This is a genomic window from Kitasatospora sp. NPDC058162, from assembly GCF_042884005.1.
In the GTDB taxonomy this organism is placed as follows: Bacteria; Actinomycetota; Actinomycetes; order Streptomycetales; family Streptomycetaceae; genus Kitasatospora.
In genome coordinates this window covers 564,733-622,403 of record NZ_JBHVUS010000001.1, presented here as the reverse complement: position 1 = coordinate 622,403, position 57,671 = coordinate 564,733, and the positions used below count along the sequence as shown (strand labels likewise).

Here is a 57,671-nt window from a genome sequence, read left to right as displayed (position 1 = left end):
AGCAGGCGCACACAAAGTTCATGGGAACCACTACTGCAACTAAGTCGACTGTAGCAGGCCGCCGCCCGTTATGGAGGGTCCTTCCGCCCGCGGGTTCGCGCCGGGCGCCCGGGCGGGCGGCCCTCCCCGCCTGGGAGGGCCGTGAACGCGCTTGGCGCGCCGGGGACTTGGGCGCGGGAGCGGGCCGTGGCGGCGGCGGTGCGCCCGCCCGGGGCCGAGATTTTTCGGATCGGTGTCGAAATCGTTGCGTCGAAAAGTGCCGTACCCGTGCTGCCCGGCGCATACTGAATGAAATGACAAATTTTTCAGCAGGTCGCCGCCCCCTGCCCACCAGCCCTTTCAAGCCCCGGACGGAGTCGCCGCGCAAGCACTTCGCCGTCGGGGACCGGGTCACTCATGACGGGTTCGGCCTCGGCCGGGTCATCGGCGTCGAGGGTGACGGAGACATCGCGGTGCTCGTCGACTTCGGATCGCGGCAGGAGCGCATCCCCCAGCCGTACACGGCGATGTTCAGGCTCTGACCTCGGCGAGCCCCGCCCCCGACGACAGGCCCCAGGGTCAGTCAGACGTCGCGGGCGGTGCTGCCGGGCTTCTCCAGGTTCCAGGTGATGATCCGTCGCGGGTGGACGCGGACGATGTCCTTGCTGAACCGGTCGGGTGCCACCGGCGGCACGTCGACGGTCAGCACCTCGGCCCGGCCCCTGATCTCGATGCCGCGCCCCCAGCCGCCCGTGACCGGGTCGTCGGCCGGGGCCATGTCGTCCACCAGCACGGACACCTCGGGACGGGCTTTCGCGTTGCGGTACTTCCGGCTGCGCGCCATGGCGGGCCCGCCGATGTCGATGGTGCCGTCCTCGTTGAGCCGGAAGCCCACCGGGCGGACCTGCGGGCTGCCGTCGGGGCCGGTGGTGGCCAGGCGGGCCAGCAGTTGGCCGGAGAGGTACGCGCGCTCCGTCGTGGTGAAGATCATGCGCCGACCCTAGGAGCTCGAGTCGGCTTGAGGTCAAGGCCCGTTTCGGGCACTCCGCCGTCGGGGCCCCCGGTTCCGGGCCGGCCTCGGCCCGGTCGTAGCCTGGGCCCGCAAGCCGGAAACTCAACTTCCAGGGGGGAAGAATGCGTTGGCGTTCCCTGATGGCCGCGTCCCTGCTCGCCGCGGTCACCGCGACGGGCCTGGCCGGGCCCGCCGCGAGCGCGGCCGAACCGGGGGCGGCGGTCGCCGCGGCCGACCGTGAGATCAGCTTCACCGCGGACGGCACCACCGCCTACGGCACCCTGCACGTCCCCGCCCACCGGGCCGGGCAGCGACTGCCCGCCGCCCTGCTGCTGCCCGGCAGCGGCCCGACCGACCGCAACGGCGACGAGCCGCCCGCGCTCACCCCGGGCACCCTGGCGGCGGTCGCCGACACCCTGGGGTCGGACGGCGTGATGACGCTGCGCTTCGACAAGTACTTCACCGGTCGGACCGGGGCCGGCGCCTACCAGGGCGACCCGGGCCGGCTCGACCTGCCCGCCTTCACCCGCCAGGCGGCCGCGGCCTACGAAACGCTGCGGGAGCAGCCGGAGGCCGACCGGCACGCGCTGCTGGTGGTCGGCCACAGCGAGGGCGGGCTGCAGGCCCTGCTGGTCGCCCGTACCGTCCGGCCCGCGCCGGCCGGTCTGGCGCTGCTGGCCCCGCAGGACGAGCGGCTGCTGGACCTGCTGACCGCCCAGCTCGGCGACCAGCTCGACCAGGGGGTCGCGGCCGGGCAGTTCACCGAGGAGGTGGCGCGGGCCAACAAGGCGGGCGTGGCCGCGGCCGTCGCCGACTTCCGGGCGGGCCGGCCCGCCGACACCGGCGCCCTGCTGCCGCCGCTGGCCGGGCTGCTGAACGCGCTGTTCGGCCCGAACAACGCCCGCTTCGTCCGCAGCGACGACGCCGTCTACCCGCCGGACGCCGCCCGGGCGGTGCACCCCGGCACCCGGGTCACCGTCACCTGCGGCACCGCCGACGCCAACGTGCCCTGCGCGACCGTGCCGCCGCTGCTCGGCGCGCTCGCCCGGGCGCACACCACGGGCCCCGGCCTGCGCACCCTGGACGGGGTGGACCACTTCCTGCACCCGGCCGGCACGCCGGTGAACGACCACGCCCTCGCCCCGGCGGTGGAGACGGCGCTGCACGAGTTCGCCCGCCCCTGGAAGCGGTAGGGCGGTCGGTTCAGCGGGCTCAGTGCGGCCGGCTCGCCGCCAGCAGCTCGTGCAGCAGCGGCAGCAGCTCCTCGGGGTCGGCCGCCGCGAGTTCGCTGAACGCCCCGCTGGAGCGGGCCAGGATCACCCCGGCGAAGGCGGCCGCGGCCAGCTCGGCCCGCAGCTGCGGGCGGTCCACCCGCTCGGCGGTGAAGCGCTCGTGCAGCGGGTGGACCATCCGCTGGTAGAGGTAGCTGCGGGAGGCCTGCTGCACCTCGGTGTTGTCCCCGGGCATCACCGCGGCCTGGAAGGACGGCCCGGGGCCGCGCTGGGTGAGCCGGACCAGCAGGGTGCGCAGCCGCTCCTTCTCCAGGAGGTCGGCCGGGGCCTCGTCGCCGAGTTCGAGCCGGACGGTGGCCAGGTAGAGCTGGGTCTTGCCGCCGAAGTACCGGGCGATCAACGCCGGGTCCACCCCGGCCCGTTCGCCGATCTCCCGGGTGGTGGTGCGGTCGTAGCCGCGTTCGGCGAAGAGTTCCAGGGCCGCCCGCACCAGCAGTTCGCGGCTGCGGGCGGCGTCCCGGCGCCGGGGCGGTGCGGGCTCCGTACGGCCTTCGGTGCCTTCGGCCCGGTCGGACCCGCCGGACGGCGCGGTCACCGGTCGGCCCCCGCCCGCAGCACGGGTACCTCGCTCTCGCCGGCCACGGCGTCGGCGATGCTCTCTTCCACCATCAGCTCCTCGTCCACTCGCACGCCGTTCCGGGCGGCGGCCGCCGCACTGAGCCGCGGCAGGACGATCGTAGCCAGACCGATCACCACCCACACCGCGCAGCCGATCAGCGCGGCGTCCCGGTAGCCGCTGTCGGCGGGCAGCAGCTGCCCGGGTGCGGTGTGGGCCTGGAGCACGGCGCCGCACAGGGCGCTGCCGGTGGAGTAGCCGATGGTGCGCAGCAGCTGGTTGAAGCTGACCGCGCTGCCGACCTCGTCGGCGGGCACGGCGGCGACGATCAGCCCCGGCATCACGGCGAAGGTGCAGCCGACCCCGAGCCCGGCGATCCCCATCACCACCAGGAGCTCCCACAGCTGGTCGCGGGCGAACAGGAAGGCCAGCACCGAGACGAGCGAGACGGCGCAGCCGATCGGCAGGACGAGGGCGGAGGAGGTGCGCCGGGTGAGGACGGGCACCATCTTGCTGGACATCAGGCTGGTTGCGGAGAAGGGCAGCAGCACCAGCCCGGCGACCACGACGGAGGCGCCCAGGCCGTAGCCGGTGCTGGTGGGGGTCTGGACGAAGCGGATCACCAGCGAGGTCAGCAGGTACATCCCGACGCCGGCGACCAGGCCGGCCACGTCGGCGGTCAGCACCACGGGGTTGCGCAGGCTGCGCAGGTCGACCAGCGGGTGGGCGGTGCGCAGTTCGTGCCGGATCCAGGCGGCGAGCAGCAGCACCGACAGCGCGGCCACCGTCCACAGCCGGCCGGAGGCCCAGCCCCAGCTCTCGCCCTCGCTGAGCACCAGCAGCAGCCCGACCAGGGCGAGGCTGAGCAGCACGGTGCCGAGCACGTCGAGGGGCCGCCGTTCGCGGTGCTCCGCCTCGGGCAGCACCAGGACGGCGAGCAGCAGGGCGAGGGCGCTGATCACGGCGCCGAACCAGAAGGCCGCGTGGATGCCGAAGGACTGGGCGATCAGCCCGGTGACGGGGTAGCCCAGGCCGACACCGGCGACGGTGGTGACGGACAGCAGCGCGACCGCCGAGCGGGAGGCCGCGGCGGGCAGGGCGTCCCGGGCGGTGGCGATGGCCAGCGAGGTGAGGCCGACGCCGACGCCCTGGAGCGCCCGGCCGGCGATCAGCCACCAGAAGCCGAGCGGCAGCGCGGCCAGCACGCTGCCGAGCACGACCACGGCGGCGGCCGCCAGGGTGACCTTGCGGCGGTCCGGGCCGTCGCCGAGGCGGCCGAGCACCGGGGTGGCGATCGCGCCGACCAGCATGGTGATGGTCAGCGACCACTGGGCCTCGGCGAGCGAGACGTGGTCGACGGTGGCGATGGTCGGGATCATCGGGGCGCCGAGGCTGCTGATCACCGCCACCACGGCGCTGAGGAACACCAGGACGGGCACCAGGGCCCGCTCACGTCGCGTCGACAGGCCCGTCGGGGTCTCCATGGACGCGCCCTCCCTTGTCACAGATCGAGAGTCCGGACCGGGGAGCGGGATGCCGATCCCCGGCCATCCCGGGGCGCAGGTGGCCGAGGGATGTCATCAGTCGATGTCATCGCCTGATGTCTTCACATGATGACATGACCGGCGAGGGCGGCGGAAGCGGGGCGGTGCGATGCCGACCGGGTATATGCCCGCCTCGCCGGCGGGGCCGTCCGGGTGATAGCTCCGCCGGTTCCGGGCGGTTCCGGGCGGTTTCGCCGGGAGCACTTCCCTCGGATGGTTGGCTGTCCGGCGGACTTCGGAGGTGGTCGGTGGACACGGCGCGGAACGACGACGGCTCGCCGGGAAAACGGCCCCGGCGACCCCGACGGCTCACCGGCGCGCTGGGCGGCCTCGGTCAGGCCGTCGGACGGGGTCGCGCCGTGGTCACCGCCCGGCTGTCGGCACTCGCGGGTACGGCGGCGGCGCTCGCCGGGCGGCTCGGGCAACTGCCCGCGCCGCCCGGACCGTTCCGGCCCCGGTTCTGGCGCAGCCCGATCCGCGGGCCGTGGCTGACCTCGGTGTTCGGGCTGGTGCTGCTGGTCGGGATCCCGGTGCTCTTCGTGACCGGCGCCCTGTCGTACGCCGCCTACAACCCCGACCTCGGCCCGCTCAACGACCAGACGCCGGACAAGGGCGTGCTGGGCTTCTACCTCTTCGACTGGCCCACCAGCCCGTCCTGGCTGTACCGGCTCACCCAGGGCGTGCACGTGACCCTCGGCGTCGTCCTGGTGCCGGTCCTGCTGGCCAAGCTGTGGTCGGTGATCCCCAAGCTGTTCGAGTGGCCGCCGGTGCGCAGCGCCGCCCACGCGCTGGAGCGGCTGTCGCTGCTGATGCTGGTCGGCGGCGCCGTCTTCGAGTTCGCCACCGGCATCCTCAACATCCAGCTCCACTACGTCTTCCCGGGCTCCTTCTACACCCTGCACTTCTACGGCGCGTGGGTGTTCATCGCCGCGTTCACCGTCCACGTCGCCCTCCGGCTGCGCCGGATGGTCCGCGCCCTGCGGTCGCGCTCGCTGCTGGTGGAGCTGCGCACCGGCCCCACCGGCACCCGGCCCGAACCCCCGGACGCCGACGGCCTGGTGGCGCCCGAGCCCGCCCCGCCGACGATCGCCCGCCGCGGGGCGCTCGCCCTGGTCGGCGCGGGGTCCCTGGCCCTGCTGGTGGTCACCGCCGGGCAGAGCATCGGCGGCCGGCTGCGCGGCACCGCCCTGCTGGCACCCCACAACCGTGCCCCGGAGTCGGGGCCGAACGGCTTCCAGGTCAACAAGACCGCGGCCTCCGTCGGCGTCTCGGCCGCGATGGTCGGGCCGGACTGGCGGCTGGAACTGCACGGCGCCGGGCCCGTCCGGGTGTTCACCCGGGAGCAGCTGCTCGCCCTGCCGCAGCGCTCGGCCCGGCTGCCGATCGCCTGCGTGGAGGGCTGGTCCACCGCCGACCAGCACTGGAGCGGACTGCCGCTCGCCGACCTCGCCGCCCTGGCCGGGCTGCCGGACGCCGCGAACGTCCTGGTGGACTCGGTCCAACCGCCCGGCCCGTACACCTCCGTGGTGCTGCGCGGCAACCAGATCCGGGACCCCCGCTCGCTGCTCGCCCTGCGCGTCAACGGGGCCGACCTCTCGCTCGACCACGGCTACCCCGCGCGGATCATCGTCCCGGCCAACCCCGGTGTGAACAACACCAAATGGGTCGGCCGCCTCACCTTCAGGACCTCACCGACGTGACCGACACGATGCGACGACGCGGGGCCCTCGGCCGCTGGTACGGCTGGTACGGCACCGGACCGCTGCACCTGCTGGTGCTCCTCGCCTCCCTCGCCCTGACCGGCTACGCGGTCGAGCGCCTGGTGACGGAACGGCCGCTCGCGGTGGCGGTCTGGTTCGTCGGCGCGGCCGTCGCCCACGACCTGATCCTGCTCCCGCTGTACTCGCTGGCGGACCTCTCGGCCCGGTCCGTGCTGCGCCACCGCGCGGAGCGGACGCCGTCCGTGGGCTGGATCAACTACCTGCGGGTCCCGGTGTTCCTGTCCGGGCTGCTGCTGCTCGTCTGGTTCCCGCTGATCCTCGATCTGTCCGCGCCCTACCCGGGGGCCACCGGGCTGTCCGAGGGGGTCTACCTCGGCCGCTGGCTCGCGATCACCGCCGTGCTGTTCGGCGCCTCCGCCCTCGCCCTGGCGGTCAAGCTGCGCCGCGCCCGGCGGAGCGGTGGGCGTCGGAGCGGCTCCCGGGGTCGGGGTGCCCGCGGCGTTCGGGATTCGTAAGGAGGCGTTTCGCCCGGTCCGTCCCCGTCCGCTCCTACATTGGTCGGGACCGGACTCCCGAGGAGAGGTGCAACCGATGACGGTGCGTCAGGAACATACGGCCGAGTTGGGGGTGATCGGCGGTTCGGGGTTGTACGCGCTGCTGGACGAGGTGGTGGAGGTGCGGGTGGAGACCCCGTACGGGCCGCCGAGCGATGCGCTGTTCGTGGGGGAGGTGGCGGGGCGTCGGGTGGCGTTCCTGCCGCGGCACGGGCGGGGGCACGGGGTGCCGCCGCACGGGATCAACTACCGGGCGAACCTGTGGGCGCTGCGTTCGCTGGGGGTGCGGCAGGTGTTGGGGCCGTGTGCGGTGGGCGGGCTGCGGGCGGAGTTCGGGCCGGGCACGCTGCTGGTGCCGGACCAGTTCGTGGACCGGACCTCCGGGCGGGTGCAGACCTTCTACGACGGGCGGGCGCTGCCCGACGGCACGGTGCCCGGGGTGGTGCACGTGTCGATGGCGGACCCGTACTGCCCGGCCGGGCGCTCGGCGGTGCTGGCGGCGGCCCGCTCGGCGGCCTGGGAGCCGGTGGACGGCGGCACGCTGGTGGTGATCGAGGGCCCGCGCTTCTCCACCCGCGCCGAGTCCCGCTGGTTCGCCGCCAACGGCTGGTCCGCCGTCGGCATGACCGGCCACCCCGAAGCCGTCCTCGCCCGCGAACTCGGCCTCTGCTACGCCTCCTTGGCGCTGGTCACCGACCACGACGCCGGAGTCGAGCACGGCGACGGCGTCACCCACACCGAAGTCCTCCGGGCCTTCGCCGCCAACGTCGACCGGCTGCGCACCGTCCTGTTCAAGGCCCTGGAGGCCCTGCCCGTCGACCGGCAGTGCCCCTGCCCGCACGCCCTGGACGGCCTGACCACCGGGCTGCCCGGTGTCCCTGATGTCCCCGGTGTCCCCGGTGACTGACCGGCCGGTGCTCACCCGGACCCTGCCCTGCGCCGCCGCCCTCGCCGCCCTGGTCACGGCCCTCGCGCTGACCGTGACCGGCGGCGGCACGCTCGCCGACCGGGCGCCGCTGCACGACTGGTACGCCCTGGACGCCGCCCTGTTCGCCCTCGCCCTGCTCCTGCTGCGGCGGGTGGAGGAGCGCCGGGTGGTGCCGGTCGTGCTGGCCGGGAGCGTCCTGGTCGCCGCGGTCGGACTGCTCGCACCGCCGCGCACCAGCGACGACGCCTACCGCTACGTGTGGGACGGGCGGGTCCAGGCGGCCGGGATCTCCCCGTACGCCCACACCCCGGACGACCCGGCCCTGCGCCGGCTGCGCGACCCCGGCCTGTTCCCCGCCGGGGACGGCTGCACGGCCTGGGACGAACACCGGACGACGGCCGGGGACTGCACCCGGATCAACCGGCCCGCCGTGCACACCATCTACCCGCCGGTCGCCGAGGCCTGGTTCCTCGCCGAGCACCCCTTCGGCGGCGGGGTGCGCGGCGTGCAGGTCGGCGGCGCCCTGCTGGCGGTCGCCACCACCGCCCTGCTGGTGCGGCGCGGCCGGCGGGCCGCGCTGTGGGGCTGGTGCCCGGGCGTGACGGTGTGGGCCGTCAACGACGCCCACGTCGACACCCTCGGCGCGCTGCTCATGGTGGCCGGGCTCGGCTGCGCGGCCCGCCACCGGGCCGGGGCCGGCGGCGCCCTGCTCGGGGCGGCGGTCGCGACCAAGCTGCTGCCCGCCCTCGCCCTGCCCGGGGCGTTCTCGGGCCTGCTGGCCCGGCGGCCCGCCAAGCGCGACCTGGTGCTGCTCGCCTCGGCCCTCGGCACCTTCGCGGCGGTCTACCTCCCGTACGTCGCGGCCTCCGGCCCCGGCGTCCTCGGATACCTGCCCGGGTACCTGCGGGAGGAGGGCTACGAGCAGGGCCACCTGGAGCGCTTCGGCCTGGTGCGGGCGGTGCTGCCGGACCGGTGGGCGCCGTGGGCGGCCGCGCTGGTGCTGGCGGGCGTGGTCCTGTGGGTGCTGCGCCGCGGCGACCCCGCCCGTCCCTGGCAGGGCGCGCTGCTGGTGACCGGGACGGCCCTGCTGCTGGTCGCGCCCAGCTACCCCTGGTACGGGCTGCTGGTGGTGGCCCTGGTGGGGCTGGACGGGCGGTGGGAGTGGCTGGCCGTCCCGGCGGCCGGGCAGGTGCTCTACCTGGTGGGCGGCGAGGACGCCCAACGCACCGCGTACGGCGCCGCGTTGGCCTGCGTGCTGGTGGTACCGGCGCTGCGCGCCCTGGCCGGGGCCCTGGTGCCGCGCCCGGTGCACGGTGCCGGGCCGGAGATGACGAAAGTCTGACGGGACGCCCCCGCCACTGGCCCCGGACCGGTCCGACCTGGTCGAATCCTCCCGTGGACAGTCGCGTGGACAGTACAGACGAAGAGGACCGGGGCACCCCGGTCGGGCGCCGGGTGGTGCTCGGCCTGCTCGGCCTCGGCGCGCTCGGCGTGGCCGCCGGGCCGTTCCTCCAGCGGGTGGAATCCGGGCTGGCGGAGCGCGACCCGAGCGGCCTGTCCGGGCTGCTGCCCGGCAACACCGGGTTTCGCTACTACTCGGTGGTGACCTCCGTCCCCGAGCGGACCGCGGCCGACTACACCCTCACGGTCGGCGGACTGGTGGAGCGCCCCGCCAGCCACCGGCTCGCCGACCTCCAGGCCATGCCGCAGCGCCGGCTGGTCAAGGACGTCCAGTGCGTCACCGGCTGGCGGGTGCCGGACACCCCGTTCGAGGGGGTGCCGCTGGCCCACCTGCTGGACGCCGCCGGAGTGCGGCCGGGCGCCAAGGCCGTGCGCTTCGACTGCTTCGACGGCGCGTACAGCGAGAGCCTCACCCTCGAACAGGCCCGGCGCGACGACGTGCTGGTCGCGCTGCGCCTCCAGGACAAGCCGATCAGCCACGACCACGGCGGGCCGGTGCGGCTGTACGTCGCGCCGATGTACTTCTACAAGTCCGCGAAATGGCTCTCCGGGATCACCGTCACGGACTCCGTCCAGCCGGGGTACTGGGAGGGCAACGGATACGACGTCGACGCCTGGGTCGGCCGGTCGAACGGGCGGGACGATGCACCGACGAGCTGAACTGGTCCTGCGCTTCACCCGGGCCGAGCGCTGGGTGCACCGCACCACCGCCGCGCTGATGGGCGTCTGCCTGGCCACGGCCGCCTGCCTCTACCTCGGGCCGCTGGCCGTCCTGGTCGGCAACCGGCCGCTGGTGGTCACCGTGCACGTCTGGTGCGGCCTGGCGCTGCCGGTCCCGCTGCTGCTCGGGCTCGCCTCCCGGGCGCTGCGCGCCGACTTCTCCCGGCTCAGCCGCTTCACCCCGGCCGACCGGCAGTGGCTGCGGGCCCTCCGCGCCCGGGCCGGGCACCGCCCGGCCGGCAAGTTCAACGCCGGGCAGAAGCTGTACGCCCAGTGGACGCTCGGCTCGATGCTGGTGATCATCGGCACCGGCCTGCTGATGTGGCTCACCCACCTCGCCCCGCCGACCTGGCGCACCGGCGCGACCTTCGTCCACGACTGGCTGGCCGCCGCCATCGCCGTGGTGATCGCCGGCCACGTCCGGATGGCCCTGCGGGACCGCGAGTCACGCCTCGGGATGCGCACCGGCCTGGTCGACCGCACCTGGGCCGAGCGCGAGCACCCGCACTGGCGCACTGGGCGGCGGGAACCGGTGCGGACCGGCGCCGACGACGCGGTGGAGTAGCCGCCCTCAGTGCCCGCCCGGGCGCTGCCCCCGTCGTGGCAGGGGTAGCAGCAGGCACCACACGTCGCGCTCGGCCGTGGCCGACCAGACGACGTCGCCGTGGCCGTAGTCCGGGATCACCAGGTAGTCGACCTTGGCGCCGCCCCGGTCGATCAGGCTGGCGCCGAGGTGGTGGTCGCCGCGGCCGAACTCGGCGTTCAGCCAGACCACTTCGGCCCGGATCGCCGCCCAGTCGAGCAGGTCGGGGTCGGCCCGGCCGGCCCAGACCGACGCCAGGTCGCGCAGCAGCGCGGTGGGCTGGAGTCCGCTGCCGAGCCTGGCGACCGCCTGCTGCCAGACCGGGAGCGGGGAGTGGGCCAGGGTGAAGCGGTCGTCGGCAGGGGTCGCGCCGAAGGTGTAGCTGCCGGTGCTGTGGCCGCGGTGGTGGATCCAGTTGGTCGGGCCGGGCAGGTCCCGGGTGCGGGTCAGGGCGTAGTGCAGCAGCCCGAGGTTGCTGAACGGTGCCGAGCCGTCCACCGGCCGGGGCAGCCCGCTCGGCCCGTCGGGGTCGGTGGCCGCGCGGGCGAACAGGCCCTTGAGTCCGGGGTCGACGGTCCAGTCGCCCGCTGCCAGCCGCGCTTCGAGCAGGTCGTGCAACTCCTCGGCGCGGGCCAGCAGTTCAGGATCCCGCTGCGGGTCGTAGGGGCCGGTGGTGTCGAGCACCAGGACCCGCTGCGGTCCCTCGCCGCCGAGCCGGGCGGCGGTGGCCAGGGCGAGCGCGGCCCCGGCCGAGTGGCCGAGCAGCTCGTACGGCAGGCCGGTGACGGAGCCGGCGGCGGCGATGACCCGTTCGAGGTCCGTCCGCTGCCCGTCCAGGCCCCAGTCGGCGCACCGGGGGCCGATCCGGTCGGGGGTGAGCGCGTCCTCGCGCGGGGTGGTGCCGAGCACCAGGCAGCCGTGGTCGGCGAGGAAGCGGGCCAGGCTGCGGCCCTGCGCGGTGCAGTAGTTGGCGGCGACGTTGAGCCCGCCGCCGGGCAGCAGGTGGACCACCCGGTCCGCGGTGCGCGGGTCGCCGAGGACGTCGACGGTGAACCGGTCCCCGTGTTCGACCGGGACGGTGAGCTGGTGGTGGTCGCGGTCGACCCGCGCCGCCGCCGTTCCATCGCACCCGAGTGCCGCCGCCAACTCCCCGACGATGTCCCTGCCCACCGCTGCCCCCTCCTGTACCCGGCCGCCCGGTACGCCGAACGGTGCGCACCAGTGTGACGCATGGGCAGGGCGGGCCAGTGGGCTGGGCCGGGCGGCTCAGTCCTTGCGCAGGGCGAGGAAGCGGCGGCCGTGCGAGGTCCAGCGCTCCGCCTCCACCAGGCCCACGGCGCGGGAGCGCCGCAGGGTGGCGGCCGTGCCGAGGCGGGCCCAGGGGAAGGCCGGGCCGAGCCGGCCGTCCGGCCCCTCCACCCGGACGACGGCCCGCTCGTCCACCTCCTCGGGCTCCACCTCCACCAGCAACAGCCCGTCCGGGGCGAGGAGTTCGGTGCTCCGGCGGAGCAGGGCGTCGGGATCGCCGCCGATGCCCAGGTTGCCGTCCGCGAGCAGTGCGGTGCCCCAGCGGCCCTCGGCCGGCAGCCGGTCGAACACCGAGCGGCAGAGCGCCGCGCCGCCGAGGCCGACCGTGCGGGCGACCGCTGCCCTGGTCACGTCCACGCCGAGCGCGGGCACCCCGAGGGCGAGCAGCTCGGCGACCAGGCGGCCGGGGCCGCAGCCGAGGTCCAGGACGGGCGCGGCCGTCCGGGCGCAGCGCCGCAGCAGGCTGTGGTCGGCCCCGGCCGCCGGGGCGCACCAGCGCTCGATGTCCAGGTGCAGCCGCCGGCCGTCCTCGCGGCGCAGCCAGAGCGGGCCGTAGCCGGTGCGGACGGCCTCCGCGAAGGGGTCGTCCACCCAGGGTGCGGCGACCGTCAACTCGCCACCTCCGGAACGGAGTCGAGGGCGTCGAGGGCGCGCAGCCGGGCGGCGAAGCGGCTGCCCGGGGCCTGCTCGGCGACCAGCCGGGCGTCCTCGACGGTGTCCACGTCGGTCAGCCGGGGCAGCCGGTGGACGGTCAGGCCGGCCTCCGCCAGCCGGCGCAGCAGGGCCGCGCCGGTGTCGGGGGTGGACATCGGCACCCCGTGCAGCAGCCGCTCCGCCAGCGGCCCGCTCGGCCGGGCCAGGCCGAGCGCCCAGAACCCGCCGTCGGCCGCCGGGCCGTACCAGGCGTCCAGGCCCGGCCGCCGGGCCGCGGACAGCGGCTCAGCCAGCGCGGCCGGGGCCAGCTGCGGGGTGTCCATGCCGACCAGCAGCGCCGGGGCGTCCGGGGCGAGCCGGGCGGCGTGCGCGAAGGCGGCGGCCAGTCGACGGTCCAGGCCGCCGGCGCACTGCGGGACGACCTCCCAGCCCGGCGGCAGCCAGTTGCCCGGCTCGCCGTCCAGGACCAGCAGCCGCCGCCCGGCGGGAATCGCGGCCAGGGCGTGCAGGGTGTCGGTCAGCGCCGCCTCGGCCAGGGCCGCCGCCTGCGCGGGGGTGCACGGCGGGGTGAGCCGGGTCTTCACCCGGCCGGGCACGGGCGCCTTGGCGATCACCAGCAGGGTCGGCGGCGGAGCGGCCAGCACCGCCCGCATGTCGCGGACGGCCTGCCGGGTGCCGCGCAGGGTGCCGGTCACCTTGGACCGGCCCGCGCGCGGCAGGTAGTCGACGGAGGTCTCGGCGATCCGCAGCCCGGCGGCCGAGGCCGCGAGCACCATCTCCAGCGGGTAGCCCGAGCGCCGGTCGCCGAGCCCCAGGGCCAGCAGCCGCTCGCGGCGGGCGGCCCGCATCGGACCGAGGTCGTGCAGCGGGGCGCCGGTGCGGGCCCGCAGCCGGCGGGCCAGGACGGCGTTGGCGAGCCGGGCGTGCACCGGCCAGGCGCCGGCGGTGGCCGGCCGGCGGCGGCCGAGCACCAGGTCGGCGGCGCCGGCCAGCACCGGGCCGGTGACCCGGGGGAGTTGGGCGGGGTCGAGCGAGCCGTCGCAGTCCATGAAGCAGACCAGCTCGGCGGTGGCGGCGCGCAGCCCGGCGTGGCAGGCGGCGCCGAAGCCGCGCCGGGGTTCCTCGACCACGGTCGCGCCGAGCGAGCGGGCCAGCTCGGCGGAGCCGTCGCGCGAACCGTTGTCCACCACGACGGCCCGCCAGCCGGCCGGGATGCGGGCGAGCACCCACGGCAGGGCGGCGGCCTCGTCCAGACAGGGCAGGACGACGTCGACGGCCGGGGAAAGGGGGAGGGGAGGAGTCACGCCGGTCACGCTAACCGCGGCCGGCGCCGCCGGAGCCGAGCCGCGCCCTTACGGAAGTACGACGTCCGGGCGGCGGGCCCCGTTCGGGGGATGCCGGGTCCGGGGCGGCGCCGGGGGAGCCGCCGCGCGCCCGGGCGCGGGATCTCGGCGCGGGGTTTTGGCGCGGGATCTTACGGAACTCGGACGGGGCACCCGGGTGGCCGTCGGTGGCCGCCGCCGGCTCGTATCCTCGGCGGGGTGAACGAGAGCCCCACCACCGCCGGACCGGCACAGCCCGGCCGGATCCTGGTGGTCGACGACGACCCGACCGTGGCCGAGGTCGTGGCCGGCTACCTCACCCGTGCCGGTCACCACGTCGACCGCGCCGCCGACGGCCCGCAGGGGCTCGCCCTGGCCCGCAGCGCCCGACCGGACCTGCTGGTCCTGGACCTCATGCTCCCGGGCATGGACGGCCTGGAGATCCTCCGCCGGCTGCGCGCCGACGCGGACGGCGCCGAGCTGCCGGTCGTGCTGCTCACCGCCAAGGGCGACGAGACCGACCGGATCCTCGGGCTCGAACTGGGCGCGGACGACTACGTCACCAAGCCGTTCAGCCCGCGCGAGCTCGTCCTGCGGGTCCAGTCGGTGCTGCGCCGCTCCCGCGCGGGCGCGGCGGCCGGCCCGGCCGGCGGGCGGCTCGTCTCGGGGGACATCGCGCTCGACCCGCAGGCCCGTCGGGCCCACCGCGACGGGCGCGAACTGGCCCTGACGCTGCGGGAGTTCGACCTGCTGGCGTTCCTGCTCCGGCATCCGCACACGGTGTTCCCCCGGCAGGAGCTGATGGAGCGGGTGTGGGGCTGGGACTTCGGCGACCTCTCCACGGTCACCGTCCACGTGCGCCGGCTGCGCGAGAAGATCGAGGACGATCCGGCGGCGCCGAGGCTGATCTCCACGGTCTGGGGCGTCGGCTACCGCTACGACCCGGCTGCGGGCTCGACGGCCGCGGGCAGTGGGCAGGCCGCGGGCGGGAAGGGCGGTCCGGAGTGAAGGACCTGCTGCTGATCGCCCTGTTCGCCGCGCTCGGCGCGGGCGGGGCGGGCCTGCTCGGCTGGGCGGCCGTCCGGCTGCTGCGCCGCCGCTCGCTCGCGCTGTCGCTGTTCTGCGTCGCCGCCGTCACCGTGCTGGCGGTCACCTCCGGGACCTTCGCGGTGGCCCAGGCGATGTTCCTGTCCCGGCACGACCTCGGCGTGGTGATCACCGTGCTGGCGATGGCCGCCGTGGTCTCGCTGGCCACCGCCGCGCTGCTCGGCCGCCAGGTGGTGGCCGGGAGCAGGGCGCTGACCGAGGCCGCCCGGACCGTCGGTAGCGACGCCGGGTTCGCCGCGCCCGAGCGCCCGCTCGGCCTGGAACTGGCCCAGCTCGGCGCTGAGTTGGCCGCCACCAGCGCCCGGCTCGCCGAGGCCCGGGCCCGCTCGCAGGCCCTGGACACCTCCCGCCGGGAGCTGATCGCCTGGATCTCGCACGACCTGCGCACCCCGCTCGCGGGCCTGCGCGCCATGGCGGAGGCCCTGGAGGACGGCGTCGCCGAGCACCCCCAGGACTACCTGCGGCGGATGCGCACCGAGGTCGAACGGCTCACCGGGATGGTCGACGACCTCTTCGAGCTCTCCCGGATCCAGGCGGGCGCGCTCGCCCTGTCGGTGTCCCGGGTGTCGGTGTACGACCTGGTCGACGAGGCGCTCGCCGGGGCCCACCCGCTGGCCCGTCAGCGCGGGGTCCGGCTGGAGGGCGGGCCGGTGGCCGCCGAGCCGGTCGAGGTGGACTCCGGGGAGATCACCCGGGTCCTCGGCAACCTGCTGGTCAACGCGATCCGCTCGACCCCCGAGGACGGCGTGGTGGCGGTCTCCGCCCGCCGGGAGGCGGACGAGGTGGTGCTCGCCGTCACCGACGGCTGCGGCGGCATCCCGGAGCCGGACCTGCCCCGGGTGTTCGAGACGGGCTGGCGCGGCAGCGCCGCCCGCACCCCGCGCTCGGCGGACCGGGGGAGCCCGGGCGGGCCGGGGGAGCGCACCGAGGCCGGGGGCGCCGGGCTCGGGGGCAGCGGCGCGGGGCTCGGGCTGGCCATCGTGCGCGGCATCGTCGAGGCCCACGCCGGGCACGCCCGGGTGCGCAACGTCGCCGGGGGCTGCTGCTTCGAGATCGTCCTCCCGGCCGCCCGGGCCTGACCCGCGCCGGACGTTGACCCGCGCCCGGGGCCGACCCGTACGGAGTCGGCCCCGGGGCCGGTACGCACCAGCTCGGTCAGGCGCGCTGCGCCGCCGCCGCGAACTCCACCATGCCGTCGGCGAAGCCCACCCGGGCCCGCCAGCCGAGCTCCGCGCGCAGCCGCGAGGAGTCCGCGGTGATGTGCCGGACGTCCCCGAGCCGGTAGCGGCCGGTCACCACCGGCGTCGGCCCGCCGTGGGCGGCGGCCAGCGCCCCGGCCATCTCCCCGACCGTCCGGACCTCGCCGCTGCCCACGTTGTACGCCCGGATGCTGCCCGGGGCACGGTCGCCGACGGCGCTGAGTGCGGCGAGGTTGGCCGCCGCGACGTCCCGGACGTGGACGAAGTCCCGGCGCTGCCCGCCGTCCTCGAACACCAGCGGCGCCTCGCCCCGGGCCAGCGCCGAGCGGAACAGTGAGGCCACCCCGGCGTACGGGGTGTCGCGCGGCATCCCCGGGCCGTACACGTTGTGGTAGCGCAGCGTCAGGAGCCGGCCTCCGCAGGCGCGCGCCCAGGCGCCGGCCAGGTGCTCCTGGGCGAGCTTGGTGGCCGCGTACACGTTGCGCGGGTCGGCCGGCGCGTCCTCGGCGACCAGGCCGGGGCGCAGTTCGGCGCCGCACTCCGGGCACGGCGGTTCGAAGCGCCCGGCGTCGAGAGTGCCGGGGTGCCGAGGGCCCGGGGAGACGTCCCCGTGCTCCGGGCAGCGGTAGCGGCCCTCCCCGTAGACCACCATCGACCCGCCGAGGACCAGGCGGCGCACCCCGGCGCGGGCCATCGCGGCGAGCAGCACGGCGGTGCCCAGGTCGTTGCAGCCCGCGTAGGCGGGGGCGTCGTCGAAGTCCAGGCCGAGGCCGACCATGGCCGCCTGGTGGCAGACCGCGTCCACTCCGGCCAGCGCCTCCTCGACCGCCGCCCGGTCCCGGACGTCCCCGTGCCGGAACTCGACGCCGTCCGGGAGCGCGGGCGCCGCGCCGGAGGGGTGGACGGCGGGCAGCAGCGCGTCCAGGACGCGGACCTCGTGGCCCGCCGCCACCAGGGACCGTACGACCGCCGAACCGATGAACCCGGCGCCGCCGGTGACCAGAATCCTCATGACCGGCGACGCTACCGCCAGGCGGCGCGGCGGCCGCCCGTTCCGGACGTCGTGTCACGCTTCGGTAAGACTCCGGGGGTTCGATCCCGGTCGACGGCGAGGTAGCGCTGGGTAGAGATGACATGTACGCTGCGTGTCGCCGAGTGAACAGTAATCGGGCCCGGCCGCTGCTCCGTGGGGGGAGTCACGCCCAGGCCCGGTCGCCGGCCGGGGCCCGGTCGCACTCGTGGGGGAGTCGCGGCCGGGCCCGTAACCGGATGCCTGCGGTATGCCCGCCCGGCGGTTCCGCCAGACATGACAACCGTCCAGCCGGAGGCCCGTTCCAGGCGCGTCCGTCCAGAGCGGCCGGTCAGTGGACTGGCCGGAGGGCCGGGAGGCGGGCCGGGCGGGTCAGCCCTGGGGGCGGGCGGCGGTGATCTTGTGCTTGAGCGCCCCGAGGAGGTCCTGGAGGAGCGCGACGGTGCCCTCGTCGACGAGGTTGCCCGCGTCGTCGAAGCGCTCGTGCGAACGGAAGACGATGACCTCGGGCTTGACCACCACGTCGGTGTGCGTCCAGACGAACACCTGCCGCAGCGCCAGCTGCGCCCGGACCGAACCGAAGTTGGTCGGGGCGGCGCCGAGGATCGCGGTCGGCTTCCGCTGGAGCGGCAGGCCCTCGGACTTGGTCCAGTCGGTGCTGACCCAGTCGATCGCGTTCTTCAGCACGCCGGGGACGGAGTAGTTGAACTCCGGTGTGGCGATCAGCAGTCCGTCGGCCGCGGTGATGCGGTCGCGCAGCTCCTGCACGACGGCGGGCCGGGCCCCGGGGGTGTCCAGGTCGAAGTCGTAGGGCGGGATCTCCCGCAGCCGGTCGTACACCTCGATCTCCAGGCCGCCAGGGTCGAGCTTGCGGGCGGCGTGCAGCAGGGCGGTGTTGTGGGAGTTCGCGCGCAGGCTGCCGGAGATGGCGAGGATCTTCAGGTCGGTCATGGCGGGGCTGGTCCTTCCTCGGGAACGGCGGGGAACCGACCGGCCCCCCGGTTTCGACCGTAGGCGCGGCGCGGAGGCCCGGGGGGAGCCCGGACGCGCCACCGGGGGGACCATCGGCGCCAGCGGGGACCGTTCGCGCCAGGAGGGGGACACTTCGCGACCGACGGGTGCCCGGGCCTTGATTTCTGGCGTGCCATTAGAATCGCGCGCTGTGCACAGAGACACGGTTCCCGCCCACCTGGTGCGGCTCGTCCGCAACAGCGCGCTCCGCCTGGGGATAACCCCGCAGGAGATCGCGCTGGCCACCGGGCTGGAACCGGCCGCGCTCGCCGACGACCTGCTGCGGGTCCCCACCGCCGCGATCAACCGGATCTGGGAGCTGATCTTCGCCCGGAGCGGCGACGGGGCCGGCCTGGTGGTCGCCGGGGACGTCCCGCTGGGCAGCCTGCACGCCTGGGACTACCTGGTCACCACCGCCCCCACGCTGGCCGACGGCCTGCGGGAGGGAGCCCGTTGGATCACCGCGCTGACCGACCCGGCGGTCTCGCTCGACGTGGTGGAGGACGGCCGGCACCTCACCCTGCACTACCACGGGCTGCCGTTCCAGGACGGCGTGGACCGGGAGATCAGCGTCTTCGCCCTGGCCACCTTCCTGCAGCGGATGCGGGAGGCCGGCGGCGCCTCGGCCGGACCGGTCAGGGTGGCGTTCGCCCACCCGGCACCACGGCGGCACCGCGACCTGATCGACGCCTTCGGCACCGCCCGCATCGACTTCGACCAGCCCACCAACGCGATCGTCCTGCTCGACGCCGGGCAGGAGACCGCCACCGCGGACCCGGAGCTGGCCCGCATCATGCGGCGCTACGTCGAGATGGGCCTGGCCGCGGCCCGACCCGTCCCCGACTGGCGCGACACCTTCCGGGCCGCCCTGGCCGAGGCCCTCGCCGACGACCTGCTCTCCCTGGAGCGGGTGGCCGGCCGGCTCGCGGTGAGCCCGCGGACCCTGCAGCGCCGGCTCAGCGACCGCGGCACCACCTGGCGCGAGGAGATCGACGCGGTCCGCCACGAACAGGCCGCCCGGCTGCTGCGGGACACCCGGCTCCCGGTCCAGTCGATCGCCGCCCGCCTCGGCTACGCCGACCCGCGGGCCCTGCGCCGGGCGTTCCAGCGCTGGACCGGCCACACCCCGGACACCTACCGGAAGTCGGCGGTCCCGCTGACGGCCACCGCCGAGCACGGCTGACCGGGGCGCTCGACCCCCGGCGGCCTGGCGCGAGCTGTCCCCCTGTTGGCGCCTCGGGCCAGTCGACCCGCGCCCCGACCGGTCCTAGCGTTCGACGGGCGGCGCGATGATCGACCGCCCACGTCGGGGCCGCGGTGCGGCCCGGCGCCCCGGCAGCCGCCCAGGACCCTCGGAGGAACCGCCATGACCACGTTCGTTCTCGTCCCCGGCTCGTTCCGCGGCGGCTGGTGGTACCAGCCGCTCACCGGTGAACTGCGCCGGTACGGCCATGAGGTCCACCCGCTGACCCTGACCGGGCTCGGCTCCCGGCGCCATCTCTCGAGTGCGGCCGTGAACCTGGACACCCACGTCCAGGACGTGGTGTCCCTCCTGGAGGCGGAACGGATCGAGGACGCGGTGCTGGTGGGGCACGGCTACGGCGGGATGCCCGTCACCGGGGCGGCCGACCGGGTGCCGGAACGGGTCGACACCCTGGTCTACCTGGACGCCTTCGTGCCCGCCGACGGCGACTCGGCCTGGAGCCTGAGCCCCGAAGCCCGGCAGCGGCGGATCCTCGCCGGGGTCGGGGCGGACGGCCACACGGTGGCCCCGCCGGCCGCGCTCCGGGCCGACCCCCGGATCACCGGCCACCCGCTGGCCTCCCAGCTCCAGCGGATCCGGCTCACCGGCCATCAGGACCGGGTGCGGCAGCGGGACTACATCCACCTGACGGAGTCCGGGGAATCCGGGGAGTCGCCGTCCGCCGCGCTCCGCGAGCGGCTCGCCGGGGATCCCGGCTGGACCGTGCACGAGCTGCCCGCCGGGCACGAGGTGGTGTCCGAGGCGCCCGACGAGCTGCTGGACCTCCTGCTCGCGATCGGTGATCCGCCCCGCCCGGTGGGCCGCCGCTGCGAACGTTGGGCCCGGGCCCGCGAGTCGGCCCGGTAGCGGCGGGCCGGGCGGCGGGCCGTTCAGAGCCGCAGGTCCATCCGCTGCTCGACGGTGTCGAGCCCGAACTTGCGGGCCGGGCGGGAGACGGTCAGTTCGAAACCGGCCTCCGCGTACAGGTGGTGGGCGGCGTCGAGCCCGGTGATCGTCCAGAGCAGCACGCCCGCGTACCCGCGGGCGCGGGCCTCGGCCAGGGCGAGGTCCAGCATCCGGCGGCCCAGGCCGCGGCCGCGGGCGACCGGGTCGAGGATCACCCAGCGCAGCTGGCCCCAGCCCGGGCGCTCCTCGGCCCGGACCAGACCGGTGGCGCCGACCACCCGGCCGTCCAGCTCGGCGACCCACAGCCGACCGGGCGCCGGGGTGCCCTCGACGGCCCGGGCCAGGGCCAACTCGGCCATGCCGGCGGCGACATAGGCCTCCATGGTGGCGTCCATGCCGTACTCGCGGGTGTAGAGGACACCGTGCAGGGCGGCGACGGCGCCCAGGTCCCCGGGGCGGTCGGCCTCGCGGACGGTCACGACTCCAGGTGCGGTGCTGGCCATGGCTGCATCCCCTTCTGGTGAAACACTCGTTTCAGTGGAACGATAGACCACGTGTCCACCCCAGCCAACGCACCTTCCAGCCGCGCGCCGCGCCGCCCGTCGATGCGCCGCGAGGACCTCCTCGCCGCGACCGTCCGCTACGTCGCCGAGCACAACGTGTCCGACCTCTCGCTGCGCCCGCTCGCGGCCGAGATCGGCACCAGCCCGCGCGTGCTGCTCTACCTCTTCGGCTCGAAGGAGCAGCTGGTCCGGGACGTGCTGGCGGTCGGCCGGGCCGAGCAACTGGCCCTGCTGGAACGCTCCGAGGAGGCGGGCGGCAGCGCCCGGGAGACCCTCGAACTGCTCTGGGCCTGGGTGGCGGACCCCGAACACCGGGGCGCGCTGCGGCTGTTCTTCGAGGGCTACGTCCGCGCCTTCGGGCACGCCGAACCCTGGCGGGACTTCGGCACCGCCTCATTGGACGAATGGCTCCCGCCGCTGGCCCGGGTGCTCGACGGCACCGGGGCGAACGCCACGGTGGTGCTCGCCGTGCTGCGCGGGCTGCTGCTGGACCTGCTCGCCGCCGAGGACGACGCCAACGCCGCCCGGGTGCAGGCCGCCTGGCGGGACTTCCTGGACGCCACCCTCGGCTACCTCCCGGGTGGTGACGGCCGTGCTCAGCGGGCCGGACCAGCGGCCGAGGATCTCCGACGTGGCCGGCAGGTGGGCGAGTCCGCAGTCCGGCGGCCCCTCTAGAGGTCCAAGTCCGCGAAGCCGTAGTCGTCCCAGAGTGCGCGCTCGTCGTCGCGCGGCGCGTACCGGACGCTCGGTTCGAGGTCCCAGATCCGGGTCGCCCGGGAGTCGGGGGTGTAGCGCGGCCAGCCCGGCGCGCCGCCCCGGGCGAAGTCGGTCCAGGCCCCCATCATCCGGTCGGACAGCCGGGTGAGCGCGGGCCCCTGCTCGGCCACGGTCCGGGCGCCGCGCGGGAACCGGTGGAGGTCCAGTCCGCCGAAGAGGAAGGGCAGTTCCAGGGTGTGCGCGGCCCCCAGGTTCTGTGCGGCCGGCAGTCCGGCGACGTACGGCACGTGCCAGTCGAACTGGTAGACGTAGGTGGGCCGCCAGCGGGACTGCGCCTCGGCCAGGCGCAGGGTGGGCACCCGCTCGGTCTGGTCCGTGAGCATCGCGTTGACCACCCGGCCCTCGGCCAGGCCGGGGCGGTTCGCCGCGTAGTGGTCGTACATCCGCTGCTTGCGGTCGGCGAGTACGGCGGGGAAGGTCCGGTAGGCGCTCAGCGGGAGGTCCAGTACGGACGGGTTGAACAGCGCCCAGAAGTCGGTCTCGTTCTCCGTACTGCCGGTCATCACGTCGACGTGGCGCGCGCTGCCGGCCGTGACCCGCTCGACCACCGGGCCGGGGATCAGCGAGCCGTCGATCCAGGGCCCGAAGAAGACGGCGGCGGACGGCCCCGACAGCCCGCCCTGGGCGTGCTCCTGGAGTTCCAGGACCTGGCGGGTGGTCAGCCGGTCGAGGTCCGCGACGGTGTGGATCCCCCCGGTCGCGAAGACGTGCTCGGCGGTGCGCCGTGCGGCGGCCGCGGTGTGCACCAGGTAGCCCGGGCCGCTCTGGACGACGGCCCGCCGGAACAGCCGCTCCGGGTGGTCCTCGGCCAGCATCGCGCTGATCGAGACGGCGCCCGCCGACTGCCCGAACACGGTGATGTCCGCGGGATCCCCGCCGAAGGCCGCGATGTGCCGGTGCACCCACTCCAGGGCGGCCAGTTCGTCCCGCAGGCCGTTGTTGCCCGAGCCCGCGTAGGCCGGATCGAGCGCCCCGAGCTCCGTCCAGCCCAGGATGCCGAGCCGGTAGTCCAGGTTCACCACCACCGTGTCGCCGCGCACCGCCAGCCGTCCGCCGTCGAACACCGCCTCCTCGGCGGAGTCAAGTTGGAACGCGCCGCCGTGCAGGAACACCATGACGGGCTTGTGCCCGCCACTGGTGCGCGGCGCCCAGACGTTCAGGTGCAGGCAGTCCTCGACGCCGTCCCCGCCCGCGCTCAGGTCCTGCGGACAGCCGGGTTTGGCCTCCTCGGCCCGCAGCGTGCCCCGCCACGGCGCCGCGGGCTGCGGCGGCCGGAACCGGTTCGCCCCGGTCGGCGCCGCCGCGTACGGCACCCCGAGGAAGGCGCAGCGCCCGTCCTGCGCCACCCCCTCCAGCCGGCCCAGCGAGGTCACGGCCCGACACCCGCGCCCCTCCAACCCCTGGGACTCCTGGGCCCCTCGGGCCCCCGCCGACCCGGCGGGGAGCAACGCCAGCAGCGTGGCCGCGGCCGTCACCGCCCACCGCTTCACCCTGTGCACGTGCACTGTTCCGCGCCTCCTCCGACTCCGCACGCGCGGCCCCCGGCCGGGGCCGCGACATGGTCTCGGCCCAAGCCTGGCGGGCGGCTTGACGCCGTGTCATAGGCGCGCGGGTGGAGCTTCCGGCTCCACCCCCGGATGGAGCGGGTGGAGAGCACGGCGCGGGCCCGGCGCGCCCCGCTCAGGAAAGCGGAGGCGAACTTCGGGTACGGCTGCGGCGGGCCGTCAGGCGCCGTCGAGGGCGTCGCCGATCTTGGCGGCCATGGCGATCGCGGCCGGGCTCGCGGGGTTGCGGGTCCGCATCGCGGCGTCGACCACGACTCGGATGGCGGAGCGGAAGTTCTCGGCCTCGCCCGGGTCGATGTCCCCGAGCAGGGCGACCGAGGCGGTGAGGGCGGGGAAGACCTGGTCGGCCAGGTCGGCGGTCGAGTGGCCGCCCAGCTTCAGGCGCTTGGGCTTCTCGGCCAGGACGCGTCCGGTCAGGCCGGTGGCGGAGCTGAGGGCCTTTCCGGCGGCCATGCCCGCGCGGGCGGAGGAGAACGCCCCGGGATCGGCGGCGGCCATCAGGGCGACGACACCGTGGCCGGCGGTCTGGACGGTCAGCTTCTGACTCTGGGTGAGGACCGGCTCGCCGCCCCCCGGCCGGGAGCCCGGCAGGGCGGCGGTCAGCCGTGCGGTCGCCTCGTGCTGGACGGCGGCGCCGGCGGTCAGGAAGCCCGTGATCGTGGCGAGTTCGGCGTCGCTGTAGCGCGCGTACAGCTCCTCCATGCCGCTCATGAAGTGCTCGAAGTGGGGCGCGAGGGCCTCGGCGGGGCCCTCGGGGGCCTCGATGAGCACGCTGCGCTTGTCGGCGGGGTTGGGGATCCGCCGGGCGAAGCCCTTGCGCTGGAGCCGGTCGACCAGCCCGGTGACCGAGGCCGGGGCGAGCCCGGAGTGCTCGCCCAGTTCGCGCGCGGTGAGCGGGCCGAACCGTTGCAGCAGGTCGATGGCCTTCTCCTCGGTGCTGCTGAGGCCGTGCAGCTGCGCGAGCGCGCTGTGGAACATGACCGCGGCCGTACTCAGCTCCCGCCCGGCCGCGTTGAGCCGGGCGATGAGCTCGCCGCGCGAGGGCTGGTCGGTGGTCGTCATGCCCCAAGACTAGCAAGCTGCTTCGTTTCACCGAACTACTTGTTTCGCGACGCCGAACTACTTGCTATGCTTCTTTCGTCCGAACGAAATATGTTGGGCGGTGCGGCCACGCACCCCGGCCAGGACACCGCCGTGCTTCCGCGCCCAGGGCGCCCAGGACGCGGCACCGGCACCGCCGACGCGTCCCGCACCAGATCTGCTCACTCCGCATCGGGCCCGAGCCCGCCCCTCCGAACCGATCGAAGAAGGCCATGTCCAAGCAGCGCACACCCATGCCCGCCGACGCCCAGGCGCCCGCCGCCGCCTCCCCCGGCACCCCACCCGTCCACCGCCGCCGCGGCCTCGCGATGCTCGTCCTGATCGTCGCGTCCTTCATGGACCTGCTCGACACCACGATCGTCAACGTCGGCCTGCCCGCCATCCAGAAGGACGTCCACGCCACCCCCGGCCAGCTGGAATGGGTGGTCGGCGGCTACACCCTGGCGTTCGCGATCGTCCTGATCACCGGCGGACGGCTCGGCGACATCGTCGGCCGCCGGAGCGTGTTCCTGACCGGGGTCGCCGGCTTCACCGCCGCCTCCCTCGCCGCGGCCCTGGCACAGAGCGGCGACCTCCTGGTGGGCGCCCGCGTCGTCCAGGGCGCCTTCGCCGCCCTCATGGTTCCCCAGGTCCTCGCCTCCGTGCAGGCCCTGTACAAGCCCAGGGAACGCGCCGCGGTCCTCGGCATCATCGGCGCCGTCTCCGGCATGGCCGCCGTCGCCGGTCCCCTGCTCGGCGGCTGGCTCGTTTCCGCCGACGCCTTCGGCATCGGGTGGCGCAGCATCTTCGTGATCAACCTCCCCGTCGGCCTCGCCCTGCTGCTCGCCGCCTGGCGCCTGGTGCCCGACACCCGCTCGGCCCACCCGCTGCGCCTGGACATCCCCGGCCTGCTGCTCGCCTCCACGGGCCTGTTCCTGCTCGTCTTCCCGCTGGTGGAGGGCCGTGAGGCCGGCTGGCCCGCCCGGATCCTGGCCATGCTCGCCGCAGCCCCGGTCGTGCTGGGCGTGTTCGTGGTGAACCAGCGGCGCCGGATGCGCCGGGACGGCTCGCCGCTGGCGCCGATGCACCTGTTCGGCAAGCGGGGCTTCGTCTCCGGCAGCGTCGTCCAGCTGTGCTTCTCCGGCGCGATGGCCGGCTTCTTCCTGATCCTCGCCCTCTACCTGCAGATCGGCCTGCACTTCTCCGCCATGGCCTCCGGGCTCACCCTCCTGCCGTTCACCGCGGGCGCCTTCCTCGGCTCGGCCGTCTCGGTGCCGCTCGCCGCGAAGGCCGGCAAGCCGCTGGTCATCGCAGGCGCCCTGATGCAGGCCGGCGGCATCTTCTGGGTGCGCCACGTCGTCGACGCCCACGGCGCGGGCCTGTCGGGCTGGGACCTGCTCCGGCCGCTCGCCCTGGCGGGCCTGGGCCTCGGCTTCCTGGTGGTGCCGCTCGTCGACCTCGCCCTCGCGACCGTCGACGTCCGCGACGCCGGCGCCGCCTCCGGCGTCTACAGCACCTTCCAGCAGTTCGGCGCGGCCCTCGGCGTCGCGGTCACCGGCGTCGTCTTCTTCGGCCGGACCCACAACGGCTACGACCCCACCGTCATGCGGACCGCACTCCTCGCCGGCGCCCTGGTCTGCGTCGCCGGCTACCTCCTCGCCGCCCTCGCGGGCCTGTTCCTGCCCGCCAGCCGCCTGGCCCAGCACGAGGCCGCCGAGGACGAGGAATCGGCCGACCCCGTCCCCACCGCCCACTGACCGACCCCCGCTCCACCCCGAACCCACAGAGAAGGAAGACCCTCATGTCCGACACCACCGCCGTCCTGACCGCCGACGACAAGCTCACCCTCCAGACCGCCGCCCACGGCGTCGTCGGCCTGATGGCCGCCTCCGACCCCGGCGCGATCTCCTCCACCAAGGCGGGCCTGGCCGCCGGGAAGGCCCTCAGTTCCGCCACCGGCCTCACCGGGCGTGTCCTCGCCGAGAAGCCCAAGGGCATGAAGCTCGACGGCAAGTCCACCGCCGACCTCGCCGACCGGGTCTTCGACGCCATCCGCCGCTCCCTCGCCCTGCTGGCCGCCAAGGCCCCCGAGGAGACCGACAACTTCCGCGCCACCATCGCCCTCGCGATGCGGGCCGCCCAGCACGCCCGCCCCGGCGCCAACCCCGCCCAGGCCGCCATGGCCGACAAGATCACCGCCGTCCTCGACGGCTGCTGACCTCACCACCGGCTGCCCGGCCCGGACGCGTACCGCCCGCGTCCGGGCCGGGCGTTCCTCCGGGCGGCCCAGTAGCCTGTATGCCGTGAACAGCCGGCGTGCATGGCGTGTCGCCGTCGATCCGGGCCTCGTCGTCCAGCCGACCTGCGGCCACCTGGACGGGCTCCGGGAGGTCCCCGCGAACACGGCCCCCGGCTGCGAGGACTGCCTGCGGACCGGCAGCACCTGGGTGCACCTGCGGGCCTGCCTGAGCTGCGGGCACGTCGGCTGCTGCGACAGCTCGCCCGGGCAGCACGCGCACCACCACGCCCGCACCAACAGCGGACACCACATCGCCCGCTCCCTCCAGCCCGGCGAGGACTGGGCCTGGTGCTACACCGACGAGGTCTTCCTGCGCCCCGCCTGACCCGAACCACCGGACGTGGCGGCCCGCCGCGGGGAGCCGGATCGTGCGACGGCCCGGCACCCGCGCGGCTGCAGCCGCCGACGTCGGCGCCCGGCCGACGGCGGGGCGCCGAGCTCGACGGCCGGGTGGTCGATGCCGCCGCTTTGGTCGGGGCTGGGGCCGGCTGTGCTGGGTGGTCCTCGCCCCGGTCGCCCGCGGCCGCAGGATGCTTTGGAACCCGCCCTGGCCAGAACGACCGGACGTGGCGGCCCGCCACGGGGAGCCGGATCGTGCGACGGCCCGGCACCCGCGCGGCCGCAGCCGCTGCCGTCGGCGCCCGGCTGACGGTGGGGCGCCGAGTTCGACGGCCGGGTGGTCGGTGCCGCCGGTCTGGTCGGGGCTGGGGCCGGTCGCGCCGGGTGGTCCTCGCCCCGGTCGCCCGAGGCCGCGGCCCGGGGTCGCAGGATGCTGTGGAACCCGCCCTGGCCGAGGCCCGTGCCCGCGTGTGCGGTGGGGCGGGGCCTGCGGTTCGATGGCCCGTCGCCTGGTTCGCCGTGTGTGGCCTTGCCGGGTGGAGGGTCGCTCTGGGCGAGGCTCGTCTCGTGGGGCCTGCGGTTCGACGGCCCGTCGCCCGGGTCGCCGCTCGCACTCCTACGGCGCGCAGCCCCGGGCCCACCGCTCTGCGCGGAGGATCTCCGGCGGCCCGTCGGGAGCCTCGGACAGCACGTCGGGCCCGACTGCGCCGTCATCCGGGCCGGCTTCGGCCCGGATCGAGGGGCTGGGCGCCCCCCGGCGAGCCGGTTCTCTGCGGTTCGTCGGGCTGGGCCGTTCCTGTCGAACGAGGCTGCTGTCGGCGCTGTGGCAAGGGCCCGGCCGTGACACCGGCTCAGCGTTCCAGGCGGACGGGGGCCCGCGCCGCTGACCCGGGGGCGGGGGTGGGGTGGGCGCCGGGGAGGGCCAGGGCGAGGGCGGCGCCGAGGAGGCAGACGGCGAGGCCGACGGTGCAGGCGATGTGGAAGCCGTGCATGAAGGAGCTCTGGACCGCCGCCCGCAGGGCCGCTGCGGTGCTCGGGGTCGAGGCCGTCGCGGTGCCCAGGGCCTCGGCCACCGAGGCCTTGGCCGCGGTGAGGGCGCCGGCCGGGAGGGTGGCGAAGGCGGTGGTCGCGAGGTGGGAGGCGTAGAGGGAGGTGAAGACGCTGCCGACGACGGCGACGCCGAGGGTGCCGCCGGTCTCGCGGGTCGCGTCGTTGACGGCCGAGCCGACGCCGGCCTTGGCGGGCGGCAGGACGCTGAGGATCGATTCGGTGGCCGGTGCGGTGGTCAGCCCGAGGCCGAACCCGATCAGGACCATCTGGCCGACGATCAGCCCGTAGGACTGGAAGGCGGGGGAGAGGGCGATCCAGCCGAAGGCGGTCCCGAGGAGCAGCAGCCCGGAGGTGACGACCGCGCGGGTCCCGGCCCTGGTGGCGAGCGCGACACCGCCGAGCGAGCCGAGCGCGATGGTGAGGGCGACCGGCAGGATCCGTACGCCGGTGGAGAGGGCGCCGTACCCGCGGATGAACTGGAAGTACTGCGTCACCAGGAAGATGAAGCCGAAGAGCGCGAAGAACGCGACGGTGACCGCTCCGCTGGCGGCGGAGAAGGCCGGGGTGCGGAACAGGGTGATGTCCACCATCGGGTGGCTGCGTCCGCGTTCGATGACCACGAAGAGGGCGGCCAGGGCGGCGGAGGCCGCGAAGCCCGCGAGGGTGGCGGGCTGGTCCCAGCCCCGGTTCGGCGCCTCGATGACGGTGTAGACCAGCAGGCCGACGGCGGCCGAGGCGGTGAGCAGGCCCGGGGGGTCCAGCCGGGCGCTCGACGGGTCCTTGGACTCCGGGACCCAGAGCCAGGTGGCGGCGAGGGCGACCAGTGCCACCGGGACGAGCGCGAGGAACACCGAGGGCCAGGCGAAGTGGGCCAGCAGGAGCCCGCCGACGACCGGGCCGACGGCGACGCCGAGGCCGGTGACCGCGCCCCACAGGCCGACCGCCTTGGCGCGCTCGCGGCGGTCGGGGAAGGCGTTGGTGATGACGGACAGGGTGGTGGGGAAGATGACGGCCGCGCAGGCCCCCATGGCGAAGCGGACGGCGATCAGCGCCCCGGACGACCCGGTCACGGCACCCAGGGTGCTGGTGAGCGCGAAGCCGGCGAGCCCGGTGAGGAGGGCGGGCCGTCGCCCGAACCGGTCGCCGAGCGAACCGGCGGTCAGGACGAGGGCGGCGAAGGCGAGGTTGTAGCCGTCGACGATCCACTGGAGGTCGCGGGTGGTGGCGTTCAGCTGGCGGCCGAGGTCCGGGAGGGCGACGTTGACGATCGTGGTGTCCAGGTTGATCGCGAAGGCCGCGAGGCAGACGGACGCGAGGGCCAGGGAGCGCCGGGGTGCGGGACGGTGGGGCATGGCTGCCTCCGACCAGGTGGAGCGGGTGCGGGCTGGACCGAGGGGGTGGACCCTGCTGATGTTGACAGTGGGAACATCTGGACATCTGCCAGCATTCCACCGCAAAGTGGACACTGTCAACACCGGAAGGACGGGAGGGACGGGATCGTGGCCACGAGCCGGGCCTACCATCACGGAAACCTGCGGGAGGCCCTGGTCGCCGGCGGGGTCGACCTCGCCAGGACCGGCGGGCCCGCCGCCGTCGTCCTGCGCGCGGTCAGCCGGCGGGCGGGCGTCTCGCACAACGCCGCGTACCGGCACTTCGCCAACCACGAGGACCTGCTGGCGGCGGTCGCGGCGCGCTGCATGGAGCAGCTGGGGCGGCTCATGCTCGCCCGCTCCGCGGCCGTCGACCTGCCCGACGAGGTGGCGGCGGCCCGGGCGCGGCTGGACGCGATCGGCCGGGCGTACATCGACTTCGCCCTGACCGAGCCCGGCTGGTTCCGCACCGCTTTCTGCGGTACCGCCGCCCCGGAGGGCCAGGCCCGCCACGACGGGCCCAGCTGCGAGGGCCCAGGCGCGGACCCGTACGCCATCCTGTCCGCCCACCTCGACGAGCTGGTCCGGCTCGGCGCCTTCCCGGCCGACCGCCGCCCGGGCGCCGAGTACGCGGCCTGGTCGGCGGTCCACGGCCTGTCGGACCTGCTGGTCGAGGGCCCGTTGCGGGGCCTGCCCGGAGCCGAGCTCCGCACCGCGGTCGAGGCCGTGCTGTCGACCGTCGCCCGCGGCCTCTGAGCGCAGGGGTCCTTCACCTGTTCCGGCATTCGGGTGAACCGATGGGGAAAAGCCTGGCGCGAATGGAAGACGGGTCCGACGCTGCCAGAATTCAGTTTCCCTGAAAGCCGCCCGCGCGGGCGGTGCCACTGCAAAGACGCAGGAGCAGAACGTGCGATTCATCCAACCGCGTAGCATCCCGGGGCAGGCGACCGGCGTCGTTGCGGACCGTTTTCCGTGGACGCTGATGTACCACTCCGTGGCGACCGTGCGCGAGGATCCTTATCTGATCACGGTCGACCCCGCGCGGTTCCGTCGCCAGCTGCGCTGGTTGTCCTCCTGGGGGCTGCGCGGGGTGGCGGTGGGCACCCTGCTGCGGTGTCATCGGGAGGGCACCGCCGGGGGGATGGTCGGGTTGAGCTTCGACGACGGGTACCGGGACTTCGCCGAGGAGGTTATGCCCGCGCTGGTGGAGCACGGCTTCACCGCCACGGTCTACGTGGTGGCCGACCGGCTGGGCGGATACAACGACTGGGACGGGCAGGGCCCGCGCAAGCCGCTGATGACGGCGCAGCACGTCCGTGAAGCCGTCGCCGCCGGGCTGGAGATCGGCTCGCACGGGCTGACGCACCGCCGCCTGGCGGGCCTGGGGGCACAGGACCTGGCTGCTCAGGTCGCCGGCAGCCGCCAGGTGCTAGAGGACCTCACCGGCCAGGCGGTGGAGGGGTTCTGCTACCCCTACGGTTCGCTCGACGCCGCCGCCGTGGAGGCGGTGGCCCAGGCCGGCTACGGCTACGGGTGCGCGGTCAGCCCCGGCCCGCACAGCGGGGTGTACGCGCTCCCCCGCTGTTACATCGGCGACCGGGACGGGTCGCTGCGGATGACCGCGAAGTTGGCGCGCCACCGCTGGCAGCGCTGACGGTGGATCCGGCGGAGCCGGGTGACGGGCGGTGTCGCGAACCGGCACCGCCCGTCACGTCAGCGACTTGACGGTGCATCATGAGTCGGCAGTGGCGGGTTCCAGCCGCAGCCATGACTCGTGCCAGAGCAGGGCGCACTGACGGTCGCAGCCGGTGGCGAGCGGCTCGCCGTCGCAGCGCAGGCCCTGGAGGATGAACCAGCGTCCCCCGGTGGGCTGTTGCCACCAGGCGAGCGACCGGTGGCGCAGCTCGAAGGCCCCGTGGCGGGTGCCGGTGTGGCGCTCCATGCCGGGCTGGAAGGGCACCCCGTCCAGGCAGTTGTCGGACCCGAGGGTGGCGTTGATCTCCGCGAGGCTGCGCACGGTGGCCCACAGGCCGGCCGGGCGGGGGGCGGGGATCGGCGCGGCGGAGGGCTCCAACCACTCGTCGCGGAACAGCAGGGCGCAGTCCAGTCCGCAGCCCTGGGAGTCGTCGGCACCGTGGCAGGTGGCGCCGGCCAGGGCGACGGTGCCCGACAGGCGGCGCATCCGGTAGTGGTCGTCCACCATCCGCCGCACGATGCGCTCGATCCGGTACACGCCACCGCAGAACGACCATTGGCTGTGGGTGAACCACAGGCCGCGGTGGCGGTCCTCGGCGTCGAGGGTGGCCCGGACCGCCGCCTCGTCCTTCACCCGGACCCAGTCGCCCACGGCGTAGCGGGAGGGCCGACCGGGCGCCGGAGGGCCGTTCCGGCGCTCGCGCAGGTCCTCGCGGGCGATCCGGGCGCGGCGGACGACACCGAGCGGGGGGAAGTCGCGCAAGGGGAGGCTCTTGTACTGGCACCGCTTCACGGCCGTTCCGCAGCCCGGCTCCATGGTGCGGGTCAACCATGATTTCTCGACGGCCATCAGTGAGATCCCATCGGGTCGGAGATATCGGCATAGGCTAGCGCACCCCAACTTTCCGAGTCGGCCCGTAGATCCTTTCCGGCGCCATGTCGAGAGAAGTCTTTTCATGGGAAAAGCTGCGGGGATTACGGCTCGGGAATTCCCGGATCGGCGACTCGGCGCGGAGTCGTCTGCGCGCTGGAGGCGAATCGGATCCGCGGTTCCCCTAGGGTCGCGATATGTCGATTCCGGCGTCCCCCTCACGTGGCCTGGTGCTGACGGTGTCGGCACTCGTGATGCTCGCGGGAGCGGATCTGCTGAGCAGGTCCTCGCATTCCGCGGCCCTGGCGGTGATCGCCTCCACGGTGGAGCTCTCGGTGTCGCAGGCCGTCCCGTGGGCGGCCTTCGTCCTCCGTACGGCGTCGATCGCCGTCCGGGCGGTGCTGGAGCCGCGCCGCGGCTGCACGGTCGATTCCGGGGGGCCGTTCACGGGCCTGGCGGTCGGCTGCCTGGCAGCCGCCGTGTTCCTCGGGTCGGTCGCGTGGCTGCGGACGGCACGCCGCCGGGCGCCGGGGCCGATGGTGGGTCCGGTGCGCCGCGGGGCGCCCCGGCCGTCCGACCGGATGGGGGATCTGGCGGTCACGGTGCGGTGTGCGTCGGCGGCCGGCCCCGGGCGGGACCGGGGCGTGCTGTGCGAGGTGGTGGAGACGCCGTTCGGGGTCCGGATGGTGATGGGGGACGTGCGGGGGAGCGGACGGCCGGCGGCGGCCCGGCTGATCGCCAGGGTGCTCGGGGAGATCCGGGAGGCCGCGCAGTACGAGCCGTCCCTGGCCGGGGTGGCGGCGAGGGCGGAGGCGTGCGTCTCCGGGGCGGTGGCGGCCGGGGTGCTCATGACGGCCGTGTTCGCGGAGTTCTCCGGGGCGGCCGACGTGGTGCTGTTGTCCTGCGGGCACGCACCGGTGCCGCTGGTCGCCTCCGAGGACGGCGTACGGACGGTGGCGTGCCGGGCTGGCCCGCCCGTGGGTCTGGCCGAACTGGCGCTGGGCGAACCGCACGTGCGCCGGGAGCCGTTCACCGCGGGGCAGACCCTGGTGGTGTGCTCGGACGGTGTCGCCGAGGCCCGGGGGCGCGGGGGCGCGCGCTATCCGCTGGAGGAGCGCCTGGCCCGGCTCGCCGGAACCGCCGGATGGCGGGCGGGCGGTGCCGAGGAGCGTGCGGAACTGCTCTGTTCGGACCTGACGGCCTTCGCGGGAGAGCAGTGGGAGGGTGACGCGGTCGTTCTCCTGGTGGAGCGGGTGCGGTCCGCCGACGGGTAGCCGGGACGGCGCTCACCGCGGCCGAGGCTGCGGCACGTGACGTCGACGCGGCGCTCGCGGTGTGCCGACGGACCGCCGGCCCGTCACCTCTGGAGGGCGGCCGCCGTGTCGCGGATGGCGGGGAGCCGGTGGTACAGGGCGTCACCGGGGCACTCGGTGGCGAAGCCGTCGCGGTGGCCGGAGATGGGGGCGAAGTCGACCGTGGTGCCCTTGGGGTAGAGGCTGGAGTCCGAGGCGGAGGTGAGCTGGGAGACTCCGTCGGCCTGGCGGCCGGTGAGGCCGAGCTTCCAGGCCGCGATCTTCGCGAGGCCGTCCTGCAGTTCCTGCGGCGGATTGTCCGAGCTGAACGTCCCGATCGCGGCGATGCCGGAGGAGTTGGTGTTGAAGCCGAGCGTGTGGGCGCCGAGCACGGGCTGGTCGACGCCGCCGGCGCGGCCCTCGTAGATGGTGCCGCAGTGGTCGACCAGGAAGTTGTAGCCGATGTCCCGCCAGCCGTTGCTCTGCACGTGGTACTGGTAGATCGATCTGATGATCCTCGGCGCGTCGGAGCAGGCGTAGTCGGTGGCGGTCGCGGTGTGGTGGAGGAAGGTCACCCGGACGGCGCCGGTGTACACGAAGCCCGGCTCACGGATGGACTCGTCCGCGCCCCACCCCGCCCGGGTGACGATGCCGGGGCGCGGCGCGGAGAGCGCCTCGGGCCCGGCCGGGCGCTCGGGCATGGGCTGGGTCTCGACGGAGGCCGCCCCCTGGCCGGGGTCGACCAGTTCGACCCGCAGTCCGTGCGGGAGGCCGGCCGGACCGGGGTGCACGTCGACGGCGACGCCGTTGCTGCGCCCGGCCCACAGCGGGGCGGTGCCACCGTGCGGGAGGGAGTCGGGGCCGTCGACGGAATCGGCCTCCAGGGTGTGCCAGTCGCCCCAGCGGCCGGTGGCGGCGTCGCGGGTGCGGACGCGGACGGAACCGCCGGCGAGGGCCTTGGGGGAGCCGTCCCAGACCACGCCGAGGAGTTCGAACGAACGGGTGGCGCGGGGCGCGACGGCGCCGCCGGAGGTGAGGGCCACCGAGGTGACCGAGCCGCCTCCGGCGGAGGTGCGCGGTGCCGGGGCGGCCGCGTTGTCCGCGGCCGCGACGGTGGGCTGGAAGAGCAGGGCGGTGGTGCAGCCGGCCAGGACCGCTGCCGGGATTGAGATCCTCATGTAAGGGATGTTCACCGCAAATCGCCCTCCCTGCATGTCACCGACGGAGCCCGCGCGGTCACGGAGGGCGGCGGGGGTGCGGGCGCGGCTGCGGCCGGGGAACACCGGCGGGGGCGGCGGAGCGGACCGGGCGGGCGGCATTCCCCCGTTCTCAGCAATCCATTGGGCCGGGACGGTTAACTCGCGGCGGCGTGCCTCGTCGCCGGGTGGTAGAGACGCGTATTCAGAAGATCCGTTTTGCGGATCATCCAGGAGCGTCATGCGAACTCGAATCACCACCCTGGTCCTGTCGGGCCTGACTTCGGCGGCCCTCGTGTGGGGCGCCGGCGGCGTGGCCCACGCCTCGCCCGCCACCGACCACAGCGTGACCCTCGACTCGTCGGCGGCCCAGGGCGAATGGGTCGACAGTCTTCTGCGGCTCGCCCAGGAGGACGGTGTCTCGTCGGACGGTGCCTGGACCAGCACCAGTCGCAGCGAGCTCCAGTCGATGCGGGTCGTCGGCCCGGCGCACCGGGCCGACGCCGGCCCCGAGTTCGAGGGGTTCCTGGCCGAGAGCCAGGAGCCGGGCTCGGTCCAGCCGGACGACTCGACCCGACCCGGCGAGCAGGGCCAGCCGATGGAGCAGGGCCAGCCGATGGGGCAGGCGCCGGAGTCGGCGCATCCCGAGGGCGCCTGGGCGGACGGCGGCGAGCACTGCGAGCAGGCCCCCGGCCACGAGACCCACGGCCACATCCCCGGCCCCGGCGGCCCCAGCGACTGCATCTGCCTGCCCGAGGTTCCCGGCGCCCCCGCCGGGCACGGGGAGCACGGGGAGCACGGGGAGCACGGCGAGCACGGCGAACATGGGGAACATGGGGAGCACGGCGAGCACGGCGAGCACGGCGAACACGGCGAACATGGGGAGCACGGCGAGCACGGGGAACACGGCGAACACGGAGAGCACGGCGAGCACGGCGGCGGCTCGGAGCAGGGTCAGGGCCAGAGCAACCAGCAGGACCAGGGTCAGGGTCAGAACCAGGGCCAGGACCAGGGGCAGAACCAGGGCCAGGGTCAGGACCAGAACCAGGGGCAGGACCAGAACACCCAGCAGAGCCAGGGTCAGGACCAGCACATCGACGTGACCGTCGTGGTGCAGAACACCGTGGCCAACAACCTGAACAACAGTGCCAACAACAGCGCCACCAGCAACTCGAACAACTCCGCGCAGAACAGCGCCCAGAACTCGGCGCTCAACAACCAGTCGGCCTCGCAGGCCAACAACCTCTCCAACCAGCAGAGCCAGAACAACCAGCAGTCCGCGCACAACCTGAACAAGATCAAGTTCGTTGCGGAGGAGGTGGGAGTGCGGCCGCACAAGCCGTCCCACCACGGCGGGCAGGGTGGCGGCGAGGAGCACCACGCCGGACACCACCACCACGGCGAGCTGGCCCAGACCGGCGCCCCGAAGACGCCGGTCCTCCTCGGCCTCTCCGCGGCGTTCCTCGCGGCCGGCGCGGGGGCCATGCGGCTCAGCCGCCGGCGCAGCTGATCGGGCCCGTACGGGCGAGTGCGGATACCGTCCGAACGCATGCGTGAACCGGCCTCCGCCAGGACTTCCTCCTGGCGGAGGCCTTTGCGGTGGGATGCGGGGCGGTGTGGGGCGGACCCGCTCGGCATCCGCGGGGGAGACCCGGCCCCTTTCGGGCCCTCACCCCCACGGGTGAATTCGGGGGCCGTTCGGGGGTTCCGACCAAGCCGGGTGCGTGAGCGTGCCGAACGTCAGGGCAGAGCGGTCCGGCATCCGGCCGGGCCGCAGGGCCGAGACGGGACATGATGGCCAGCGAGCACATCGACACCCGGCTGCTGGAAGAACTCACCGAGCAGTCAGAGGATTTGAACAGCGACGCGCTGCGGATCACCCGCGGAGCGCTGACCGACTTCCGGGAGGGCGCCGAGCCCGGGCGCCGGTGGTGGCAGCGCGGAGCGACCCTCGGGGCCCTGGCCGGCGGGGCCGGGGTGCTGAGTGTCGCACGGGCGGCGGCGGCTTCGCCGTCGGCCTCCGCGTCGGCCACGGCGTCGGCGGACGACATCAGGGCGCTGCAGACCGCCGCGTCCCTCGAGAACCTCGCGGTCAGCGTCTACCAGACGGCGGCCGGGCTGCCGTTCATCAAGGACGGCAACACGACGGTGGCCGCGTTCATCGCCAAGACCACCGAGCAGCACCAGGCCCACGCCAAGGCGTTCAACGCCGCCGCGACCGCGGCCGGCGGGCAGGCGCAGAACGACCCGGACCCGAAGTACAAGGCCGTCGTCGACCAGACGTTGCCCACCATCAAGACCCCGGCGGACGTGGTGAAGCTCGCCATCTCCCTGGAGGACGTCGCCGCCCAGACCTACACCAAGAACGTCGGCCAGGTCAGCAATGCCGAGCTGCGCCAGCTGTTCGCCTCCGTCGCCCCCGTCGAGGCCCAGCACCGCGCCGTCCTGCTGGCCGTGCAGGCGCTGTTGGCGGGCAACGCCGCCGATCTGATCACCATCCCGGTCGACCCGGCGAAGCTGCCCGCGGCCGCGGGCAGTGTGGGCTTCCCCGACGGCTTCTACAAGACCGACAACGCCTCCCCGATCACCGAAGGGGCCGTGAAGTGAGCACCGACCGCACCTGGGAGCCCGCCATCGGCGAGGCCGAACTCGCCCGCCTGACAAGGGACATGGAAGAGGCCCACCGGGCGACCCTGCCGGTCATGCGGGCCGCGGCGGTCGACCTGACCGAGGAGCTGCGCGCCACCGGACAGCTCGACGCGGGCCGGCGCCGGTTCCTGCTCGGGGCGGGCGGGGTCGCCGCCGCCCTCGTCCTGGCCGCGTGCTCCAGCAGCAAGAACGTCAAGGACCCGGCGCCGAGCAGCCCGGCCGGCACCATGCCCGGCTCGGCGTCGGCCTCCGGGAAGTACACCGGGGACCTCAAGGTCGTCGCGCTGGCCACCGCCCTGGAGAACCAGGCCGTCGTCGCCTACCAGGCCGCGCTGGACGCCGCGAAGGCCGGCAAGCTCGGCACCGTGCCCCCGGCCGTGGCGACGTTCGTCACCACCGCGATGGCCCAGCACAGCGACCACGCCAAGGCCTGGAACGCCGTCCTCACCGGCGCCGGCCTGCCCGCGATCACCGACGTGCCGCTGTCCAACCAGCCGGACACCCTGGCCGCGCTCGGCAAGGCCGCCTCGGTCGGGGACGTCGCCAAGCTCGCCCTCGAGCTGGAGGACCAGGCCGCCCAGACGTACCTCTTCGCGACCTACAACGTCACCAGCCCCGCCGGCATCGCCACCGCGGCCAGCATCGCGCCGGTCGAGGCCATGCACGCCGCGATCCTGAACTACGTGCTCGGCCAGTACCCCGTCCCGGACGACTTCCTGCCCACGGACAAGGCCGCCAGCCCCACCCTGCTCACCGTCTGATCCGAGGCCCCCTCCGACCGGGCGCGCGTCCGGCCCACCGGCACCCGACACCCCGCCGGCCGGGCCGGGCGCGCGCCCCTTGCCGGGCCGGCCCGGTGGGGCTCAGCCGCCCTGGCGCTTGCTCCACTCGCTGCTGCCCGGCGGGTAGTCGTAGCCGGGGCGGTTGACGTCGGCGCTGGTGCGGAAGGGCGTGCCGCCGTTGTCGATGTGGACGGTGCCGTGGCGGTCGCCGCTGGACCAGTCCAGGGTGAGGTCCCAGCGGACGTCGTGCGCCTTGGTGTGCGCGGTGACGTAGAAGGCCTCCGGGTCGGACTTGCTGACCTTGTACGGGAAGTCGCGCTGGCCGCCCTTGGGGGTGATCACCGGACTGCCCCGGTCGAGGTCGATGTCGAAGGACTGGGCGTCCACCGCGCCGCCGCAGCCGACGCCCATCGAGTAGTCGTTCCAGGCCAGCGGCGCGCCCTTGGTGGTGACCCGCACGTGCAGCGCCAGGAGGACGACGGTGTCCGTGCCGGTGCCCTGGACGGTGAGGGCGACCTGCTGCTCGCCCGAGGAGACCGCGCCGTAGGCGGCGGCCCAGCGCGGCGCGTCGCGCTCGGGGGCGGGCGGGCCGACCTGGGCGGGTGCGCTGTTCACCAGGAAGTGCTGGCTGCACGGGTCGGCGTAGACGTACGGGCGGGTGCCGACGGTGAGCGGGGCGGGGCCGGTGCCGGTCGGGGACGGGGTCGAGGTAGGGGTCCGGGTGGGCGTGGCGGTCGGGCCGGGGCTCGGGGGCGTGGTCCCGGCGACGGCGACGGCGGCAGCGGGGGTGCTGGGCAGCGGTTCCGGCGTGGCCGTCGTGACCGTGTCGTCCGGCGTGGCCGTGCTGTCCGTCGTCGTTGCCGTCGCCGTCGCGCCGACGGCCTGCTGGTCGCCCTGCGCCTTGTCCCCGCCGCCCTGGAAGCCGGGGCGCGCGATGACCAGGACGGCGGCCAACAGGGCGACGGCCGTGGCGGATACCAGCAGCGCGTTACGGCGCCGGCGCGTCGGTGCGGGCGCCGCCGGCACCACGTCGACCACTGGCTCGACCACCGGCTCCGCCTCCGCCGCGGGGAGGTCCGCCGGAGCGGTCTCCGGGGCCCGCTCGGTCCGGCGCCCCCGGGCCGCGTCGGCCAGGATCCAGCTCCGGTGGAGTGCCATGAGCTCATCGGGAGTCGCCCGGCACAACCGCGCGAAGCGCTCCGCCGACGCGAACTCGTGCGGCAGCGCCGTGCCGTTGCAGTACCGGTGCAGCGTGGAGGTGCTGGTGTGCAGCCGCTTGGCGAGCGTCCCGTAGCTCAGGCCCGAGCGCGTCTTGAGCTCGGTCAGCAGCCGCGCGAACTCCTCCGCCCCGGCGGTCCCCGTATCCTCCGACACCCGACGTCTCCCGTTCCCCGCGTCCCACCCCCGCCGGCCCGGCTCTTGTGCGTCACCGCTGTTCAAGACCCGTTCCAGCGTGCCACTTTACCCATCGTGCTGATGGACGTGGCGGTCGGGACGGACGGTTGCGTAACCACCGATCATCCGACAGTCATGACATCTGCCTCCGGTGAAGATGGGGTGGTCAGCCGGTACGGACCCCGGCTGATGGGTCGCGGCGGCCTCGGGCATCATGATCGGATGCCGGACACCGCAGCACGCACTGCTCTTCTCGATCACCTCAGTCGGATGCTTCCTGGTCGCGTCATCGATGAGGTCCCAGGTGTGGACGGGCCCATCGAGGACCGTGTGCCCGGGTTCCGGGTGTTCCGGATCCATCCCGCGTATCCGGGCGACTGGTGGCTGTATGTGACGTCGGGCTGTTGGGAGGCGACTCAGCACGACGGCCATGGCGCGGAGTTCTTCCTCGCGGCACCACGCGACGAATGGATCAACCTGGAGAGCGTCACCGTCAACGCGTACTACCACTGCGGGCCGGTGCATCAGCGACTCGACGTCGGGCACACCGTCCCCATCGGCCGGCCGTGGCTCGATGACTCCGACTGTGACCACTACCTGGTGAGCCTGCCGTATCCCTTCGGACCGGACTTCGAGGTCTGCACGTGGGAGGGCGGAGCCCATGCCCGGATCCTGTGGCTGTTGCCGATCACCGCAGCGGAGAAGGACTTCCGTCGGGAGATGGGACTCGAGGCACTCGAAGTCCGTTTCGATGAGCACGCGATCGACCCCGTCGATCCCCAGCGGGCCTCCGTGGCCTGAGACGGGCGGGCGGGGCAGAGGGCTCGGACGCGGGCGGTTCACGGCAGCCAGTGCACCGGGGACGCTTCGCGGAGGTGGATGAGGAGGTCGAAGGCCTCGGCGAGGGAGGCCACGGCGAGGTGTTCGGCGGCGTCGCGTTCCGGGGTGTAGACGCCGCTGATGACCCGGGCCTTGGCCGGGCCGTCCCACTGGCGGCGGACCTCCTCCTCGCGCAGGTCCAACCAGCGGGCGGGCAGGCCCGGTTCGGCGAGCTTCGCGTCGATCAGGTCCGGGGCCGGGTCGGGGACGACCGCGACGCCCAGGTCGCCGTGGTGGAAGCCGATCGCCACGGAGACGTACCGCGCGCCGTGGCGCTCGCGGAGCAGGCTGCCGACGGTGGCCTGCGGGCCGCGCTCGGGGACCGCGCCCAGCAGGGTGTCGGCCGCCGAGGTGTGCGCGATGCCGTCCCAGTAGACGGCGCGCAGGCCGGTGTCGCGCTGGAAATCGGCGATGATCCCGGCCCACAGTTCGGCCTCGCCCGCGTAGTTGCCGCAGCCGGCGACGCTGTGCTCGTGGAACTCCACGATCAGCCGCATCCTGGCGACCGCGTCCTCGGCGTCGGTGCTGGTGTCGGGCAGGGATTCGACCAACGCCAGTGCGTCGCGGGCGTGTTCGGCGAACGGCCGGCCGGGGTGGAGGCCCCGGGCCCGTTGGACGTGCTCGTCGATCCGGTGGGCCGTGCGGATGGGCTCCAGGTGGGCGGTCAGCTGCGCGAGCCGGTCGGGCGCCGACGCGCGCACGTGCGCCAGGACGGCGTCGTAGTCGGCGGGCCCGGCCTGGACCGGCTTCACCCCGAGGATCCGGACCGGGTCGGCCGGGTGCTCCCGGTTGAAGTCCCGGATCCACTCCAGGGCGGTGGCCATCTCGGCGGTGTGCCACGGCCGCCAGGCGGCGGCCAGGGCGGATGCGGCCGAGCCCGCGCCGCCGTTCACGTACGCGTCGAGGGCCTGGCCGGCTCCCGCGCTGTCCTGGACGGCCAGTGCGCGGAAGCCGTGGTCCCGGACCAGACGGCGGAACAGCTGGTCCCGTACCCCGAAGGTCTCCCGGGAGAAGCGGGTGGACTCCCCGAGGCCGACCACCGTCGCCCCGGCGGCCGACCGGCGGGCGATCTCGTCGAGTTCGGCGTCGGACAGGGGGAGGGCGGCGGTGGACGGGCCGGAGCTTGCGGTGTTGTTCGGCATGTCGATCAGTCTTGACCTTGAAGTCGACTTGAGGTCAAGCGACTCGGTCGCCGCGCTGCCGGGCGGGGCACCACCCCGTCAGGCAGCGGGCCCGGACGAGGGGGCGAGGGTGGTGTCGAGCCAGTCGAAGGTGACCTGCTGGAACCGGGCCATCGCGCCCATGTGGCAGTGCTCGCCCGCGCCTTCGGACTCGGGGAGGGTGACCAGGGTGTGGGGGCAGGTCAGGGCGGCGGCGACGCGCTGGGCCTGGCCGCGGAAGAACTGGTCGTCCTCGGCGTCCAGGACGAGGGTGGGGCAGTCGATGAGCTGGGCGACGCCGTCGAGGGTGTAGTCGGCGGTCCTGCGGATGTAGTCGGTGGGGGAGGCGGCGCCGAACGTCCACACGCCGTTGCGCAGGGCCCAGCGGAGCTGGGTGCTCACCTGCATCAGCAGGCTCAGCACCGGGTCGGCGAGGTCGTCGCGCCCGGACTCGACCCAGTCCCGCAGGAACGGCGGCATCATGCGGAGGTGGGCGTCGTGGTAGTCGTACAGGCCGTCGTCCAGGACGAGGGCGGCCAGGCGGTGCTCGTGGGCGGCGGCGCGGGCGGTGAGGTAGCCGCCGAGGCTGTAGCCGAACAGGGCGAGCCGGTCGGGGGCGATCTCGGGCCGGGTGAGCGCGTAGTCGACCACCGGGGTGACCACGGCCTCCCAGTCGGGGCGGAACACGAGCCCCTGCTCGCGCAGGGCGGCGCCCTGGCCGGGCCCGTCGTAGGCCAGCACGTTGTAGCCGCGGCGCAGGGCGGCCGCGCCGATGACGAAGTAGGCCTCTTCCAGGGTGGAGTCGAAGCCGCTGGTGAAGATGGCGGTCGGGCGGGGGAGGCCGGAGTCGTCGACGAGGAAGAGGTACCCGGGCAGGGTGGTGTCCCCGTAGGGGATGCGGACGGCTTCGACGGGGGTGTCCAGCAGCCTCGCGGCGGTCGCGAAGGTCTCGCGGGAGAGGGCGGAGAGCGCCTTGACCTCGGGGTCGTGGGCGGGGTCGTCGCGGCGGTAGAACTCGGCGGTGCGGTAGTAGTTCGAGGCGCGCAGCAGGGCCTCGCGGGCGCTGACCCGGTGGCCGGCGGCGAGCGCGCCGGTGCCGATGGCGTGGACGCGCTGCGCGGTCCCCTTCCACTCGCGCAGCCAGGCCTCCTCGTCGCCCTCGCCGACGTTGCGGAGGATGGTCAGGACCTCGCCCAGGTCGGCGCCGCCGTCGTTGGCGAAGCCGGCCGCGCGCAGCGCCTCGAAGGAGAAGGACTCGTCCTCGTACAGGAATCGCATGGTGCACCCCAGACCATTGTCGAGACGGAACGGTTCCGTCTCGCCTTTGTCATCGACGATAGACCCCGCCTAGTCGAGACGCAACCGTTCCGGCTCGTGTAGGTTCGGGCCATGCCCAGCACCCCCGCGCCCCAGCCGTCGCCCCCCGCCCCCGACCGCCCCCCGGGGCGCAGACTCCCCGGCGGACCCGTGCTCCAGGACTCGGTGACCGAGGCCATCGCCGCCGCGTTCTTCGAGGAACTGGCGGCCGCCGGCTACGCGCGGCTGTCCCTGGAGGCGGTCGCCAAGCGGGCCGGCGCGGGCAAGGCGGCCATCTACCGCCGCTGGACGTCCAAGCTGGAGATGACCGTCGACCTGGTCTCCGCCGTCGCCGTCGACGCCTCCGGGACCGCCGACACCGGAACCCTGCGCGGCGACGTCCTCGCCTTCCTCACCGAGGTCGCCGACGCGCTGCGCCAGCCGCTCCCGGCGAGGATCATCCCCGACCTGATCGCCGAGGGCGGCCGCAACCCCGAACTGGCCGAGGCGCTGTTCAGCACCGTCCGCGACACCCGGCGGGCCAAGGCCACGGAGCTCCTGGAACGGGCGGTCGACCGCGGCGAACTCCCCGCCGACCTGGACCGCGGGATCGCCCTCGACCTCCTCGTCGGCCCGCTCTACTGGCGCCTCGCGGTCGTCCACACCCCGACCGCCCCCGACCACCTCGACCGCCTCACCGACAAGCTGCTCGCGGCCTTCCGCGCCTGAGGCCCTGCGTACGGCGGCGCGCCGTGCGCCCCGCGGCGGGTGGCGGGTGGCGGACGGGTGACGGGCGGGGCGGGGCGGGCCTGACCTCCCGTCGGGCGGCGCGGCGTGGTGCGACTATCTGGGGCGTATCGGCGCATCCGGCACGATTCGACCGGTTCCCCTAGGAGGACCTCAGCAATGAGCCGTCGCACCCACCGCCCCGCCATGCTCGTGGCCCTGGCGCTCGTCCTCGCCCCGCTCGCCGGCTGCGGCGGGGTCGACGCGCCCGGCCCGGTCGCCGTCGCGCCCCCGCCGCCGGAGAAGGCCTTCGGCCAGGCCTGCGCGGCGCTGCCCGGCGAGGGCCCCGGCAGCCTCGACGCGATGCGCGGCATGCCCGTGCTGACCGCGATCGACCAGACCAAGGACCTCGCCCAGCTGTCCGCGCTGGTCAAGACCGCCAAGGCCAAGGACATCTTCGACTCGATGGAGAACGTCACGGTCTTCGCCCCGAACGACGCCGCCTTCGCCAAGCTGACGGACGACCAGAAGAAGACCCTCGCCACCCAGCAGGGCGCCGGCGACCTCGTCCGCAAGCTCATCGTCGTCCGCGACCTGCGCAAGGACGACCTCCAGGACAAGCAGTACAACTCGCTGCAGGGCGCCGTCATCAAGGCGGCCGGCAGCGGGGAGGACTACCGCATCGGCGGCGCGCAGGTGCTCTGCGGCAGCATCAGGACGGCCAACGCGCGGCTGGCGATCCTGGACACGGTGCCGGCCTTTGGGTGACGGGTCGCTCGTGGGGTGGGCCGGTCCTCTGGGCCGGCCCACCTTCGTTTTGCTCTCGCGCTCGCCCCCGTTGCCGCCCGCCTGCTGCGCCGAACGGTAGTCGGGGATGGGCCGAAAGCGGGCATTTTGATATGAAAAACCGATGACACGATGTCAGGTCATCCGTCTCTGGGCTCGACCTCGGCAATTCTCTTGATCGCGCACGCGGGCATTCGCGTGACTGTCGTGTTGTCCGCCCGGCCGCGTCCCCGCGGCCGGGCGGTCGCGAGAGGAGACGCCGGATGGCTCCGGTGAGGTCGATGCTCGGCGGTCGGTTCTCGACGGCCATGCGCGGTGTGCTCGCGCTGCTCTGCCTGGCGCCCCAGAGCGGGCTCGCGCTGGCCGCCGCCCCGCCCGCGTACGCGCCGCAGGGGCCGTCCGAGGAGCAGCGGGCGCTGGTGGCGTGCACGCCGACCGGCAACTTCACCAACTGCACCCGGTTCACCTACAGCGGCGGCGACCAGACCTTCACCGTGCCCGCCGGTGTCACCAGCGTCTACGCGCGGCTGTGGGGCGGCGGTGGCGGCGGCTCGCCGACCGCCTACTACACCGGCCAGTTCGGCGGCGGTGGCGGCGGCTACACCACGGGGACCATCGCCGTGACGCCGGGCCAGAGCCTGACCATCACCTCCGGCCAGGCCGGACTGATGAACCGGACCACCGCGGTGTACGGCGGCGGCGGTCCCGGCGGCCGGGGCGGGTCCAGCGGCGGCCTGGCGACCGGCGCCAGCGGCGGCGGCATGAGCGCCGTGTGGAGCGACAACTACGGCGGCACCCCGCTGCTGATCGCCGGTGGCGGCGGCGGTTCCTCGCCGGGCGCCGACACCGGCACCCCCGCCGCCGGCGGCGGGGGCGGCACCAGCGGAGGCCAGGACAACCGCCCGGCGAGCTCCGGCCGCGGCGGCACCCAGAGCGCCGGCGGCGCGGCCGCCACCCAGACCAGCTGCGGCAGCCCGACGGCGGGAAGCCGGTTCCTCGGCGGCAGCGGCGCACCCAACAACAACGAGGGCGGCGGCGGTGGCGGCGGCGGCCTGTACGGCGGCGGTGGCGGCGCCTGCCAGGGCCAGAGCTCCGCGGAGCTGAACGGCATGGGCGGCGGCGGCTCCGGCTACACCGGCGGCACCGGGGTGACCAGCGCGCAGACCACGGCCGGCGCCAACAGCGCCGCCAACGGCAAGGGCGGCCCGGCCGCCGGAAGCAGCGACCCGCTCTACAGCTCCGGCATCGGCAACGGCGGCGGCACCACCGACGGCGGCAACGGCGAGGTCACCCTGGAGTGGGTGACCCAGACCGGCCTGTCCATCAGGAAGACGGCCTCCCCGACCACGTACGTCCCGGGGCAGGCCCTCACCTACACCGTGGTGGTCAGCAACGCCGGGCCGGCGCCCGCCGTCGGCGCGGCGGTCCGGGACGCACTGCCGTCCGCGCTGTCCGGGTTCACCTGGACCTGCGCGCCCGGCTCCAGGAGCAGCGGCTGCGGCGACGGGAGCGGCACGGGCAGCATCGACACGACGGCGACGATCGCGGTGAACGACTCCGTGACGTACACGGTGACGGGCACCGTCCCGTCCGGGACCACGGGCACGCTCTCGAACACCGCGACCGTGACCCGCCCCAATGCCACGACGGACCCGAACTGCGGACCGACCTGCTCCAGCACCGTCGACACCCCGGGACGGGTGACCACCGGACTGTCGGTGACCAAGACGCCCGACAAGAACCCGTACGTGCCCGGGCAGCCGCTGACCTACACCATCGTCGTGAAGAACAACGGCCCCTCGGACGCCGTCGGCACCTCCGTCCGGGACACCGTGCCCGCCACGCTCCAGAACTTCACCTGGAGCTGCACGGCCAGTGGCGGGAGCAGTTGCGGCAGCACCGCGTCCGGCACCGGCAACATCAACACGACGGTCGACGTCCTCGCGGGGAGCCAGGTGACCTACCGGCTCACCGGCACGGTGCCGGCGGACGCCAACGGGGCCCTGGACAACCGGGCCACCGTGACGCCGCCGAGCGGGGCCACCGACCCGAACTGCTCGCCCGACTGCACCAGCGCCGCCAACCCGATCCCGCCGGACCGCAAGGCGAACCTGGTCGTGTCGAAGGTGCTGCTGACGAATCCGGTGGTGCCGGGCCAGCCGATCAAGTGGCAGGTCAAGGTCACCAACAACGGCCCCTCGACGGCCCGCAACGTGCAGGTCACCGACCAGATCCCGGCCGGGGTCACGGGACCCTCCATGGTCAACGACCAGGACTCCTCGGCGTGTTCGATCGGCAACGGCACCGCGACCTGCCCGGGCGTCACCATCCCGGTCAACGGCACCGCCAGCTGGACCCTGACCGGCACGCTCGACCCGAACGCGACGGTGACGCCGACGAACACGGCGGTGGTGACCGGGGGTCCCGACCCGTCGGCGTCCTCGCGCACCGCCGTCGCCTCGCCGACCGTGACGCCCGCGCCGCAGGCCGTCCTGAGCATCGCGAAGACGCTGCTGACGAGTCCGGTGGTGCCCGGGCAGCAGGTGCAGTGGCGGGTGACGGTGACGAATGGCGGTCCGTCGCGGGCGCGGAACGTGGTGGTGACGGATCAGGTGCCGGCGGGGGTCTCCGGTGCCTCGATGACGGCTGACGCGGGAGGGGCGAACTGTCCGATCAGTGGTGGCGTCGCGACGTGTCCGGCGGTGGAGATCCCGGCTGGCTCGTCCGCGAGTTGGACGCTGAGTGGCACGCTCGACCCCGATGGGACGACGACGCCGACGAACACGGCTGTGGTGACGGGTGGTCCCGATCCGTCGGCCACGGCCCGTACGGCGGTCGCTACGCCGACCTCCTCGCCGACGCCGCAGGCGAACCTGACCGTGTCGAAGGCGTTGCTGACGAGTCCGGTGGTGCCCGGGCAGCAGGTGCAGTGGCGGGTGACGGTGACGAACGGTGGTCCTTCGCGGGCGCGGAACGTGGTGGTGACGGATCAGGTGCCGGCGGGGGTCTCCGGTGCCTCGATGACGGCGGACTCCGGTGCGGCCAACTGTCCGATCAGCGGTGGCGTCGCGACGTGTCCGGCGGTGGAGATCCCGGCTGGCTCGTCCGCGAGCTGGACGCTGAGCGGCTCGCTCGACCCGAACGCGACGGTGACGCCGACGAACACGGTGACGGTCACGGGCGGGCCCGACCCGTCCGCGTCCTCGCACACCGCCGTGGCCTCGCCGACCGCCACGCCCGCGCCGCAGGCCGGCCTGACCGTCTCGAAGACGCTGGTGACCAACCCGGTGGTGCCCGGGCAGCAGATCCAGTGGCAGATCAACGTCTTCAACGCCGGGCCCTCGCGCGCCCGGAACGTGGTGGTCAGCGACCAGATCCCGGCCGGGGTCAGTAACGCGGTCATGATCGGGCCGAACCGCACCTCCTGCCCGATCAGCGGCGGCGTCGCGACCTGCCCGGCGGTGGAGATCCCGGCCGGCCAGGCGCTGAACTGGACGCTGACGGGGACGCTGGACTCCAATGCGACTGTCACGCCCGGTAATACGGTGACGGTGACGGGTGGTCCGGATCCGTCGGTGTCGACGCATACGGCGGTGGCTTCGCCGACCTCGTCGCCTTCGCCGCAGGCCAGCCTGTCGGTGTCGAAGGTGCTGCTGACGAACCCGGTGGTGCCGGGGGAGCAGGTGCAGTGGCGGGTGTCGGTGACGAACGGTGGTCCGTCGCGGGCGCGGAACGTGGTGGTGACGGATCAGGTGCCGGCGGGGGTCTCCGGTGCCTCGATGAAGGCTGACGCGGATGGGGCGAACTGCCCGATCAGTAACGGTGTTGCGACGTGTGCGGCGGTGGAGATCGCGGCTGGGCAGACGTTGAGCTGGACGCTGACGGGGACGCTTGCGTCCGATGCGACTGTCACGCCCGGTAATACGGTGACGGTGACGGGTGGGCCGGATCCGTCGGTGTCGACGCATACGGCGGTGGCGTATCCGTCGAACTCGCCTTCACCGCAGGCGAATCTGACCGTTTCGAAGGTGTTGCCGACGAATCCGGTCGTGCCGGGGGAGCAGGTGCAGTGGCGGGTTTCGGTGACGAACAACGGTCCGTCGCGGGCGCGGAATGTGGTGGTGACGGATCAGGTGCCGGCGGGGGTGAACGATGCCTCGATGCGGGCTGATGCTGATGGGGCGAACTGCCCGATCAATGGTGGCGTCGCGACGTGTGCGGCGGTGGAGATCGCGGCTGGGCAGACGTTGAGCTGGACGCTGACGGGGACGCTTGCGTCCGATGCGACTGCCACGCCCGTTAATACGGTGACGGTGACGGGTGGGCCGGATCCGTCGGTGTCGACGCATACGGCGGTGGCGTCTCCATCGAACTCGCCGTCGCCGCAGGCGAATCTGTCGGTGTCGAAGGTGCTGGTGACGAACCCGGTGGTGCCCGGGCGGCAGATCCAGTGGCAGGTGTCGGTGACGAACAACGGTCCGTCGCGGGCGCGGAATGTGGTGGTGACGGACCAGGTGCCGGCCGGGGTCGGCGGTGCGACGATGACGGGTGCTGATGGCTCCAACTGCCCGATCGCCAGCGGTGTTGCGACCTGCCCGGCGGTGGAGATTCCGGCGGGGCAGACGATGACGTGGACGTTGTCCGGCACGCTGGACCCGAATGCGACGGTGACGCCGACCAACGGCGTGACCGTGACGGGTGGGCCGGACCCGACCGCCTCCAGCCACACGGCGGTGGCCTCGCCGACCGGCTCGCCGACGCCGCAGGCCGGGCTGGGCATCTCCAAGGCGCTGTTGACGAGTCCGGTGGTGCCGGGGCAGCAGGTGCAGTGGCGGGTGACGGTGACGAATGGTGGTCCGTCGCGGGCGCGGAACGTGGTGGTGACGGATCAGGTGCCGGTGGGGGTTTCCGGTGCGTCGATGACGGCGGACGCCGACGGCGCCAACTGTCCGATCGCCAGCGGTGTCGCGACGTGTCCGGCGGTGGAGATTCCGGCGGGCTCGTCCGCGAGCTGGACGCTGAGTGGCACGCTCGACCCCGATGCGACGACGACGCCGACGAACACGGCGGTGGTCACCGGCGGGCCGGACCCGTCGGCCACAGCTCGTACGGCGGTGGCCTCGCCGACCTCCTCGCCGACGCCGCAGGCCAGCCTCACGGTGTCCAAGGTGCTGTTGACCGATCCGGTGGTGCCCGGCCGGCAGATCCAGTGGCGGGTGACCGTCATGAACAACGGTCCCTCGCGGGCGCGCAATGTCGTGGTCACGGACGCCGTGCCGGCCGGTGTGATCGACCCGAGCATGACGGCGTCGGACGGGACCGCCTGTCCGATCAGCGGCGGGACGGCGACCTGTCCGGCTGTGGAGATCCCGGCGGGCTCCTCCGCGACCTGGACCCTGACCGGAACGCTCTCGTCGGATTCGACGGTGACGCCGACGAACGCCGTGACGGTCACGGGTGGGCCGGATCCGTCGGTGTCGACGCATACGGCGGTGGCTTCGCCGACCTCGTCGCCGTCCCCGCAGGCGAGTCTGGTCGTCTCGAAGGTGCTGCTCACCGACCCGGTCGTGCCGGGACAGCAGGTGCAGTGGCGCGTGACGGTGACCAACAATGGTCCTTCGCGGGCGCGGAACGTCGTGGTGACGGACCAGGTGCCGGCGGGGGTGAACGGCGCGTCGATGAAGGCCGACGCGGACGGAGCAACCTGCCTGATCAGCAACGGCGTTGCGACGTGCCCGGCGGTAGAGATCCCGGCCGGGCAGACCCTGACGTGGACGCTGTCCGGGATGCTGGACTCCGGCGCGACGACGACGCCGACCAACACGGCGGTCGTCACCGGCGGTCCCGATCCGTCGACCACCGCGCACACCGCCGTTGCCTCGGCGACCTCCTCGCCCTCGCCCCGCGCGAACCTCACTGTCTCGAAGGTGCTGCTCACCAACCCGGTCGTTCCCGGGCAGCAGATCCAGTGGCGGGTGTCGGTGACGAATGGCGGGCCTTCGCGGGCTCGGAATGTGGTGGTGACGGACCAGGTGCCGTCGGGGGTTTCCGGTGCCTCGATGACGGCTTCGGACGGGACCAACTGTCCGATCAGCAACGGGGTTGCCACATGTCCGGCGGTGGAGATCGCGGCGGGGCAGACGATGATGTGGACGCTGTCCGGGACGCTGGACTCCAATGCGACTGCCACGCCCGGTAATACGGTGACGGTGACTGGTGGGCCGGATCCTTCGGTGTCGACGCATACGGCAGTGGCCTCACCGTCCAACTCGCCTTCACCGCAGGCGAATCTGTCGGTGTCGAAGGTGTTGCTGACGAATCCGGTGGTGCCGGGGGAGCAGGTGCAGTGGCGGGTGTCGGTGACCAACAATGGCCCGTCGCGGGCGCGGAATGTGGTGGTGACGGATCAGGTGCCGGCGGGGGTGAACGATGCCTCGATGCGGGGTGATGCGGATGGGGCGAACTGTCCGATCAGTAACGGTGTTGCGACGTGTGCGGCGGTGGAGATCGCGGCTGGGCAGACGTTGAGCTGGACGCTGACGGGGACGCTTGCGTCCGATGCGACTGTCACGCCTGGCAATACGGTGACGGTGACGGGTGGGCCGGATCCGTCGGTGTCGACGCATACGGCGGTGGCTTCGCCGTCGAACTCGCCTTCGCCGCAGGCGAATCTGACGGTGTCGAAGGTGCTGGTGACGAACCCGGTGGTGCCCGGGCAGCAGATCCAGTGGCAGGTTTCGGTGACCAACAACGGGCCCTCGCGGGCGCGGAACGTGGTGGTCAGCGATCAGGTGCCGGCCGGGGTGTCGAACCCGTCGATGACGGGATCGGACGGGTCCAACTGCTCGATCAGCAATGGTGTCGCCACCTGTCCGGCGGTGGAGATTCCGGCGGGGCAGACGATGACCTGGACGTTGTCCGGGACCCTGGACCCGAATGCGACGGTGACGCCGACCAACGGCGTGACCGTGACGGGTGGCCCCGATCCGACGGCGTCCTCGCACACGGCGGTGGCCTCGCCGACCGGCTCGCCGACGCCGCAGGCCGGGCTGAGCATCTCCAAGGCGCTGTTGACGAGTCCGGTGGTGCCGGGCCAGCAGGTGCAGTGGCGGGTGACGGTGACCAATAGCGGGCCTTCGCGGGCGCGGAATGTGGTGGTGACCGACCAGGTGCCGGCGAGTGTCACCAGTGCGTCCATGACGGCGGACGCGGACGGCGCCAACTGCCCCATCGCGGGTGGGACGGCAACCTGCCCGGCCGTCGAGATCCCGGCCGGGCAGACCCTCACGTGGACGCTGGTCGGCACGCTCGACCCCAATGCGACGACGACGCCGACGAACACGGCGGTGGTGACAGGTGGGCCGGACCCGTCGGCCACGGCCCGTACAGCGGTCGCCTCGCCGACCTCGTCGCCGACGCCGCAGGCCAACCTCACGGTGTCCAAGGTGCTGCTCACCGACCCCGTGGTGCCGGGGCAGCAGATTCAGTGGCGGGTGACCGTCATGAACAACGGTCCTTCGCGGGCGCGGAACGTCGTGGTCACGGATGCTGTGCCGGCCGGTGTGAACGGCCCGAGCATGACGGCCTCGGACGGTACCGTCTGCCCGATCAGCGGTGGGACGGCGACCTGCCCGGCCGTGGAGATCCCGGTGGGCTCCTCCGCGATCTGGACCCTGACCGGAACGCTGGCCCAGGACGCCACGGTCACGCCGACGAACACGGTGGTGGTGACAGGTGGGCCGGATCCGTCGGTGTCGACGCATACGGCGGTGGCGTCCCCGTCGAACTCGCCTTCGCCGCAGGCGAATCTGTCGGTGTCGAAGGTGCTGTTGACCGACCCGGTGGTGCCTGGGCAGCGGGTGCAGTGGCGGGTGTCGGTGACGAACGGTGGTCCGTCGCGGGCGCGGAACGTGGTGGTGACGGATCAGGTGCCGGCCGGGGTGAACGGTGCCTCGATGGCGGCTGATGCGGACGGTGTCATCTGTCCGATCGGGAATGGTGTGGCGACGTGTCCGGCGGTGGAGATTGCGGCTGGGCAGACGCTGACCTGGACGCTGTCGGGCACGCTGGACGCGAACGCAACCGTCACGCCGACGAACACGGCGGTGGTGACGGGCGGGCCGGATCCGAGCACGCCGACGCACACGGCGGTGGCTTCGCCGTCGAACTCGCCCTCTCCGCAGGCGAATCTGACGGTTTCGAAGTCCCTTCTCACCAACCCTGTGGTGCCTGGGCAGCGGGTGCAGTGGCGGGTGTCGGTGACGAACAACGGTCCGTCGCGGGCGCGGAACGTGGTGGTGACGGATCAGGTGCCGGCCGGGGTGAACGGTGCCTCGATGGCGGCTGATGCGGACGGTGTCATCTGTCCGATCGGTAGCGGTGTGGCGACGTGTCCGGCGGTGGAGATTGCGGCTGGGCAGACGTTGACCTGGACGTTGTCCGGCACACTCGACGCGAACGCGACCGTCACGCCGACGAACACCGTGACGGTGACAGGTGGTCCGGATCCGACGGCGTCCTCGCACACGGCGGTGGCGTCCCCTTCGAACTCGCCGTCGCCGCAGGCGAATCTGACCGTCTCGAAGGTGCTGGTCACCGATCCGGTGGTGCCGGGTCAGCAGATCCAGTGGCGGGTGTCGGTGACGAACAACGGTCCCTCGCGGGCGCGCAACGTGGCGGTGACCGACCAGGTGCCGGCCGGGGTGTCGAATGCGTCGATGACCGCGCAGGACGGCACGGGGTGCCCGATCGGCAATGGTGTGGCGACGTGTCCGGCGGTGGAGATCGCGGCTGGGCAGACGATGAGCTGGACGCTGTCCGGCACGCTGGACCCGAATGCGACCGTCACGCCGACGAACACGGTGGTGGTGACGGGTGGGCCGGATCCGAGCACGCCGACGCACACGGCGGTGGCTTCTCCGTCCAACTCGCCCTCACCGCAGGCGAATCTGAGCATTGCCAAGGTCCTGGTGACCAACCCGGTGGTGCCTGGGCAGCAGATCCAGTGGCGGGTGACCGTCACGAACAACGGGCCCTCGCGGGCCCGGAACGTCGTGGTCACGGACCGGGTGCCGGACGGTGTCAGCGGTGCGAGCATGACCGCCACCGACGGGAGCGTCTGCCCGGTCGCGAACGGGACGGCCGTGTGCCCGGCGATCGAGCTGGAGGTCGGGCAGAGCGTGTCGTACACGCTGAGCGGCACGCTCATGCAGGACGCGACCGTCACGCCGACGAACACGGCGGTGGTGACGGGCGGTCCCGACCCGAGTGCGACGGCGCACACGGCGGTGGCCTCGTCGTCCAACTCGCCCTCGCCGCAGGCGAGTCTGACCGTGGCGAAGGTGCTGCTGACGAACCCGGTGGTGCCGGGGGAGAAGATCCAGTGGCGGGTCTCGGTGACCAACAACGGTCCGTCGCGGGCCCGGAACGTCGTCGTCAGCGACCGGATCCCGGACGGGGTCGCCGACGCCGTCCTCCAGTCGGACGCCGACGCGAGCCGGTGTCCGATCACCAACGGTACGGCGGTGTGCCCGGCGATCGAGCTGGAGGTCGGGCAGACGGACTCGTACACGCTGACCGGAACGCTGGACCCGAACGCGACCACCACGCCGACGAACACGGCGGTGGTGACGGGCGGTCCCGACCCGAGTGCGACGGCGCACACGGCGGTGGCCTCGCCGTCCAACTCGCCCATCCCGCAGGCGAATCTGAGCATCGCCAAGGTGCTGCTGACCAATCCGGTCGTCCCCGGACAGCAGATCCAGTGGCGGGTGACGGTGACCAACCGCGGTCCCTCGCGGGCCCGGAACGTGGTCGTGACCGACACCATCCCGGCCATGGTCAACGCCCCGGGGATGACCTCGGACACTGACGGCTCGGCCTGCCCGATCAGCGGTGGTGTGGCGACCTGCCCGGCCGTCGAGATCCCGGCCGACGGCACCCTCTCCTACACCGTCACCGGGACGCTCGACCCGGCGGCGACCAGCACCCCGGCCAACGTCGCCGTCGTCACCGGCGGGCCCGACCCGACGGCGACGGCCCACACGGCGACCGCGCAGGCCAGCGAGACGGTCGTGCCGCAGGCCCGCCTGACGGTGTCGAAGGTGCTGCGCACCGACCCGGTCGTACCCGGGCAGCCCATCGAGTGGCGGATCAGCGTGACCAACAACGGGCCGAGCCAGGCCCGGAACGTCGTGGTCAGCGACCGGATCCCGGACGGCGTCGTCGGCGCCTCGCTCTCGCCGGACGCGACCAAGGCGGCCTGCCCGATCAGCGGTGGTGTGGCGACCTGCCCGGGGGTCGAGATCCCGGTCGGCGGGACGGCGACGTACACGCTCTCCGGCACCCTCGCCCAGGACGCGACCACAGTGCCGGGCAACACCGCCGTGGTGACCGGCGGCCCGGACCCGAGCACGACCGCCCACACGGCGGTGGCCTCGCCCATCGGCTCGCCCTCGCCGCAGGCGCGGCTGAGCCTGGCCAAGGTGCTGGTGACCGACCCGGTGGTGCCGGGCGGGACGATCCAGTGGCGGGTGACGGTGACGAATGGTGGTCCGTCGCGGGCGCGGAACGTCGTGGTCACCGACCGGGTGCCGGACGGCGTGTCCGGCGCCATGATGGCCTCGGACGAGGACGGTACCAAGTGCCCGATCGCCAACGGCGTCGCGACCTGCCCCGCGATCGAGCTGGAGGTCGGGCAGGCGGCCTCGTACACGCTGAGCGGGACGCTCGCCGCCGACGCCACGGTCACGCCGACGAACTCGGTGACGGTGACGGGTGGGCCGGATCCGACGGCGTCCTCGCATACGGCGGTGGCTTCGCCGTCGAACTCGCCGTCGCCGCAGGCGAATCTGTCGGTGTCGAAGGTGCTGCTGACGAATCCGGTGGTGCCGGGGCAGCAGGTGCAGTGGCGGGTGACGGTGACGAACCATGGGCCGTCGCGGGCGCGGAATGTGGTGGTGACCGATCAGGTGCCGACTGGGGTGTCGAATGCGTCGATGACGGCGGCGGACGGGAGCGTCTGCCCGATCAGTGGTGGGACGGCGACGTGTCCGGCGGTGGAGATTCCTGCGGGCTCGTCGGTGACGTGGACGTTGTCCGGCACGTTGGATGCGAATGCCACGGTGACGCCGACGAACTCGGTGACGGTGACGGGTGGGCCGGATCCGAGGGCGTCCTCGCATACGGCGGTGGCGTCTCCGTCGAACTCGCCCTCGCCGGAGGCGAATCTGTCCGTGTCGAAGGTGCTGGTCACTGATCCGGTGGTGCCGGGGCAGCAGATCCAGTGGCGGGTGACGGTGACCAACAACGGGCCCTCGCGGGCGCGCAACGTCGTTGTCACGGATGCCGTACCGGCCGGTGTGAACAGTCCGAGCATGATGGCCTCCGATGGGACTGCCTGCTCGATCAGCGGCGGGACGGCGACGTGTCCGGCGGTGGAGATCGAGGTTGGTGGTTCGCTGAGCTGGACGCTCACCGGCACGTTGGATGCGAATGCGACGGTGACGCCGACCAACTCGGTGACGGTCACCGGTGGTCCGGATCCGAGCACGCCCACGCATACGGCGGTGGCTTCGCCGTCGAACTCGCCCTCGCCGCAGGCGAGTCTGACCGTGGCGAAGGTGCTGCTGACGAATCCGGTGGTGCCGGGGGAGCAGGTGCAGTGGCGGGTGACGGTGACCAACAACGGGCCCTCGCGGGCACGGAATGTGGTCGTGACAGACCAGGTGCCAGCTGGCGTGTCGAACGCGTCGATGACGGCGGCGGACGGCACCGTCTGCTCGATCAGTGGCGGGACGGCGACCTGTCCGGCGGTGGAGATCGAGGTTGGTGGTTCGGTGAGCTGGACGCTCACCGGCACATTGGATGCGAATGCGACGGTGACGCCGACCAACTCGGTGACCGTCACCGGTGGTCCGGATCCGAGCACGCCCACGCATACGGCGGTGGCTTCGCCGTCGAACTCGCCTTCGCCGGAGGCGAATCTGTCCGTGTCGAAGGTGCTGGTCACGAACCCGGTGGTGCCGGGGCAGCAGATCCAGTGGCGGGTGACGGTGACCAACAACGGGCCGTCGCGGGCTCGGAACGTGGTCGTGAGCGATCAGGTGCCGGTCGGTGTGTCGAGCGCGTCGATGACGGCGGCGGACGGGACGGCATGTCCGATTGCGAACGGTAGGGCGACGTGTCCTGCGGTGGAGATCGAGGCGGGTGGTTCGGTGAGCTGGATGCTCACCGGCACGCTGGATGCGAATGCGACCGTGACGCCGACCAACTCGGTCACCGTCACTGGTGGGCCGGACCCGAGTACGCCGACGCATACGGCGGTGGCTTCGCCGAGCGGCACTCCTGAGCCGCAGGCGCACCTGTCGGTGTCGAAGGTGCTGCTGACGAACCCGGTCGTTCCCGGGCAGCGGGTGCAGTGGCGGGTGACGGTGACCAACAACGGGCCGTCGCAGGCTCGGAACGTGGTCGTTACCGATCAGGTGCCAGCTGGCGTGTCGAGCGCGTCGATGACGGCGGCGGACGGGACGGCATGTCCGATTGCGAACGGTAGGGCGACGTGTCCTGCGGTGGAGATCGAGGCGGGTGGTTCGATGAGTTGGATGCTCACCGGCACGTTGGATGCGAATGCGACGGTGACGCCGACGAACTCGGTGACGGTCACCGGTGGTCCGGATGCGAGCACGCCCACGCATACGGCGGTGGCTTCGCCGAGCGGCACTCCCGTGCCGCAGGCGCACCTGACGGTGTCGAAGGTGCTGCTGACGAATCCGGTTGTTCCGGGGCAGCAGGTGCAGTGGCGGGTGACGGTGACCAACAATGGGCCCTCGCGGGCACGGAACGTGGTCGTGACCGATCAGGTGCCGTCGGGGGTCAGCAATGCCGCGATGACGGCGGCGGACGGGACCGTCTGCCCGATCAGTGGCGGGACGGCGACGTGTCCTGCGGTGGAGATCGAGGCGGGTGGCTCGGTGAGCTGGACGCTCACCGGCACGCTGGACGCGAATGCCACGGTCACGCCGACGAACTCGGTGACCGTCACCGGCGGTCCGGATCCGAGCACGCCGACGCACACGGCCGTGGCTTCGCCGAGCGGTACTCCTGAGCCGCAGGCGCACCTCACCGTGTCGAAGGTGCTGCTGACGAATCCGGTCGTCCCCGGGCAGCGGATCCAGTGGCAGGTCTCGGTGGCCAATGACGGGCCCTCGCGGGCGCGGAACGTGGTCGTCACCGACCGGGTCCCGGCCGGGGTGCTGGATGCGTCGATGGCGGCGCAGGACGGCGCCGTGTGCCCGATCGCCAATGGGACCGCGACCTGTCCGGCCGTCGAGATCCCGGTCGGTGGCCTGCTGACCTGGACGCTGAGCGGCATGCTCGACCCCGGTGCCACGGTGACCCCGACCAACACCGCGCTCGTCACCGGCGGTCCGGACCCGAGCACCGGTACCCATACGGCGGTGGCCAGTCCCTCGACCGGGCCGGTGGCGGAGGCGCGCCTGTCGGTGTCGAAGGCGCTGCTGACCGATCCGGTGGTGCCCGGGCAGCGGGTCGAGTGGCAGGTGGCCGTCACCAACCGGGGGCCGTCCGTCGCCCGGGACGTGGTCGTGGCCGACCAGGTCCCGGCCGGGGTGGCGGACCCGTCGATGACGGCGGATGACGGTACGGCCTGTCCGATCGCGGGCGGGACGGCGACCTGCCCGGGGGTGGAGATCCAGGTCGGTGAGACGCGGACCTGGACGCTGGTCGGCACGCTCGATGCCGGTGCGACCGT

Annotated in this window: 43 protein-coding genes and 1 pseudogene; 26 read left to right on the top strand and 18 right to left on the bottom strand. The window is 73.8% G+C overall.

What is annotated here, in order from left to right:
• Positions 1–293 precede the first annotated feature (293 nt).
• The gene (locus ACFVXG_RS02495) at positions 294–521 is read left to right on the top strand and encodes a hypothetical protein (protein WP_350507041.1); all 228 of its coding nucleotides are present in this window, start codon (positions 294–296) and stop codon (positions 519–521) included.
• A gap of 41 nt (positions 522–562) precedes the next feature.
• On the opposite strand, the gene ACFVXG_RS02490 is transcribed toward ACFVXG_RS02495, so the two are convergent.
• Positions 563–970 carry a PPOX class F420-dependent oxidoreductase gene (locus tag ACFVXG_RS02490; RefSeq protein WP_387923502.1) on the bottom strand — a complete coding sequence of 136 codons (408 nt, stop codon included), beginning with the start codon at positions 968–970 and terminating at the stop codon, positions 563–565.
• 143 nt (positions 971–1,113) lie between these two features.
• On the opposite strand from ACFVXG_RS02490, the gene ACFVXG_RS02485 reads away from it, so the two are divergent.
• The gene (locus ACFVXG_RS02485; RefSeq protein ID WP_387923500.1) at positions 1,114–2,184 is read left to right on the top strand and encodes an alpha/beta hydrolase; all 1,071 of its coding nucleotides are present in this window, start codon (positions 1,114–1,116) and stop codon (positions 2,182–2,184) included.
• Between the two features lie 19 nt (positions 2,185–2,203).
• Here the strand turns inward: ACFVXG_RS02485 and ACFVXG_RS02480 are convergent, their stop codons facing one another.
• The gene (locus tag ACFVXG_RS02480) at positions 2,204–2,818 is read right to left on the bottom strand and encodes a helix-turn-helix domain-containing protein (RefSeq protein WP_387923498.1); all 615 of its coding nucleotides are present in this window, start codon (positions 2,816–2,818) and stop codon (positions 2,204–2,206) included.
• Complete coding sequence (locus tag ACFVXG_RS02475; protein WP_387923497.1) at positions 2,815–4,323, bottom strand: MFS transporter; 1,509 nt, start codon at positions 4,321–4,323, stop codon at positions 2,815–2,817. The genes ACFVXG_RS02480 and ACFVXG_RS02475 overlap by 4 nt, the downstream gene beginning before the upstream one ends.
• Positions 4,324–4,808: 485 nt before the next feature.
• On the opposite strand from ACFVXG_RS02475, the gene ACFVXG_RS02470 reads away from it, so the two are divergent.
• The 6 genes from ACFVXG_RS02470 to ACFVXG_RS02445 all read left to right on the top strand — a co-directional run bounded on the left by ACFVXG_RS02470 (position 4,809) and on the right by ACFVXG_RS02445 (position 10,332).
• The gene (locus ACFVXG_RS02470; protein ID WP_387923874.1) at positions 4,809–6,083 is read left to right on the top strand and encodes a molybdopterin-dependent oxidoreductase; all 1,275 of its coding nucleotides are present in this window, start codon (positions 4,809–4,811) and stop codon (positions 6,081–6,083) included.
• A gap of 8 nt (positions 6,084–6,091) precedes the next feature.
• Complete coding sequence (locus ACFVXG_RS02465) at positions 6,092–6,619, top strand: hypothetical protein (RefSeq protein WP_387923872.1); 528 nt, start codon at positions 6,092–6,094, stop codon at positions 6,617–6,619.
• Positions 6,620–6,695: 76 nt separating this feature from the next.
• Positions 6,696–7,565 carry an S-methyl-5'-thioadenosine phosphorylase gene (locus ACFVXG_RS02460; protein ID WP_387923496.1) on the top strand — a complete coding sequence of 290 codons (870 nt, stop codon included), beginning with the start codon at positions 6,696–6,698 and terminating at the stop codon, positions 7,563–7,565.
• Complete coding sequence (locus ACFVXG_RS02455) at positions 7,558–8,928, top strand: glycosyltransferase 87 family protein (RefSeq protein ID WP_387923494.1); 1,371 nt, start codon at positions 7,558–7,560, stop codon at positions 8,926–8,928. The genes ACFVXG_RS02460 and ACFVXG_RS02455 overlap by 8 nt, the downstream gene beginning before the upstream one ends.
• Positions 8,929–8,993: 65 nt before the next feature.
• On the top strand, positions 8,994–9,707 hold the full coding sequence (locus ACFVXG_RS02450; protein WP_387923492.1) for a molybdopterin-dependent oxidoreductase: 714 nt from the start codon (positions 8,994–8,996) through the stop codon (positions 9,705–9,707).
• Entirely contained in the window at positions 9,691–10,332 is a 642-nt protein-coding gene (locus ACFVXG_RS02445) for a cytochrome b/b6 domain-containing protein (protein WP_387923490.1), read from the top strand. Before ACFVXG_RS02450 ends, ACFVXG_RS02445 begins: the two co-directional genes overlap by 17 nt.
• 6 nt (positions 10,333–10,338) lie before the next feature.
• On the opposite strand, the gene ACFVXG_RS02440 is transcribed toward ACFVXG_RS02445, so the two are convergent.
• From ACFVXG_RS02440 to ACFVXG_RS02425, 4 genes and pseudogenes are all read right to left on the bottom strand, one after another.
• The gene (locus tag ACFVXG_RS02440) at positions 10,339–11,520 is read right to left on the bottom strand and encodes a thioesterase domain-containing protein (protein WP_387923488.1); all 1,182 of its coding nucleotides are present in this window, start codon (positions 11,518–11,520) and stop codon (positions 10,339–10,341) included.
• 96 nt (positions 11,521–11,616) lie between these two features.
• On the bottom strand, positions 11,617–12,270 hold the full coding sequence (locus tag ACFVXG_RS02435; protein ID WP_387923486.1) for a methyltransferase domain-containing protein: 654 nt from the start codon (positions 12,268–12,270) through the stop codon (positions 11,617–11,619).
• Complete coding sequence (locus ACFVXG_RS02430; protein ID WP_387923870.1) at positions 12,267–12,896, bottom strand: DUF2064 domain-containing protein; 630 nt, start codon at positions 12,894–12,896, stop codon at positions 12,267–12,269. The genes ACFVXG_RS02435 and ACFVXG_RS02430 overlap by 4 nt, the downstream gene beginning before the upstream one ends.
• Positions 12,897–12,905: 9 nt before the next feature.
• Positions 12,906–13,616 (bottom strand): annotated as a pseudogene (locus ACFVXG_RS02425) (glycosyltransferase family 2 protein); the annotation flags it as partial.
• Positions 13,617–13,853: 237 nt separating this feature from the next.
• On the opposite strand from ACFVXG_RS02425, the gene ACFVXG_RS02420 reads away from it, so the two are divergent.
• Entirely contained in the window at positions 13,854–14,642 is a 789-nt protein-coding gene (locus ACFVXG_RS02420; protein ID WP_387923484.1) for a response regulator transcription factor, read from the top strand.
• Positions 14,639–15,820 carry a sensor histidine kinase gene (locus tag ACFVXG_RS02415; RefSeq protein ID WP_387923482.1) on the top strand — a complete coding sequence of 394 codons (1,182 nt, stop codon included), beginning with the start codon at positions 14,639–14,641 and terminating at the stop codon, positions 15,818–15,820. Before ACFVXG_RS02420 ends, ACFVXG_RS02415 begins: the two co-directional genes overlap by 4 nt.
• Before the next feature lie 76 nt (positions 15,821–15,896).
• On the opposite strand, the gene ACFVXG_RS02410 is transcribed toward ACFVXG_RS02415, so the two are convergent.
• Entirely contained in the window at positions 15,897–16,952 is a 1,056-nt protein-coding gene (locus ACFVXG_RS02410; protein WP_387923480.1) for an NAD-dependent epimerase/dehydratase family protein, read from the bottom strand.
• A gap of 390 nt (positions 16,953–17,342) precedes the next feature.
• A complete protein-coding gene (locus ACFVXG_RS02405; RefSeq protein ID WP_387923478.1) occupies positions 17,343–17,921 on the bottom strand; it encodes an NADPH-dependent FMN reductase in 579 nt (192 codons plus the stop codon).
• A gap of 211 nt (positions 17,922–18,132) precedes the next feature.
• On the opposite strand from ACFVXG_RS02405, the gene ACFVXG_RS02400 reads away from it, so the two are divergent.
• Together ACFVXG_RS02400 and ACFVXG_RS02395 are read left to right on the top strand one after the other, a co-directional pair.
• Positions 18,133–19,164: an AraC family transcriptional regulator ligand-binding domain-containing protein gene (locus ACFVXG_RS02400; protein WP_387923476.1), complete on the top strand. Its 1,032-nt coding sequence runs from the start codon at positions 18,133–18,135 to the stop codon at positions 19,162–19,164.
• 183 nt (positions 19,165–19,347) lie between these two features.
• Positions 19,348–20,091, top strand: a complete 744-nt coding sequence (locus tag ACFVXG_RS02395) for an alpha/beta fold hydrolase (protein WP_387923474.1) — start codon at positions 19,348–19,350, stop codon at positions 20,089–20,091.
• A gap of 23 nt (positions 20,092–20,114) precedes the next feature.
• Here the strand turns inward: ACFVXG_RS02395 and ACFVXG_RS02390 are convergent, their stop codons facing one another.
• Positions 20,115–20,633 carry a GNAT family N-acetyltransferase gene (locus ACFVXG_RS02390; RefSeq protein ID WP_387923473.1) on the bottom strand — a complete coding sequence of 173 codons (519 nt, stop codon included), beginning with the start codon at positions 20,631–20,633 and terminating at the stop codon, positions 20,115–20,117.
• A gap of 51 nt (positions 20,634–20,684) precedes the next feature.
• Between ACFVXG_RS02390 and ACFVXG_RS02385 the strand changes: the two genes are divergently transcribed.
• Positions 20,685–21,368, top strand: coding sequence for a TetR/AcrR family transcriptional regulator (locus tag ACFVXG_RS02385; protein ID WP_387923471.1), 684 nt, complete (start codon positions 20,685–20,687; stop codon positions 21,366–21,368).
• On the opposite strand, the gene ACFVXG_RS02380 is transcribed toward ACFVXG_RS02385, so the two are convergent.
• Positions 21,365–22,843 (bottom strand): carboxylesterase/lipase family protein, encoded by a 1,479-nt coding sequence (locus ACFVXG_RS02380; RefSeq protein WP_387923470.1) that lies wholly within the window; start codon positions 22,841–22,843, stop codon positions 21,365–21,367. The two genes, ACFVXG_RS02385 and ACFVXG_RS02380, sit on opposite strands and share 4 nt — an antisense overlap.
• Positions 22,844–23,194: 351 nt before the next feature.
• Positions 23,195–24,097 carry a MarR family winged helix-turn-helix transcriptional regulator gene (locus ACFVXG_RS02375; protein ID WP_387923468.1) on the bottom strand — a complete coding sequence of 301 codons (903 nt, stop codon included), beginning with the start codon at positions 24,095–24,097 and terminating at the stop codon, positions 23,195–23,197.
• Between the two features lie 251 nt (positions 24,098–24,348).
• Here ACFVXG_RS02375 and ACFVXG_RS02370 point away from each other — a divergent pair, with 251 nt between their 5' ends.
• The 3 genes from ACFVXG_RS02370 (at position 24,349) to ACFVXG_RS02360 (ending at position 26,739) form a co-directional block, all read left to right on the top strand.
• Positions 24,349–25,872: an MFS transporter gene (locus tag ACFVXG_RS02370; protein ID WP_387923466.1), complete on the top strand. Its 1,524-nt coding sequence runs from the start codon at positions 24,349–24,351 to the stop codon at positions 25,870–25,872.
• Positions 25,873–25,916: 44 nt separating this feature from the next.
• Complete coding sequence (locus tag ACFVXG_RS02365) at positions 25,917–26,333, top strand: hypothetical protein (protein WP_387923464.1); 417 nt, start codon at positions 25,917–25,919, stop codon at positions 26,331–26,333.
• Positions 26,334–26,487: 154 nt separating this feature from the next.
• Positions 26,488–26,739 (top strand): UBP-type zinc finger domain-containing protein, encoded by a 252-nt coding sequence (locus tag ACFVXG_RS02360; RefSeq protein WP_387923868.1) that lies wholly within the window; start codon positions 26,488–26,490, stop codon positions 26,737–26,739.
• A gap of 865 nt (positions 26,740–27,604) precedes the next feature.
• On the opposite strand, the gene ACFVXG_RS02355 is transcribed toward ACFVXG_RS02360, so the two are convergent.
• On the bottom strand, positions 27,605–29,155 hold the full coding sequence (locus ACFVXG_RS02355; RefSeq protein WP_387923462.1) for an MFS transporter: 1,551 nt from the start codon (positions 29,153–29,155) through the stop codon (positions 27,605–27,607).
• A gap of 147 nt (positions 29,156–29,302) precedes the next feature.
• On the opposite strand from ACFVXG_RS02355, the gene ACFVXG_RS02350 reads away from it, so the two are divergent.
• Together ACFVXG_RS02350 and ACFVXG_RS02345 are read left to right on the top strand one after the other, a co-directional pair.
• Positions 29,303–29,929: a TetR/AcrR family transcriptional regulator gene (locus ACFVXG_RS02350; protein ID WP_387923460.1), complete on the top strand. Its 627-nt coding sequence runs from the start codon at positions 29,303–29,305 to the stop codon at positions 29,927–29,929.
• 226 nt (positions 29,930–30,155) lie between these two features.
• Entirely contained in the window at positions 30,156–30,827 is a 672-nt protein-coding gene (locus ACFVXG_RS02345) for a polysaccharide deacetylase family protein (protein ID WP_387923458.1), read from the top strand.
• Between the two features lie 78 nt (positions 30,828–30,905).
• Here the strand turns inward: ACFVXG_RS02345 and ACFVXG_RS02340 are convergent, their stop codons facing one another.
• The gene (locus tag ACFVXG_RS02340; protein WP_387923456.1) at positions 30,906–31,697 is read right to left on the bottom strand and encodes a hypothetical protein; all 792 of its coding nucleotides are present in this window, start codon (positions 31,695–31,697) and stop codon (positions 30,906–30,908) included.
• Positions 31,698–31,936: 239 nt separating this feature from the next.
• Between ACFVXG_RS02340 and ACFVXG_RS02335 the strand changes: the two genes are divergently transcribed.
• Positions 31,937–33,013, top strand: coding sequence for a PP2C family protein-serine/threonine phosphatase (locus ACFVXG_RS02335; RefSeq protein ID WP_387923454.1), 1,077 nt, complete (start codon positions 31,937–31,939; stop codon positions 33,011–33,013).
• A gap of 83 nt (positions 33,014–33,096) precedes the next feature.
• Here ACFVXG_RS02335 and ACFVXG_RS02330 read toward each other — a convergent pair whose 3' ends face one another.
• Positions 33,097–34,209, bottom strand: coding sequence for a peptidoglycan recognition protein (locus tag ACFVXG_RS02330; protein ID WP_387923452.1), 1,113 nt, complete (start codon positions 34,207–34,209; stop codon positions 33,097–33,099).
• Between the two features lie 259 nt (positions 34,210–34,468).
• Here ACFVXG_RS02330 and ACFVXG_RS02325 point away from each other — a divergent pair, with 259 nt between their 5' ends.
• The 3 genes from ACFVXG_RS02325 (at position 34,469) to ACFVXG_RS02315 (ending at position 37,637) form a co-directional block, all read left to right on the top strand.
• Positions 34,469–35,737: a hypothetical protein gene (locus tag ACFVXG_RS02325; RefSeq protein ID WP_387923450.1), complete on the top strand. Its 1,269-nt coding sequence runs from the start codon at positions 34,469–34,471 to the stop codon at positions 35,735–35,737.
• Between the two features lie 284 nt (positions 35,738–36,021).
• Complete coding sequence (locus ACFVXG_RS02320) at positions 36,022–36,834, top strand: ferritin-like domain-containing protein (RefSeq protein ID WP_387923448.1); 813 nt, start codon at positions 36,022–36,024, stop codon at positions 36,832–36,834.
• The gene (locus ACFVXG_RS02315) at positions 36,831–37,637 is read left to right on the top strand and encodes a ferritin-like domain-containing protein (protein WP_387923446.1); all 807 of its coding nucleotides are present in this window, start codon (positions 36,831–36,833) and stop codon (positions 37,635–37,637) included. Before ACFVXG_RS02320 ends, ACFVXG_RS02315 begins: the two co-directional genes overlap by 4 nt.
• Before the next feature lie 102 nt (positions 37,638–37,739).
• Here ACFVXG_RS02315 and ACFVXG_RS02310 read toward each other — a convergent pair whose 3' ends face one another.
• Positions 37,740–39,032 carry a helix-turn-helix domain-containing protein gene (locus ACFVXG_RS02310; protein ID WP_387923444.1) on the bottom strand — a complete coding sequence of 431 codons (1,293 nt, stop codon included), beginning with the start codon at positions 39,030–39,032 and terminating at the stop codon, positions 37,740–37,742.
• Positions 39,033–39,134: 102 nt separating this feature from the next.
• Between ACFVXG_RS02310 and ACFVXG_RS02305 the strand changes: the two genes are divergently transcribed.
• A complete protein-coding gene (locus tag ACFVXG_RS02305) occupies positions 39,135–39,854 on the top strand; it encodes a suppressor of fused domain protein (protein ID WP_387923866.1) in 720 nt (239 codons plus the stop codon).
• A 38-nt stretch (positions 39,855–39,892) separates the two neighbouring features.
• Here the strand turns inward: ACFVXG_RS02305 and ACFVXG_RS02300 are convergent, their stop codons facing one another.
• Positions 39,893–41,074: an erythromycin esterase family protein gene (locus ACFVXG_RS02300; protein WP_387923442.1), complete on the bottom strand. Its 1,182-nt coding sequence runs from the start codon at positions 41,072–41,074 to the stop codon at positions 39,893–39,895.
• Between the two features lie 78 nt (positions 41,075–41,152).
• A complete protein-coding gene (locus ACFVXG_RS02295; RefSeq protein ID WP_387923440.1) occupies positions 41,153–42,370 on the bottom strand; it encodes an alpha/beta hydrolase family protein in 1,218 nt (405 codons plus the stop codon).
• Positions 42,371–42,481: 111 nt separating this feature from the next.
• Here ACFVXG_RS02295 and ACFVXG_RS02290 point away from each other — a divergent pair, with 111 nt between their 5' ends.
• From ACFVXG_RS02290 to ACFVXG_RS02280, 3 genes are all read left to right on the top strand, one after another.
• Positions 42,482–43,117: a TetR-like C-terminal domain-containing protein gene (locus ACFVXG_RS02290; protein WP_387923438.1), complete on the top strand. Its 636-nt coding sequence runs from the start codon at positions 42,482–42,484 to the stop codon at positions 43,115–43,117.
• Positions 43,118–43,294: 177 nt separating this feature from the next.
• Positions 43,295–43,882, top strand: coding sequence for a fasciclin domain-containing protein (locus ACFVXG_RS02285; RefSeq protein ID WP_387923436.1), 588 nt, complete (start codon positions 43,295–43,297; stop codon positions 43,880–43,882).
• A gap of 281 nt (positions 43,883–44,163) precedes the next feature.
• A partial coding sequence (locus ACFVXG_RS02280; RefSeq protein WP_387923434.1) for a hypothetical protein occupies positions 44,164–57,671 on the top strand: 13,508 nt, incomplete at its 3' end.

Coding starts and splice junctions, on each gene's coding strand:
- ACFVXG_RS02375 (WP_387923468.1), bottom strand. CDS start 24,097: ATGACGACCACCGACCAGCCCTCGCGCGGCGAGCTCATCGCCCGGCTC.
- ACFVXG_RS02285 (WP_387923436.1), top strand. CDS start 43,295: ATGAGCCGTCGCACCCACCGCCCCGCCATGCTCGTGGCCCTGGCGCTC.
- ACFVXG_RS02335 (WP_387923454.1), top strand. CDS start 31,937: ATGTCGATTCCGGCGTCCCCCTCACGTGGCCTGGTGCTGACGGTGTCG.
- ACFVXG_RS02405 (WP_387923478.1), bottom strand. CDS start 17,921: ATGACCGACCTGAAGATCCTCGCCATCTCCGGCAGCCTGCGCGCGAAC.
- ACFVXG_RS02320 (WP_387923448.1), top strand. CDS start 36,022: ATGGCCAGCGAGCACATCGACACCCGGCTGCTGGAAGAACTCACCGAG.
- ACFVXG_RS02395 (WP_387923474.1), top strand. CDS start 19,348: ATGACCACGTTCGTTCTCGTCCCCGGCTCGTTCCGCGGCGGCTGGTGG.
- ACFVXG_RS02330 (WP_387923452.1), bottom strand. CDS start 34,209: ATGAGGATCTCAATCCCGGCAGCGGTCCTGGCCGGCTGCACCACCGCC.
- ACFVXG_RS02445 (WP_387923490.1), top strand. CDS start 9,691: ATGCACCGACGAGCTGAACTGGTCCTGCGCTTCACCCGGGCCGAGCGC.
- ACFVXG_RS02410 (WP_387923480.1), bottom strand. CDS start 16,952: ATGAGGATTCTGGTCACCGGCGGCGCCGGGTTCATCGGTTCGGCGGTC.
- ACFVXG_RS02485 (WP_387923500.1), top strand. CDS start 1,114: ATGCGTTGGCGTTCCCTGATGGCCGCGTCCCTGCTCGCCGCGGTCACC.
- ACFVXG_RS02300 (WP_387923442.1), bottom strand. CDS start 41,074: ATGCCGAACAACACCGCAAGCTCCGGCCCGTCCACCGCCGCCCTCCCC.
- ACFVXG_RS02325 (WP_387923450.1), top strand. CDS start 34,469: ATGCGAACTCGAATCACCACCCTGGTCCTGTCGGGCCTGACTTCGGCG.
- ACFVXG_RS02370 (WP_387923466.1), top strand. CDS start 24,349: ATGTCCAAGCAGCGCACACCCATGCCCGCCGACGCCCAGGCGCCCGCC.
- ACFVXG_RS02305 (WP_387923866.1), top strand. CDS start 39,135: ATGGACGTGGCGGTCGGGACGGACGGTTGCGTAACCACCGATCATCCG.
- ACFVXG_RS02460 (WP_387923496.1), top strand. CDS start 6,696: ATGACGGTGCGTCAGGAACATACGGCCGAGTTGGGGGTGATCGGCGGT.
- ACFVXG_RS02390 (WP_387923473.1), bottom strand. CDS start 20,633: ATGGCCAGCACCGCACCTGGAGTCGTGACCGTCCGCGAGGCCGACCGC.
- ACFVXG_RS02295 (WP_387923440.1), bottom strand. CDS start 42,370: ATGCGATTCCTGTACGAGGACGAGTCCTTCTCCTTCGAGGCGCTGCGC.
- ACFVXG_RS02490 (WP_387923502.1), bottom strand. CDS start 970: ATGATCTTCACCACGACGGAGCGCGCGTACCTCTCCGGCCAACTGCTG.
- ACFVXG_RS02290 (WP_387923438.1), top strand. CDS start 42,482: ATGCCCAGCACCCCCGCGCCCCAGCCGTCGCCCCCCGCCCCCGACCGC.
- ACFVXG_RS02465 (WP_387923872.1), top strand. CDS start 6,092: ATGCGACGACGCGGGGCCCTCGGCCGCTGGTACGGCTGGTACGGCACC.
- ACFVXG_RS02355 (WP_387923462.1), bottom strand. CDS start 29,155: ATGCCCCACCGTCCCGCACCCCGGCGCTCCCTGGCCCTCGCGTCCGTC.
- ACFVXG_RS02345 (WP_387923458.1), top strand. CDS start 30,156: ATGTACCACTCCGTGGCGACCGTGCGCGAGGATCCTTATCTGATCACG.
- ACFVXG_RS02475 (WP_387923497.1), bottom strand. CDS start 4,323: ATGGAGACCCCGACGGGCCTGTCGACGCGACGTGAGCGGGCCCTGGTG.
- ACFVXG_RS02495 (WP_350507041.1), top strand. CDS start 294: ATGACAAATTTTTCAGCAGGTCGCCGCCCCCTGCCCACCAGCCCTTTC.
- ACFVXG_RS02365 (WP_387923464.1), top strand. CDS start 25,917: ATGTCCGACACCACCGCCGTCCTGACCGCCGACGACAAGCTCACCCTC.